This window comes from Micromonospora sp. NPDC001898 (assembly GCF_042891255.1).
Classification (GTDB): Bacteria; Actinomycetota; Actinomycetes; order Mycobacteriales; family Micromonosporaceae; genus Micromonospora.
The window spans coordinates 283,524-340,803 of the sequence record NZ_JBIATC010000002.1; the positions used below are offsets into that span (position 1 = coordinate 283,524).

The following is a 57,280-nucleotide window of genomic DNA, read 5'->3' on the forward strand; positions in this document are numbered from 1 at the left end:
GTTGTAGATCGCCGGGCGGCAGCGCCCGGCCTCCCCGGCGGCCTTGGCCAGCGCCACCGCCGGGAACGCCTCGTCGTCCAGCGGGGCGAACTCCCAGGTGTGGGCCGTCGTCCAGTCGACGGCGGCGGCGGCGTCGGGCACCCGGTCGGGCCAGCCGAGGGCCACCGCGATCGGCAGCCGCATGTCCGGCGGGCTGGCCTGGGCGATCGTGGAGCCGTCGACGAACTCGACCATCGAGTGGATCACCGAGGTGGGGTGCACCATCACGGTGATGTCGGCGTACGGCACGTCGAACAGCTCGTGCGCCTCGATCACCTCCAGCGCCTTGTTGACCATGGTGGCCGAGTTGATCGTGACCACGGGCCCCATGTTCCAGGTCGGGTGGGCGAGGGCCTGCTCCGGCGTGACCTGCGTCAACTCGTCGCGCCGCTTGCCCCGGAAGGGGCCGCCGCTGGCGGTGACGATCAGCCGCCGCACCTCGGGGCGCGACCCGGAGCGCAGGCACTGCGCCAGCGCCGTGTGCTCCGAGTCGACCGGGACGATCTGCCCCGGCCGCGTCACCGCGGCCCTCACGAGGGGGCCGCCGGCGACGAGGGACTCCTTGTTGGCCAGGGCGAGGGTACGCCCGGCGCGCAGCGCCGCGAGGGTCGGCGCGAGCCCGAGCGAGCCGACCACGCCGTTGAGCACGATGTCGCAGGGCCACTGGGCCAGCTCGGTCATCGCGTCCGGGCCGGCCACGATCTTGGGCAGCTTGAATTCGCCGCTCGACCAGCCGCGCCGGCTCGCCTCGGCGTAGAAGGCGAGTTGGAGGTCCTGCGCGGCGGAGGCCTTCGCCACTCCGACCGCGTCGACGTGTAGTTCGAGGGCCTGGGCGGCGAGCAGCTCGACGTTGCCGCCCCCGGCACCGAGCGCCACCACCCGGAACCGGTCGGGGTTGCGCCGGACGATGTCGATGGCCTGGGTGCCGATCGAACCGGTCGACCCGAGCAGGACGAGATCGCGGGAAGTTGTCACCCGCCCATTCTTCCCCAGCGTCGTTGAGCGCCCGCTGGGAGCCTCAGCCCTCGGTGTCGGGATCCTCCGGCGGCGCTTCCTCGCCGAGCAGGTCGGCCGGATCGATGGAGAACTCGAACGGCTCCCGCATGACGAACCGGGTGCCGGCGGCAGCGGCTGCCACCGGCCGGTACTCCCCCTCCAACGCAGCCCTCGCCGCAGCGCGTCGCACAACCTGTCCGACCCGGGGTCGATGCCGGCAGGGGCCGCCGCAGGAATCTTTCGGCACATTGATGATTGTGGTTGAATTCTGCCATGCGGAAAGCTCTCGTCTGGCTGGCGGCCACACTGGTCGCCGCACCACTGCTCGTCAGCCCGGGAGTGGCCCGGGCTGCCACCGCCACGCCGTCGCTGGTCATCGCCAGCGACTTCCCGGACCCCGACGTGGTCAAGTTCGGCGGCACCTACTACGCGTATTCCACGAACAACGGCAACGGCAACGTTCCGGTCGCCACGGCCGCTTCGCTGACCGGGCCGTGGACCCGGCGGCCCGACGCGATGCCGACGCTCGGTGCGTGGGCGAACGGGGGCCTGACCTGGGCGCCCGACGTCTCCCAGCGGGCCGACGGGCGGTACCTGCTCTACTACACCGCCCGCAGCCGGGCCACCGGCCGGCAGTGCATCGGGGCGGCGCTCGCCACGTCGCCGCTGGGCCCGTTCAGCGCCGTCGGCACGCAGCCGCTGATCTGCAACGCGGGCGAGGGCGGCGACATCGACGCGGCGAGCTTCACCGACAGCACCGGGCTTCGCTACCTGCTCTACAAGGACGACGGCAACGCCATCGGCCAGCCGACGAGCCTCTGGCTGCAGCAGGTCGCCGCCGACGGCGTCACCCTTCAGGGCGGCCGGGTCGAGCTGCTGCGCAGCGGACGCGCCGAGGAGGCCGGCGTCATCGAGGCCCCCGTGCTGACCAAGGTCGGCGCGCAGTACGTGCTGTTCTACTCCCTCGGCGGCTACGGCGGCGACGGCTACCAGACCAGCTACGCCACGTCGTCCTCGCTCACCGGCCCGTACACGAAGGCGTACCGGTCGCTGATGACCACCGCGTCGCTCGACTCGGCGGTGCGCGGGCCGGGCGGCGCGGACGTGGTCCGCGAGGCGGGCGGCGACCACATCGTCTTCCACGGCTGGATCAACAACTACTCCGCCCGCGGCATGTATGTGGCGGCGCTGGGCTGGTCCGGCGGGTACCCCGTGGTGCGGGGCAGCCGCGTGCGGTACGAGACCGAGCGCGGCACACTCAACCACTGCGCCGCGCGCACCGCCCCGAACACGTCGCAGGGGCAGGTGGTGGCGTACATGGACTATGCGGACAGCTGGGTCGAGATGACGGTCTTCGCGCCCCGGGCCGGCGCATACCGCGCCCACGTCGCCTACGCCGCCGGCTACGGCGACGCCCAGCACACGCTGACCGTCAACGGCGCGAACCCGAAGGTCGTCAGCTACCCCAACACGGGCTGGGAGGTCTGGCGGCAGGCCGGCGTCGACGTGACGCTCAACGCGGGCTTCAACACGCTGCGGTTCACCTACCTGAGTCGCTGGGCGGAACTCGACTTCGTCGAGGTGGCATAACGCACTCGTCCACGAGAATCTGGACGGGCGTTGGGCAGATCTTGGAAGGAAACGGCCCCTCCGGGGGCCGAATTCTTCCAAGATCTCGTCGCTAGGGTCGGACGACCCGCAGCGCGGGTTGCCGGTCTGCTGACGGCCTGATTTTCGGTGCCCGCACGAGGCGGGGCACCGCAAAACCATCCGCTACGGGCGGTCGAGGGCTCCCGACCGGGTCCCCCTGACGAAGCCGGCCCCGCTCCGACTCCCCGCCGAACCGGCGGACAGGCCGCGCGCACCAGTGGGCCGGGCCCGCGGTCATCGCCCGCGTCGACGCGGCGGCCCTGGCGACGCCGGCCCACCGGGCCGCCGGGCCCCTGCGCCGGGTGGGGCGACGGTGAGCTGGTACGGGGTACGGCTGGCCGGGCTGCGCCAGCACGTCGCGGCCCGCCCGACGTGGCGGTGCCGGGTCTGCGCCGCACCGTGGCCGTGCGGTATCCAGATCGGCGCGTCCGGGCCTGCGGCGACGAGTGCGGCGGCCAGCCGGCGAAGCTGGGCCTGCGCACCGAGTACGCCCGGGACTGGGTCGCACTGGCGATCCACCTCTGCGTGCTGATGCACGACACGGTCGCGGACCGACTGCGCACCCACCCGAACCAGGTCGACCCGACGGGCCGCTTCGCCCGTTTCGTCGGCTGGACCCGCTCCTGGTCGCCCCGCTCACCATCCCCGGCCGTCGACGCCGACCCGATCCCCCGCAGACCTTGGACACTTCCCGTTCCCAGAAGCCAACAAGTGTCCAAGATTCCGCACGGGTTCCGCCGGGGACCGGCGGGCGCACGGAGGCGGGCGCGCGGAGGCGGGCGCGCGGAGGGCAGGAAGGGTGCGGAGAGGGACGCGGGGAAGAGCACCTAGGCGGGCGCACAGACGGGGCAGCTCCGTAGGGCCGCGAAGGGCCACTACCCGCCCCGCCGTCGATGTTGTCAGGCGGCGGCGCGATCAGGCAGCGGCGCGGAGCACGAAGGCCTCCACCTCCTCGCCGCCGTACCAGTCGGTGCGGCGGCCCACGTGGGTCATGCCGAGCCGCCGGGCCACCGCCATCGACGCGGTGTTGCCCGGCGACACGACCGCCCAGACCTGCGGGGTGCCGGTCGCCAACTCCCGGGCCACCAGCGACCGGGCCGCCTCGGTGGCGTACCCGTGGCCCCACGAGTCCGGGTGCAGGTGCCAGCCGACCTCGATGTCGGTGGTCAACACGCTCTCGTCCCGGCCGGGCAGCGGCTTGAGCATCGCCGTGCCGACCACCACGCCGGTCTCGCGGACCTCGATCGCCCAGGTGCCGTACCGGTCGCCGTGCCCCGCGTGCCGATCCCGCCACATCGCGAGCCGGTCGGCCGCCTGTGCCGGGTCGGTGAGCGGCAGGCCGGGCGCGCCCAGCCAGCGGGTGACCTCGGGCCGGGAGTAGATGTCGAAGATCCGGGTCAGGTCGGCCGGGTCGGCGGTCCAGTCCCGCAGGACCAGGCGTTCCGTGGCGGGGATTCCCATGGCGGCGATCCTAGTGAGCGGCGGACGGCCCGGCTGGTGGCGGCCGACCTGCGCGGCCTGCGCTGTCGTGAGTGACGCGGGGCGGTACGGGGAAAGAAGCCGCGATGGGCAGCGGATGGCAACGGGCGAAGCGGATCACCAGTGCGGCGTTCCGCCCGCTGCGGGGCCGGGACCTGTCCCTGCACGCCGCCGCCATCACCTTCTACGGGGCGATCGCCGTGGTGCCGGTGGCCCTGCTGGCGATCTGGCTCACCTCGCTGCTGGCGGGAGCCGACCGGGTGCGCCGGCTCACCTCGTACGCGGTGGAGACGCTGCCGGACGCGATCGGCGCGCCCCACGCGGTGCAGGCGCTGGTGGAGGCGGGGGTGGGGTTGACCCCGCTGCCGGCGTTGGCGTCGCTGCTGCCGGCGTCGCTCTACGGCGAGGGGCTGCGCCGCGCGTTCGTCTCGGTCGCCGTGCCGCGCAGCGACGAGTCGCTGGTCGGCTGGCGGGGCCGGCTGCTGCTGCTCCCCCTGCTGGCGCCGGCCCCGGCCCTGCTGCTGTCGATCCTGCTCGCACTGCCGACGACCACCAGGCTGGTCGAACAGGGCGGATGGAGCGGCGCGCTGGGGGTGGTGCTGTCCTTCCTGGCCGTCTGGCTGGTGCTCACCCCGGTGCTGCTCTGGCTGTTCCGGGTGGTCGGCCCGGCCTCGCCGGACTGGCTCTCCGCGCTGGGCATCGGGTCGTTCACCGCCGCCAACCTCTCCGGGTTCCTGCACGGCTTCGTCCTTTTCGCCTCGCTCCCGATCGACCTGGGCGTGCCGTTCGGCGGCTTCGACGAGATCGGCGCGGGGGTGGCGGTCCTGCTCTGGCTCTACCTCTTCCACGTGATCGTGCTGGCCGGCTACTCCGCCACCCTCGCCCTCTCCCGCTGGCGCACCCGCACCGCCCAGGTGACGGTCCTCCGGGGAACTCCCGGCCCGAACGGGGCCGGCGACGGCCTCCCGCCGGGGGCGGCGCGGCACTAGGCTGCCCGAGCATGAGCGAGCGCAGCGGTGATGGCCGCATGAGCGGGGCGAGTGCCGTGGTGATGGCCGCATGAGCGGGGCAGGCGAGCTGCCGACCCGGGCCGACGTGGTGATCGTCGGTTCCGGGCACAACGGGCTGGTCTCGGCGATCCTGCTGGCCCGCGCCGGGCTGGACGTGCTGGTGTTGGAGGCCGCCGACGTGATCGGCGGGGCGACCCGCACCGAGAACCCGTTCCCGAAGGTGCCGGGGCTGCGCCACTCCACCGGGTCGTACCTGCTGGGGCTGATGCCGCCGGAGCTGCTCGCCACGCTCGACGTGCGCATCCCGGTGCTGCGCCGCGACCCGCACTACTTCCTGCCCACCCCGGGCGGCGCCGGGTCGCCGTACCTGCTGATGGGCAGCGACCACGCGGCGACCCGGCGGCAGCTCACGGAGTTCTTCTCCCCCGCCGACGTGGCCGCCGACGACGCCATGCAGGCCGAACTGGCGGCGCTGCGCGACGACCTGGCCCCCGCCTGGCTGGCCGAGCCGCTGCCGGTCGAGGAGACCGCCGAGCGGCACGTCCGGCCCGCGCTGCGGCAGGTCTTCGTCGACCTGGTGCGCGGCTCGGTCGCCGACCACCTGGCCCGCTTCGACTTCCGATCCGAGCTGCTGGTCAGCATGTACGCGGTCACCGACGGCCTGTCCGGGCTGAACGCCGGCCCGGACGACCCGGGCACCGGGCACAACTTCCTCGCGCACAACATGTGCCGGCTGCCCGGCTCCGACGGCACCTGGATGATCGCCGAGGGCGGGATGGGCACGGTCTCGCGCACCTTCGCCGACGCGGCCCGCGCCGCCGGGGCCCGCATCCTCACCGGGACGCCGGTCGCCGCGATCACCCTCGACGGCGGCGCGGCCGGCGGGGTGACCCTGGCCGACGGCCGGCACGTGGCCGCCCGGGTGGTGCTCGGGGCCTGCGACCCGTACCGGCTGATCGACCTGCTGCCCGACGGCGCGCTGCCGGCGCCGCTGACCCGGCGGATGGCGGCGGTCCGCCGCCCCGGCACCACCCTCAAGCTCAACCTGGCGCTGACCGGGCTGCCCCGCTTCTCCTGCCTGCCCGGGGGCGCGCCGAGCCCGTTCGGCTCCACCATCCACCTGCTGCCCGGCGCGGCGTCGCTGGTCGGCGGCGGGGGCGAGCCGCCGATGGCGGCGCTGCGGGCGATGTGGGCGGACGTCCAGGCCGGCCGACTGCCCGACGAGCCGACCATCGAGTGGTACCTGCACACCACCGTCGACCCGTCGCTGTCCGACGCCGCCGGCCACCACTCCTCGGCGCTGTTCGTCCAGTCGGTCCCCTACGAGCTGGCCGGCACCACCTGGGACGAGGCCCTGCCCGGGTACGTGTCGCGGCTGGTGGAGATCTGCGAGCGGTACGCCCCCGGCACCGCCGACCTGATCGCCGACGCCGTCCCGCTCCCCCCACCCGGTATCGAGGCCCACTTCGGCATCACCGGTGGCCACATCCACCACGTCGACAACACGGTCTCCTTCACCGACCGGATGCCCTACGCCACCGGTGTCGACGGCGTGTACGCGGGCAGCGCCGGCTGCCACCCGGCCGGCAGCGTCATCGGCGCCGCCGGCCACAACGCCGCCCGCCGCATCCTCACCGACCTGGGTCGCTGACCCGTCCGCCCCATCGCCCCACCCGTCGATCGCGGACAGGTGGGGCGGTGGCGGGTCAGGGGGTGGGGGTCTCGGCGGTGGCGCGGTGGGCGCGGACCTTGTGGCCGACGCTGGTCAGGCACCGGCCGCTGGGCAGGTCGAACTTCCAGCCGTGCAGCTGGCAGGTGAGCTGGTCGCCCTCGACGATGCCGAACCGGGTCAGGTCCGCCTTCAGGTGCGGGCAGCGGCGCTGCACCACCCAGTCGCCGAGGGTGACGTCCTCGGCGTCGCTGCTCCGCTCGTGCTCGTCGTACCAGCCCTCGGCGTACTGGAGGCGCTCCGTGGACAGGCACTTGAAGAAGGCGTACACGAACTCGTTGTACTGGCCGATCCGGGCGGCGGAGAACCGGCAGGACAGGAAGAGCGAGTTGACCCAGTCCACCTCGCCGATGTGCAGCAGGTGCTCGATCAGCGCCCGGTCGGTGCGGAACCGGTAGCGGACCTTCTCCTCGGCGTACGGGCGCACCTCCTTGCCCGGGAAGTCCACCACGATCGACTCGACGCTCTCGCCGTCGTAGCCCACCAGGTCGAAGCGGACCGGACCGCCGACGCCCTTGGCCAGGTAGATCGACTCCTCCAGCAGCGGCTCGATCCGGCGCTTCATCCCGGCCAGCACGTCGACCTCGGGGTGCCGCCAGGACGCCTTCTCCGCCTCGATGATCGGGCGCTTGCGCTCCCGCATCTCCTCCAGGTGGGCGACCTTGTTCGCGAAGAACTCCTCCACCGGCACCGGGTGGGTGGTCGTCGCGCCTTCGGCGGTGACCTCGGCGACGCTGCCGGGCAGCAGCACGATGCCGTTGGTGCCGCCGACCTTGGCGTACTCGGACAGGAACACCGACTGGTCGGGGAAGATGTTGCCCTCGTCGCCGTGGATGTCGTTGAACTGCCACAGCGCGTCGTCGAGGAAGCACGGCGGGCCGGCGATCGGGAAGACGTGGTCGGCCTTCAGGTCGGCGATGTAGCGCCAGGTGCGGTCGAACTGCCGCTCCCGTTTCTGCTTGCCGAACGCGGTCTTCGCCGACTGCGGCAGCTCGTAGACCATCGGGTACCAGATCGCGCCCGAGAACTGGAGCATGTGCGCGTGCACGTGGCCCAGCTCGGTGAAGACGCTCAGGTCCGTCGGGCGGGCGTCGTTCTGGTTGAGCAGCCGGACCCCGTCGTACTCGACCCAGAGGGAGGAGTCGCCGATCGGGCCGTCGGTGGGGCTGGTCAACGCCTGAATCATGATCTTGAGACCGCCGTCGAGCTCGACGACCTGCTCGTTCGGCGCCCGGAGGAACTTCGTGAAGCCCAGCTCCCGCAGCTCGTCCTCCATCTCCGAGGTGGGGAACTCGGGCAGCAGGACGGTGGCGTCCTTCGACACGTACCGCTTGAGGTGCGCCGCGTCGAAGTGGTCCCGGTGCAGGTGCGACACGTACAGGTAGTCGACCTGGCCGAGGGCCTCCCAGTCGAGCAGGGAGTTGTCGGGGAACGGGAACCAGGATGCGAAGTAGGCGGGATTGACCCACGGGTCGCACAGGATGCTGCCCGCTGCCGTGTCGATCCGCATGCTGGCATGTCCCGTACCGGTCACTCGCACCGCAGTCCCCCTCAAACAGGCAATCAAGGTGTACGTCAGAACGCTACCGGAGGCAGTGTCGTCGGCAACCCGCGACGCCGGTAGTGCCGTCCGGCCCGGAGCGCCCCGGGCCGGACGGCACCCGACAGCGGTACGCGCACCCGACGGCGGACGCACCCGACAGCGCACGCGCACCCGACGGCGGACGCGCACCGGGAAACCCCCACCGGACGAGGACAGGCGCGGGGCGTGCCAGACTGACCGGAGATCCGATCGCGAGGGAAGGACCGACAGTGGCAGGAAGCGAGCCGGTGACGTCGCCAGATCAGCACAAGCCCGGGCACCGGAAGGCGGGGCGGATCGGCGCGGTGCTCTCCGCCCTGGCGTTGCTGGCGATGCTGTGCGGCAACCACGAAGGCAGGGTCGAGGACATCTGGCTGGTCGGCCTGGCCGTGCTGCTGCTGGCCGTTGTCATCGGCGACGCGGTGCTGCGGCGCAACGGCCTGCGCTCCTGACCACGACCGGCGGCCCGCCGACCACGTCAGGCACCGAGGGCCCGTCACCCTGCTGAGCAGGGGACGGGCCCTCGTCGTACGTCGGCGTCGGAACCCGCCTGCTGCCGGTCAGCGACCGAAGAGGATGTCCTGGACATCCTTCAGTGCCGCGTCGACCTCCGCCTCGAAGTAGCCGCCAGGCACCAGGCCGAATCGCAGGGTGTCCAGGTCCTTCGGGTTGACCGGCATCGGGCCGCGGCCGGACATGCCGCCGAGGATGCCGTCGAAGAGCCGGTCGACCTGCTCCGGGTCGTACCCGCTGCCGAAGCGGCGCACCTGGAAGCCGCGGCGAATCTGGTCCACGCGGTGGAGGTCGCCGCCGGGGGGGCCGGCCATCGGCGGACCGGCCATCGGCGGCGGGCCACCCACCGGCGGCCCGGCGACCGGGGACGGCCCGCCCATCGGCGGCGGGCCACCGACCGGCTGCTGCGGCAGGGGCGGTGGCCCGGCCGGGCCGCGACCGCGCAGCTCACGCAGGTCCCGCTCGGGCATCCGGATCTCAGCGGTCATGTCGGCCCGACCGTGCCGGCCCGCCTCGAAGCCGTCGAACCGGCCGTCTGGGCCGTAGCCACCCGTCCCGGCGGGCAGCCCTCGCGGCGGGGGGCCGCCGTGGCCCACGCCCTGGCCTGGTCCAGGGCCCGCGCCGGGGCCAGGAACAGGGCCGGGGCCAGGAACAGGGCCGGGGCCAGGAACAGGGCCGGGGCCAGGAACAGGGCCGGGGCCGATCGGGCCACCCGGACCGCGTGGGGTGTCGTACCCGCCGCGCGGGGCGTCGTAGCCACCGGCGGCGAAGGCGCCGCTCGGCTCGTCGTAGCGGCCGTACCGGTCAGCGGGCGGACCGGCCTGCGCGGGCATCGGTCGGGGCGGCACGGGGCCGGGCCCACGGTCGTCGCGCATCGGGACCGGGCCACGGTCGTCACGCATCGGAACGGGCCCACGGTCGTCGCGCAGGCCACGGTCATCACGCATCGGGACGGGCCCACGGTCGTCACGCATCGGGACCGGGCCACGGTCGTCACGCATCGGGACGGGCCCACGGTCATCACGCATCGGGACCGGGCCACGGTCGTCACGCATCGGGACGGGGCCGCGGTCATCACGCAGGCCACGGTCATCACGCATCGGGACCGGGCCACGGTCATCGCGCATCGGGACGGGCCCACGGTCGTCGCGCATCGGCGGGCCCATCCGGTTCGGCGCGCCGAGTCGGTCGGACATCCCGGAGTCGGTGCCACGGCTGACCACGCCGCCGCGCTCCTCCAGCTCGGCCAGCTGCCGCTCGACCCGGTCGAGGTGCAGGTCGACCTGCCACTCGTCGTAGCCGTTGAAGCGGACCCGGAAGACGACGTCGTGGACCTCCTGGGAGGCCACGGGCGCGCCGACCGGCTGTCCGTCGAGCGTCGCCTCGACCCGGTCCAGGAAGGCGTCCACCTCGTCGACCTTGTAGCCCCGACGGAGCGCCTTACGCCGGAAACGCTGACCCTGACTCGCCACTATGTCTCCTGGTCTCGTTCGCTACGCCCGGTCACGCCGTCGCCTCCTGCGGCGCGTCGGTGTCGTTGTCCTCGGCCGCGGCGAGCTGCCCGCAGGCGCCGTCGATTTCGCGCCCCCGGGTGTCCCGCACAGTCGTGGACACCCCGGCGGCGCGCAGGCGCCGGACGAACTCCCGCTCGACCGGCTTGGGACTCGCGTCCCACCGGCTGCCCGGGGTCGGGTTGAGCGGGATGAGGTTGACGTGGGTCAGCTTGCCGGCCAGCAACCGGCCGAGGAGGTCGGCCCGCCACGGCTGGTCGTTCACGTCCTTGATCATCGCGTACTCGATGGACACCCGGCGCCCAGTCTGGGCGGCGTAGTCCCACGCTGCGTCCAGCACCTCGGCCACCTTCCAGCGCTGGTTGACCGGCACGAGCTCGTCGCGCAGCTCATCATCGGGCGCGTGCAGGGACAACGCAAGGGTCACCGACAGGTCTTCGCTGGTCAGGCGGCGGATGGCCGGGACCAGGCCGACCGTGGAGACGGTGATGTGCCGCTGGGACAACCCGAGCCCGTCCGGGGCGGGGGCGACCAGCCGGCGGATCGCCGCGATCACCCGCGAATAGTTGGCCAGCGGCTCGCCCATCCCCATGAACACCACGCGGGACAGCCGTGACGGGGAGCCGACGACCACGCCGGAGGCGGCCACGCCTGCCAGGTAGACCGCCTGGTCGACGATCTCGGCAGTGGAGAGGTTACGGGTCAGACCGGCCTGGCCGGTCGCGCAGAACGGGCAGGCCATCCCGCAGCCGGCCTGGCTGGAGATGCAGACGGTGATCCGGTCCGGGTAGCCCATCAGCACGCTCTCCACCAGCGAGCCGTCGTGCAGCCGCCAGAGCGCCTTGCGGGTGGCCCCGTCGTCGCAGGCCAACTCGCGAACCGGGGTGAGCAGGGTGGGCAACAGCGCGCCGGCCAGCCGGTCCCGGGTGGCGGCGGGCAGGTCGGTCATCTCCGCGGGGTCGCGAACCAGCCGGCCGAAGTAGTGGGTGGAGATCTGCTTCGCGCGGAACGCCGGCTCGCCCAGCTCGGTGACCAGCGCCTGCCGGCCGGCCAGATCGAGGTCGGCGAGGTGGCGGGGCGGCATGGCCGCGCGGCGTGCGGCGGGGGCGTCCGGGGCGACGGGAATCAGCGGAAGGCTCGTCATGGCGCTCCCAGTCTCCCACGCCGAACGGACGACGCGCCTGGCCGGAGGTGCCGAATCGCCCCCGACCGGGCGGCCGGCACGGGGTGCCCGGCGTGATCCATGCCTCAGCCCACCACCGGGACGAACACGGCCAGCAGCAGGTACGCGGTGGGGACCGCGAACAGAATCGAGTCGAGGCGGTCCATCAGGCCACCGTGGCCAGGCAGCAGGTTGCTCATGTCCTTCACGCCGAGGTCCCGCTTGATCATGGACTCCGCCAGGTCGCCGAGGACCGCCGCGCAGGAGACGGCCACCCCGAACAGCGCGCCCCACCAGGGGGCCACGTCGAACAGCAGCCAGATCAGCAGGGCACTGCCGAGGGCGGCGGCGGTGACCGACCCGGCGAAGCCCTCCCAGGACTTCTTCGGACTGATCGAGGGGGCCATCGGGTGCTTGCCGAAGTTGGCCCCGGCGGCGTACCCGCCGGTGTCGGAGAGAACCACCCCGACCAGGGTGACCAGCACCCGCAGGTGCCCGTCGCCGGGCGCCGCGGCCAGCAGCGCCGCGAACCCGCCGAGGAACGGCACGTAGACCGCGATCAGGGTGGCCGCCGTCAGGTCGCGCTGGTAGTTGCCCGGGCCGTCGCCCAGCCGCCAGATCATCGTGCCGAGCACGGTCACCAGCAGGCCGAGGCTGAGCGCGTCCGGGCCGGCGAACCAGGCCAGACCGATCGTGAGCACACCGCCGGTGAGCAGCGGCACCAGCGGCGGGTGCGCCCCGCCACGGCGAACCGCTCGGGCCATCTCCCAGGTGCCGATCGCGATGGCGGCGGCGAGCACGAACAGGAAGGCGGTCAGGTAGAAGAAGAGTGGCACCAGCACGACAGCGCCGAGAACGACGCCCACCCCGATCGCGGCGGGCAGGTTGCGTCCCGCGCGGCTGGGCGGCGCCTGCTGGGTGGGCGGGCGGTCCGCGCTGGCCCGCCGACGCCCGGGCTGCCGCCGGCCCGGGGGCCGCCCCGGCTCCGCGCCGCCGCCGGCCACCGTCGCGGAGGGCTCCTCCGGCCGGTACGGCGGCGGGGCCGACTCGCGCCCGGCGACGGGCTCGTCGCCCGGCCAGACGGGGTGACCGGGGCCGGCCGAGCGGTCCTGGCCGGGGTGACCCGGGTTCCCGACATCGGGGAGGCCGGGCCAGACCGGCTCTTCGCCGCCGGGCAGCGGGCGGGCGCCGTACGGGTCGGTGGGGTCCGCGTCGAGCGGCCCCAGCCGGCGCGACTCGGCCCGGACCTCGGGCTCGGGCGTGCCGATCGCGGCCGGCGCGACCGGGTCGGTCGCCGTGGCGCCGAGCGTGTCGGGGGCCGAGGTCGGGTACGCGTCGGTGGCGGCGCTGTGGGCCCAGTGCCCTGGTTCGAGGTCACGGTCGGGCCAGGGAAGCGCGGCAGGGGCGCCCGGCTGGTCCCAGCCTCGAGGCTCAGCGCTGCGGTAGGGGTCGAGGTGGGACATCACGCACCGGACGGACGCGGTACGGGGTTCACCACATGACGTACGACCAAGACCATCCCCTACAACAACAGTTCCGTCCGGTTGACCGGCCCGACGGCCGGCCGATTCCGACCGTTCACCGCGTGGTGGTCGGAATCGTGCCGAGCCTACTGCACAGGTCGCCCGGACCGGGCGGACGATGGGCCATCGTCGCCGGCCGGCGACGGTGCGCGGGACTCCCCGCCCGGCGAGGGCCCGGATGGCGGCCCGGGCGGTGGCCCGGTGGCCGCCCACAGGGGGCGCGGCGGCGGCCCGCGACGACGAAGGCACCGGCGTCCCGCCGCCCGACGGCGACGGCACACCGGTGCCACGGCAGGTCACGCGACCGGCCCGGCCGGTCGCGGATCAGACCTCCAGGAGCTCGGTCTCCTTGTGCTTGATCAGCTCGTCGACGCTTGCGACGTACTTCTGGGTCAGGTCGTCGAGGTCCTTCTCGGCGCGGCGGCCGTCGTCCTCGCCGACCTCGCCGTCCTTGACGAGCCGGTCCAGCTCTTCCTTGCCCTTGCGGCGAATGTTGCGGATGGCCACCTTGGCCTCCTCGCCCTTGTGCCGGGCGACCTTGATCATCTCGCGGCGCCGCTCCTCGGTCATCTGCGGGAGCAGGATGCGCAGCTGGTTGCCCTCGTTGTTCGGGTTCAGGCCGAGGTCGGAGTCGCGGATCGCCTTCTCCATGGCGTTGATCTGCGAGTTGTCGTACGGCTTGATGATCACCATGCGTGGCTCGGGAACCCCGATGGACGCCATCTGGGGCAGCGGCGTCGGGGTGCCGTAGTAGTCGATGATGACCTTGGCGAACATGGCGGCGCTGGCGCGACCGGTGCGGATGGCACCGAACTCTTCCTTGGCGTGCTCGATCGCACGCTCCATCTTCTCCTCGGCCTCGAGGAGGGTGTCGTCGATCACCGGTCTCCTCGCCTCCTTCTTGTGTTCGTGGTGGGCTGTCCTGTCGTGTCCGGAGGACCGTCGCTCGCCGGCCGCCGGCCGCTCAGGCGGTGATCAGGGTGCCGATCTTGTCGCCACCCACCGCACGGATAATCGTGTCCTCGCCCTGCGCGCCGAAGACCAGCATCGGCAGGCCGTTCTCCATGCACAGGCTGAACGCGGCGGCGTCGGCCACCCGCAGGTTACGGCGCAGCACCTCGGAGAAGGTAATCGAGTCGAACTTGCTGGCGGTCGGGTCGATCCGGGGGTCGGCGGAGTAGACGCCGTCCACGCCGTTCTTGCTCATCAGCACCACATCGGCGCGGATCTCCAACGCGCGCTGGGCGGCCACGGTGTCGGTGGAGAAGTACGGCATGCCCGCGCCTGCGCCGAAGATGACCACACGGCCCTTCTCCAGGTGCCGGATGGCGCGCAGCGGGATGTACGGCTCGGCGACCTGGGCCATCGTGATCGCGCTCTGCACCCGGGTCTCGATGCCCTCCTTCTCCAGGAAGTCCTGGAGGGCAAGGCAGTTCATCACGGTGCCCAGCATGCCCATGTAGTCGGCGCGGGCCCGGTCCATACCGCGCTTCTGCAGCTCCGCGCCACGGAAGAAGTTGCCGCCACCGACCACCACCGAGACCTGCACGCCGCGACGGACCACGGTGGCGATCTGCCGGGCGATGGCCTGCACGACATCCGGGTCGACGCCGATCGCCCCGCCGCCGAAGACCTCCCCGGAGAGCTTCAGCACCACCCGACGGGCCCGGCCGGGCGGTGGGGCGGTCGGATCATCCGCCCCCAGGCTCCGGTCACCAACAACCTGCGTCATCCGCCCCGTCCCTCCCCAGGCGCACCTCACGTGCGCCGGTTACCGCGTACCTGCCGTCGCTGACCCTATGCGACAGGGAGGCCGCGGTGCCTGTCACGTACACCAGCGGCCTCCCCGTCGACGTTTCCTGCCTGCGGGCGCGTCACGCCCGACCGGCGGCTCAGGCCTGGCCGACCTCGAACCGCAGGAAGCGGGTCACCTCGATGCCGGCCTCGGCCAGCAGCTGCTTCACGGCCTTCTTGTTGTCGGCGACCGAGGCCTGCTCGACCAGGACGTAGTCCTTGAAGAAGGCGTTGACCCGGCCCTCGATGATCTTCGGCAGCGCCGCCTCGGGCTTGTTCTCCTCGCGGGCGGTCTGCTCGGCGATGCGCCGCTCTGCCTCGACGACGTCGGCCGGCACCTCGTCGCGGGTGAGGTACTTCGGCCGCATCGCCGCGATCTGCATGGCCACGCCACGGGCGTCGGCGTCACCGGCCTCGTCGGTCTTGCCGGCGTACTCCACCAGCACACCGACGGCCGGCGGCAGGTCCTGGCTCTTGCGGTGCAGGTAGACCGCGACGGTGCCGTCCAGCTTGGCGAAGCGGTTGAGCACCAGCTTCTCGCCGATCTTGGCGGACTGCTCCTGGATCAGGTCGGCGACCGGCTTGCCGTCGAGCGTGCTGGCGAGCAGCTCCTCGGCGCTGCTCGCGCCGCTACCCTCGCCGTGCTCGACGAGCTGCTGGGCCAGCACGATGAAGGCGTCGTTCTTGGCGACGAAGTCGGTCTCGCAGTTGAGCTCCAGCAGCGCCTTGCCCGAGTGCGCGACAAGGCCGTTGGCGGCCGTCCGGCCGGCCCGCTTGCCGACATCCTTCGCGCCCTTGACGCGCAGGATCTCGATGGCCTTGTCGAAGTCGCCCTCGGCCTCGGTCAGCGCCTTCTTGGAGTCCATCATGCCGGCGCCGGTGAGGTCGCGGAGCTTCTTGACGTCCGCGGCGGTGAAGTTGGACATGACTCTCTCTTCGGTCTTGAGACAGCGGGTGGGATGTTCTGGGTCCCGGTTACCCGGATCCGGGCCGGCTGTGCCCGGCGTACCTGCCGTTTCCCCGCCGTCCGGTTTCCCGGACGGCGGGGAAACGGCGGTGCGGTCACTCCGCGGCGGCGGCCGCGGGCTGCTCGGCAGGCTGCTCGGCGGGCTGCGCCGGCTGCTCGGACGGCTGTGCGGCGGGCTGCGCGGCCGACTGCGCCGGCTGCTCGGCGGGCTGCGCGCGCTGCTCGTCGGCCTTCTTCGGCTCCTCGAGCAGCTCGCGCTCCCACTCGGCCAGCGGCTCGTCGGTGCCGACCTGACCCGGCTCCGGCTTCTCGTCGCCGCCCCGGCGACGGCCGGAACGGGCGATCAGGCCGTCGGCAACGGCGGCGGCCACGACCCTGGTCAGCAGCTCGGCCGAGCGGATCGCGTCGTCGTTGCCCGGGATCGGGAAGTCGACCTCGTCCGGATCGCAGTTGGTGTCGAGCACCGCGATCACCGGGATGCCCAGCTTGCGGGCCTCGTCGACGGCGATGTGCTCCTTCTTCGTGTCGACGATCCAGACTGCGGCCGGAAGCTTCTGCATGTCCCGCAGACCACCCAGGGTGCGGGTCAGCTTGATCTTCTCGCGGGAGAGCTGCAGGGTCTCCTTCTTGGTGTAACCGGCGGTGGTGCCGCTCAGGTCACCCAGCGCCTCCAGCTCCTTCATCCGCTGCAGCCGCTTGTACACCGTCTGGAAGTTGGTCAGCATGCCACCGAGCCAGCGGTGGTTCACGTACGGCTGGCCGACCCGGGTCGCCTGCTCGGCGATGGCCTCCTGGGCCTGCTTCTTGGTGCCGACGAAGAGGATGCTGCCGCCCTCGGCGACGGTGTTGCGAATGAACTCGAACGCCTTCTCGATGTAGTCGAGGGTCTGGCGCAGGTCGATGATGTAGATACCGTTGCGCTCGGTGAAGATGAAGCGCTTCATCTTCGGGTTCCAGCGCCGGGTCTGGTGCCCGAAGTGGACACCGCTCTCCAGCAGCTGACGCATGGTCACGACGGCCATGGTGGGTACTCCTTGGGATCCCTGGTTGTGCCGCCCGGCCGGCGGCCGGGCGTCCTGGCGCCCGGTCGCCGGCCATGGCGGGCCCGACCAAGATCGGGACCAGGGAGGCCGCCGCCCCACGACGGGGCGTGGGGAGGGCGCGCGAGGTCGACCGCGTGCGGCGGTCGCCAGTCGACCAGTGTACGCCTCTGCGCGGCCCTCTGGTCAGCGGGTGGCGAGGGCCGCGGCGACGAAGAGCACCAGGCCGACCGTGAGGTATGCCGTCGGCGGGCGCAGCCAGCCCCGACTGCCCTCGGCGAGCGAGAGGCCGCCGGTACGCAGCCCATAGAGCCCGACGCCGAAGATCGGCAGCCCGGCGACCAGGAAGATGCCCACCACGACGTCGGCGGCGGAGAGCGGATCGCCGAGAACGCCGTGTCGCAGCACCCGCAGGGCCGGAACCTCGAAGACCGCCACCAGCAGCGCGATCAACACCGCCAGCGCCGGGCGGCGGGTCCGGTAGACGCCGTCGGACGGCGGCGGGCCGGGGCGGCGCAGCCCGTCCGGGGCGTACGCCGGGTCCAGGCCCGGCAGGGGTAGATCCGGTCGACCGGCCACGGAGGGCATCGGTCCGGTCGGCATCTCCAGCGGGTGCGGCGTCCCGGCCGCCGGTCCCGTCCCGGCCGCCGGTCCCGTCTCGGCCCCGCGTACGGGCTCGGCCGAGCGCCCCGCCTCGGCCGCCGGGCCGGGGCCCTCACCCCGGTCCGCCCCGCCCGGGCGGTCCGCCTCCGGGGGGCGGTTCGGGTCGACGATCGGGTAGCCACCGAGCGGCACGGAGCGGCCGGGGTCCGACCTCCGCCCGACCGGGTCGACGCCGAGCGGGTCCGACCTGCGCCCGACCGGGTCGACGCCGAGCGGGTCCGACCTGCGCCCGACCGGGTCGACGCCGAGCGGGTCCGGCGGGGGCGGGGTGTCCCGGGGGGCCGCGTCGTACGGGGCGCCGGAGACCGGCATGGGCCGCTGGCCGACGGTCAGCGGGAACTCGACGGCGCGCTCGACGGCAGGCGGCGGGAACGTGCCGGGGCTCTGGCCGCCCGGCAGGACGGGGTCCGCACCCCGCGACCCGGCGGACAGCCCGGTCTCGGCGGCCCGGGCCGCCCGGCGCGCCTCCCGCTCCGCGGCGAGCTCGTCCACCGATACCCCGAACGAGCCGGCGTCGGCCCGCCTCGACCGCGATGGCCGGTAACTGTCAGTGTCGGTGTCGGTGTGCCCGAGCGCGTCGTCCGCCCCGTGCCGCCCGGCCTCGGCATACCGGCCCACGGGCGGGTCTGTCAGCTCGTCATAGCGTCGCTCACCGGTGTCCCCGCGCTGGTCCGAGACGCGAAACTCGTCCGCTGGATAGCGGTCGTCGCCCGGCGGGCGCCAGTCCGGCTCGCCGTACCCGCGCTCGCCGGGGTACCAGCTCGACTCCTGATCATCGGGAAAGCTCCGTCGTGCGTTCACGACGGGCACCGTATGTGACAGTCGTACCCCCGCGCCATCCGGATGCCGGCTTCCTCCCGAACGGGACCGGACCGCGCGGAACCGCATCCTCGTCCACCCCCGTCGCGGACACCGGCGGCACGGCCGTCCATAGCACGCGGGGGGCATGATCGTCCGGTCGTCCACAGCAGCCCCGTCGTCCACAGGCTCCCCCCGGCGGGCCGCCGGGCCCGGCATGGTGCGACGCATGACGAAGCGGAACCAGGCGGTCGGCGCGTACGGGGAGCGATGCGCCGTCCGACACCTGATCGGGGCGGGGCTACGCCCGGTCGCCCGAAACTGGCGCTGCCCGGCCGGCGAGATCGACATCATCGCCTGGGACGGCGCGGTGCTCGCCTTCTGCGAGGTGAAGACGAGACGCACCGCCGACTTCGGCACGCCGGCCGAGGCGGTCGTGCCGGCGAAGGCGCGGCGGCTGCGGGGGCTGGCCGCCCGGTGGCTCGCGGAGACCCGCACCACCGCTGACGAGGTGCGGTTCGACGTGCTGTCGGTCGAACTGCCCGACGCGGGCGCGGCCCGGGTCGAGCACGTCAAGGGTGCGTTCTGAGATGGGCTGCCAGGCGTGAGCTACGCGAAGGTGCTCTGCGTCGGCCTGGTCGGGGTGGCCGGGCACGTGGTGGAGGTGGAGGTTGACCTCGCGCCGGGGCTGCCGGCCGTGGTCATCTCCGGGCTGCCCGACACCGCCCTGCACGAGGCGCGCGACCGGGTCCGCGCCGCGGTTGTCAACTCCGGCCAGCGGTGGCCGAACCGGCGGATCACCCTCAACCTGCTTCCGGCCACGATGCCGAAGTTCGGCTCGGCCTTCGACCTGGCGATCGCCGTGGCGCTGCTCGGCGGCTCCGGGGAGCTACCGCTGTTGGCGCTCGATCGGGTGGTGGTCCTCGGCGAACTGGGCCTCGACGGCACCGTCCGGCCGGTGCGCGGGGTGCTGCCGATGGTGGCCGCCGCGGCGCAGGCCGGCCTGGAACGGGTGATCGTCCCGGCCGACAACGTGGCCGAGGCGGCGGTCGTCCCGGGCGTCCGGGTCCGCGCCGTGGACACACTGCACCGGTTGGTCGAGTTCGTCCGGGACGGCACGCCGCTGATCGAGCCGCCCGCCCCGACGCCGTCCGCCGGCCCCGACGGGCCGGACCTGGCCGACGTGGCCGGGCAGGCGCTGGGCCGACGTGCCCTGGAGGTGGCCGCCGCCGGCGGGCACCACCTGGCGCTGTTCGGGCCGCCCGGGGCCGGCAAGACCATGCTCGCCGAGCGGCTACCGTCCATCCTGCCCGAGCTGGACGACGAGGCGGCGCTGGAGGTCACCGCGCTGCACTCGATCGCCGGGCTGCTGCCGGCTGGCGGCCGGCTGCTGCGCCGGCCGCCGTTCCAGGCGCCGCACCACACCGCGACGGTGGCCTCGCTGGTCGGCGGCGGGTCGGGGCTGGCCCGCCCCGGCGCGGTGTCGCTGGCCCACCGTGGGGTGCTCTTTCTCGACGAGGCGCCCGAGTTCGGCAGGGGCCCGCTGGAAGCGCTGCGCCAGCCGCTGGAACACGGCCGGGTGCAGCTCGCCCGCAGCCGGGGTGGCACCGAGTACCCGGCCCGGACGCAACTGGTGCTCGCCGCCAACCCTTGCCCCTGCGCGAAGCCGGCCGGGGACACCTACTGCGAGTGTTCCCCGCTGGCCCGCCGGCGCTATCTCGGCCGGCTCTCCGGCCCGCTGTTGGACCGGATCGACGTGCAGGTCACCCTGCCGCCGTTGCGGGCGGCGGAGTTGATGGAGGCGACGATGACCGAGGAGCCGTCGGCCGCCGTCGCGGCCCGGGTGGCCGCCGCCCGCCAGGCCGCCGCCGAGCGTTGGGCGGGAACCGGCTGCCGGGTGAACGCGGAGGTCCCCGGTCCCCGGCTGCGCCGTCCACCCTGGCGGCTGCCCGACCGGGACACCCGCGAGCTGCGCGGTCGGCTCGACTCCGGCTCGCTGTCGGCGCGCGGCTTCGACCGGATCATCCGGATGGCGTGGAGCGTCGCCGACCTCGACGGGCGGGGCCGGCCGCACTCCGACGACGTCCGGGAGGCCATCCAGCTCAGGACGGGGGACGCCGCGTGAACACCGAGGAGGACCTGCTGGCCCGGGTGGCATTGACCTGGCTCGCCGAGCCCGGCACCCGGTCGGTGCACGGGCTGGTCGACGAGCTGGGCCCGGCGGGCGCGCTGGACCTGTTGCTCGACGGCGGGGCACCCGAGGAATGGCTGCGTACCGCCGTGACGGCCCGGTCCCGGGAGGGGGACGCCCGGGCCGTGGCGGCCGACGCCCTGGCCCGTACGCAGCGGTTGGGTGCCCGGATCGTCACCCCCGACGACGAGGAGTGGCCGGCCCGCGTGGAGGACCTGCGCCGGATGGTCCTGCCGGGCGCCAACCGGCGGGTGGACCGGGAGGCCGCTCCCCCGCTCTGCCTCTGGACTCGCGGCGGTTGGCCGCTCCGGGAGGCGCTGGACCGGTCGGTCGCGGTGGTCGGCGCCCGGGCCGCCACCGGGTACGGCCTGCACGTGGCCACCGAGCTCGGCTACGGGCTGGCCGACCGGGACTGGACGGTGGTCTCCGGAGGTGCCTTCGGCATCGACGCCGCGGCGCACCGGGGCGCGCTCAACGCCGGCGGGCTGACGGTGGCGGTGCTCGCCTGCGGGATCGACCGGCCCTACCCGATGGGCAACGCGGGCCTGTTCGACCGGATCGCCGAGACCGGGCTGCTGGTCAGCGAGTGGATGCCGGGCGCCGAGCCGTTCCGTCCCCGGTTCCTCATCCGCAACCGGGTGATCGCGGCGGCGACGCTGGGCACGGTGCTGGTGGAGGCCGCGGCGCGCAGCGGCGCGACCCAGACGTTCAACCGGGCCCTCGCGGTCGGCCGGCGCCCGATGGTGGTGCCCGGCCCGGTCACCTCCGCCATGTCGGTGGGTGCCCACGAACTGCTGCGCGAGCAGTCGTCGGCGAGGCTGGTCACCGGCGTGCCGCACGTGCTGGAGGAGGTGGGCCGCATCGGTGCCGACCTGGCGCCACCGGCCCGCGCCCCGCAACACCCCCGGGACCTGCTCGACGACGAGGCGGCGCTGGTGCTGGAGTCGATGCCCCGGCGCGGAGCGGTCGACGTGGACCGGCTGGCCGCCCGCGCCGGCGTGGACCTCCGGACCGCCCTGCGCAAGCTCTCCCTGCTGGAGGAGCTGGGCATGGTGCGCCGCCGCGACGACGGGTACGCGCTGGTCGCCCGCCCGGCCAGCGCTCCCGGCGCCCCTCCGGCCCACGCCCCCGGTTCCATCACGGGCCCGCCGTGACAACCCGGCCGGGGCCGGTCCGCCGCGTGGCCTGCTCGGTACGGCCGGTCCCGCCCGCGCTCGCCCGGCTCAGCGGCCACGCCGCCGCTCGCCCCGTCGCCCCGTCGCCCCGTCGGCCCGTCGCCCTGTCAGCCCGTCGGCCCGCCGTGCTGCCCGGGTGGCGGGGCGCTCGTAAGCTGAGCCGGTGCGAGGCGACGGAGGGGCGCGGCCCGGTTGGCCAGCCACGGCGGGTAGGCCGGAAGGCGCCCGGTGACCCGCGCCGAGCGCGGCACGAGGGAGACACACGCGGCCCTTCCGGTGGCGCTGCGGGAGGCGGTGGACGACTTCGCCGACCACCTGGCCCGGGTGCGCAACCGCTCGGCGCACACCGTCCGGGCGTACGTCGGCGACCTGGTCTCCCTGTTCGACCACGCCGCCCGGATGGGCTGCGTCGGGGTGGCCGACCTCGACCTCGGCGTGCTGCGCAGCTGGCTGGCGAAGCAGCGGACGACCGGGGCCGCGCGGACCACGATGGCCCGGCGGGCCGCCTCGGCGCGCACGTTCAGCGCGTGGGCCCACCGCGCCGGCCTGCTGCCCACCGACGTGGCCGCCCCGCTGGCAAGCCCCCGGGCTCACCGGGACCTGCCGACCGTGCTCCGCGCCGACCAGGTGACCGCCCTGGTCGAGGCCCCGGCCTCCCTCCCGACGACCCCAGCCCCTGCCACCAGGGCGGAAGGGCGTGGCGGCGAACGGCCCGATCCTTCCACCGCCTCACCGTCGGCTCCCGCCGACGAGGAGGCGGCGCGGGCCGTGGTGCTACGGGACCGGGTTCTGCTCGAGCTGCTCTACGCGACCGGGGTGCGGATCAGTGAGGCGTGCGGCTTGGACACCGCCGATGTGGACGACACCCGCCGGGTGGTCCGGGTGCTCGGCAAGGGCTCCCGGGAGCGGTCCGTGCCCTACGGGGTGCCGGCGCAACGGGCGCTGGACGAGTGGCTGCGAGCCGGGCGGACCGTCCTCGCCGGCCCGGAGTCCGGCGAAGCCCTGTTGCTCGGGGCACGGGGCGGCCGACTCCACCCGACCACCGCCCGACGGGTCGTCGCCGGGTACGCGGAGGCGACGGGGCTGCCCCGGACCAGCCCGCACGGCCTACGCCACTCGGCCGCAACCCACCTGCTGGAGGGCGGCGCGGACCTGCGGGCGGTGCAGGAGTTGCTGGGCCACTCGTCGCTGGCCAGCACGCAGATCTACACCCACGTCTCGGTCGAGCGGCTGCGGGCCGCGTACCGGCAGGCACACCCGCGCGCCTGAGCCGGGTGGGTCCGCGCCCCACCCGTCTGCGCCGGCCCGGCCCCGCGCCGACGCTCCCCTCGGACCAACCGCCGCAGACCAACCGCCGCAGACCAACCGCCGCGCGGACCAACCGCCGCGCGGGTCGACCGGTACGCGACCCGAGAAGCCGGCCGCCGCCGTCGCCTGGTCATTGAGGGGGCACCGTCGATGGATGTCGGGCTACGATCATGGGATGAGCGCGCCGCAGCCGCCCGAGCCCATCCCCGGCGCCCGGCTGCTCTTCTCCCTCGACCCGGCGGTGAGCCACCTCAACCACGGCTCGTTCGGCGCGGTGCCGATCGGGGTGCAGCGCGCCCAGCAGCGGCTCCGCGACGAGATGGAGGCCAACCCGCTGCGCTTCTTCGGGCCGAGCCTGGTGGACCGGATCGCCCACACCCGCCGGCACCTGGCCGCCTTCCTCGGCGCCGACCCCGACGGCACCGCGCTGGTCGGCAACGCCACCACCGGCGTCGCCGTGGTGCTCCAGTCGCTCGGCCTGCGCCCCGGCGACGAGGTGCTCACCACCGATCACGGCTACGGCGCGGTCGGCTTCTCCGTCGACCGCGAGTGCCGGCGCACCGGGGCGACCCGCCGCACCCTGCACGTGCCGTTGACCGCGACGGACGAGCAGGTCGTCCAGCTCGTCCGGGCGGGGCTGCGGCCCGGACGGACGAAGCTGCTCGTCGTCGACCAGCTCACCTCGGCCACCGCCCGCCTCTTTCCGGCCGCGGCGATCGTCGGGGCCGCCCAGGAGCACGAGGTGCCGGTGCTCGTCGACGCCGCCCACGCGCCGGGCATGCTGCCGACCCCCGTCGGGGACATCGGCGCGGACTTCTGGGTCGGCAACCTGCACAAGTGGGGATACGCCCCGCGCGGCACCGCCGCGCTGGTGGTGGCCCCGTCGTGGCGGGACCGGATGGAGCCGCTGGTGGTCTCCTGGGAGCAGGGGGCCGGTTTCCCGGGCAACGTCGAGTGGCAGGCGACCCTGGACTACACGTCGTGGCTGGCCGCACCGGCCGGCGTCTGGACCCTGCGCAGCCTCGGCGTCGACCGGGTGCGGGCGCACAACGCCGCGCTGGCCGCGTACGGGCAGCGGGTGGTGGGGGACGCGCTGGGGGTAGCACCGGCCGACCTGCCGGATCCGGGCGGGCCGACGGTGGCGATGCGGATCGTCCCGCTGCCGGCCGGGCTGGCCGCCACGCTCGACGACGCCCTCGCCCTGCGGGGTCGGATCGCCGAGGAGCTGTCCACCGAGGTGGCGGTGATGTCCTGGAACAACCGTGGCTGGCTACGGCTGTGCGGCCAGGTCTACAACGCGCCGCACGAGTACGAGCGGCTCGCCGCGCGGCTGCCGGCGCTGCTCACCCGGCGCTGACCGGCGACCGCCCCGGCGGCTGCACCGCCGACCGCGTGCCGAGCACGTCGCGGGCCGCCCCGACCAGGTCGAGGGCGACGGCCCCGTGAGGGCGGCTGCGTGAAGGCAGCACCGTGGCGGCGGGGGCGGTCAGGTGGGCAGGAGCCGGACGGGGCCGAGCCCGAGCAGGGCCAGCGGGTCCAGGTACTCCGCTCCCCGGCGCAGCCCCCAGTGCAGGCAGGCCGGCTCGGGGCAGCCCGGGTGCCCGGGCCGCAACCGGCCCAACGGCACCCCGGCGGCCACCCGGTCCCCGGCGCGGACGCCCGGCCGCACCGGCTCGTACGTGGTCCGCAACCCCGCGTCGTGCCCGACCGTGACCACGGGACGACCCGCGACCGGGCCGGCGAACAGCACCACCCCCGACCCGGCGGCCCGGACCACGGCGCCCGGCGCGGCGACCAGGTCGACGCCCCGGTGGCCGGGCAGCCACGGCTCCGGGGGCGGCGCGAAGCGGCGGGCCGGTCGAGGGACGCCGTCGAGCGGCCACCGGAACCGCGCGTCCGGCGCGGGAGGCTGCGCCCGGGCCGTTGCGGCGGGCGCTGCCGCCGGCCCGACACCGGGCGGGACGGAGCCGGGCGAGACGGAGCCGGGCGGACCGGGGCCGAGCTTGACGGGGCCGCGCTCGACGGCGGACACGATCACCACGCCGCCGGCGCCGGATTGCGGCGGAGCCACGGGACCGGTCCCGGCGGCGAGGACCGCCGCGCAGAGCGCCGCTACGGACAGCACCGCCATGGCCGGTCGCACCGGCCGGCGGGCGGCCTCACCCCGGGCCCGCAGGAAGCCGGCACCGGTCCCGCCCCATCCTGAGCCACCGGCCCCGTTCCTCGTCCACATGCCCGGCAGCGTGCCGGAATCCCGGGACGTGCCGCCACCGCAGGCCGCTCGCCTGTGGACGGCCGGGCGGGCTGTGGACAGTCCTCGTCCGGACCGATGATCTGCTATGGCCCGGTCGGTCGGCCCGGCCCACCCGGACCCGGTGCGTCCCGGCCGGCACCCCGGCCCACCACCAGGAAAGCCGCCGGCCCGGACCGGGGCAGCGCGTGATGACCACTGTGGACCGCATCAGCCGACCCTCCCGGGCCGCCAGGCCGGACGAGGCGACCAGCATCGAGGAGTTCGGCTGGCCGCCCGCAACCACGAGCGGTGCCGTCGGGCGCGGGCCGGGCGCGGTGGTGCCGACGGATTGCGGCGGGGCCGGGCGGTGGGGACGCGCGGCCGGCGCCGGACCGGTCGACGCGGTGGGGTGCCGGAAGGACCGTCAGCCGCCGAAGCCGGAGTCGGCCGGCAGGGAGATGTCGGGCTTCTCCAGTTCCTCGACGTTGACGTCCTTGAACGTCATCACCCGGACGTTCTTGACGAACCGGGCGGGACGGTACATGTCCCACACCCAGGCGTCGTGCATCTCGACCTCGAAGTAGACCTCGCCGTCGGAGTTGCGCACGTGCAGGTCCACCTGGTTGGCCAGGTAGAAGCGGCGCTCCGTCTCCACGACGTAGGAGAACTGGCGGACGATGTCGCGGTACTCCCGGTAGAGCTGGAGCTCCATCTCGGTCTCGTACTTTTCGAGATCTTCCGCGCTCATCGCACTCCGCCTTCCATGACCACATCTTCCCCCACCGGCGCGGGAGGTCGGGGCTGCTCGCCCAACGCCACGCCGACGGTACCTCCTGACGCCCCGAAGCGCTCCATCGGCTCGTCCGGGCACGCACCCACCGGCCGGCGGGACCTGGGTGGCCGCCCGTCCAGGCCGGACACGGCGGCCACGTTCACGTACGAGAAGCGGTGTTCCCGGCACGGTCCGTGCTCCCGCAGAGCGGCGGTGTGCTCCGCCGTGATGTAGCCCTTGTGCTCGGCGAAGCCGTAGTCGGGGAACGTCCCGTCCAGCTCGACCATGATCCGGTCCCGGGTGACCTTGGCCAGCACGCTCGCCGCCGCCACGCAGGCGGCCACCCGGTCGCCCTTCCAGACCGCCAGCCCCGGCACGTCCAGCCCGTCGACGCCGAAGCCGTCAGTCAGCACGTAGTCCGGGCGGGTGTCCAGCGACGCCAGCGCCCGACGCATCGCGGCGAGGTTGCACACGTGCAGGCCGCGGGTGTCCACCTCGTCGGCCGGGATCACCACCACCGCGTACGCCAGGGCGCGGGTGACCACCTGCTCGTAGATGCGCTCCCGGCTGGCCGGGGTGAGCAGCTTGGAGTCGGCCAGCCCGTCGATCTCGCCCCGTCGCCCCTCGGGCAACACCGCCGCCGCCGCGACCAGCGGGCCGGCACAGGCGCCCCGGCCGGCCTCGTCGGCGCCCGCCACGTGCCGGAAGCCCCGGCGTTGCAGGGCGCGCTCCAGCGCGTACAGCCCGGCCTCCCGGCGGACCACTGTGCGCGGCGGGGTCAGCACGGCGTACCCCCGGCCGCAGGGACCGGCCCGGCGGACCCGGCGGGCGGGGTCGGCGCGTCGGGCCGCGTGGCCAGCACCCGGCGCAGCAGGGCCGGCAGGTCGGCCGGGTAGTACCGCTCGGTGGTGGCGGCCAGTTCGTCGGCCGGCCACCACCGGTGCCCGGAGACGCTGGCCCGCTCGACGGCGTCGAAGCCAGCGGTGTCCACCTCCCACGAGGGCACCCGGAGCAGGAAGAACTCCTGCTCCTGCTGGTACCGCACGCCGCCGAAGGGGAACCGGATCGTCTCCCGCCACACCGGCTCGCCCAGCTCGGCCGGGGCCAGCCGCAGGCCCGTCTCCTCGGCCAACTCCCGGGCGGCGCCGACCGCCGGGGACTCACCCGGCTCCAGTCCGCCACCGGGGGTGAGCCAGTACCGGTGCTCGGGCCGCGCCGGGTCGCAACCGGCGAAGAGCAGCACCCGGTCGGCGTCGTCGACGAGCAACACGCGCGCCGCACGTCGAGGGGTGTAGACGGTCACCTTCCCAGCCTGCCAGACCCGGCCCGCGTCGCCCACGCCCACCCGGGGGTCGGCGGGCGGATCAGGGGTTGGGGACGCCGTCGAACGAGTCCGGGACGGTGAGCCAGGTGGCCCGGCCGACCGGCCAGAAGACGGTGAAGGCGCGGCCGACCACCTGGTCCTCGGGGATGGTGGCGCTCTGGATGTTCTGGCCGGACTGCTGCCAGTGCTCCAGCGAGTCGCCGGAGGCCGAGCGGTGGTCACCCATCACCCACAGCCGCCCCTTCGGCACGGTGATGTCGAACTCCTGGTCGGCTGGCTTGTCCTGCTGTCCGGCTGCCGAGTAGATGTACGGCTCGTCGAGCGACCTGCCGTTGATCACCAACCGCTCCTGCGGATCGCAGCAGACCACGTGGTCGCCGCCGACGCCGATCACCCGCTTGATGAAGTCCTCGCCGTCGGGGTTGCCGCTCCACTCGGTGGGCGCCTTGAAGACGATCACCTCGCCGCGGTGCGGCGACCGGAAGTCGTACACCAGCTTGTTGACCAGCACCCGATCGTCGATTTGGAGGGTGTTCTCCATGGACGGCGACGGGATGTAGAAGGTCTGCAGCACGAAGGCCCGCACCAGCACCGCGACCAGGATCGCCACGCCCAGAAGGATGGGCAGCTCCTTCCAGAAGGAGCCGCTCTTCTTGTCGGTCTGCTCGTCAATCACGGGTGGAGCCTACGTCGCCGTGACCACCGGGACCGCCCGGAACGCGCGAGGACGGACAGCGCGGCCGAGACCGGGAGGAGCAGCAGCACACCGCCCGATCCGGTGGGGCGCGCGGGGGCCGGGGGGTCGCCGGCAGCCGTGACGGGCCTGGTGACTCCGGCGAAGGTGTCCGGCACCGACAACGACGCCCACCGGGAGGACGGCCAGACCACGACGAACGCCCGCCCGACGACGTTGTCGATCGGCACCGGGCCCTGGCAGCGGGCGTCCTGGGAGACCAGCCGGTGGTCGCCCATCACGAAGATCTGGTCGGGCGGGACCACCACCTCGGCGAAGCGCCGCGACCGGCACTCACCGGGATTCGGCGGCAGGTCCAGCGGGGAGTTCCGGATCACGTACGGCTCGTCGAGCGGAATGTCGTTGACGGTGACCCGGCCCTGGGTGTCGCAGCACTTCACCCGGTCGCCGGGGAGGCCGATGACCCGCTTGATGAAGTCCTTCTCGCCGGGGCGGCTGAGCCCGACCAGGTCGCCGACCGTGCGGGCGAACTTCCCGGCGATCCCGGGCTCGGGCTCCTGTGCCTGCTGAGCGACCCACCTGTCGGTGCCCCGGAAGACCACGACCTCGCCGCGCTGCGGATCCCGCACGTCGTAGACGACCTTGTTGACGAGCACCCGGTCGCCGATGAGCAGGGTGTCCTCCATCGACCCGGACGGGATGAAGAACGCCTGGAGCAGGAAGGTGCGGATCAGCACCGCCAGGCAGAAGGCGACGATCAGCAGCAGGGGCAGCTCCTGCCAGAGCGGCATCTGCCGGCGGGGGCGCCGGGGGCGCCGACGCCACGGATCGACAGCGCCGTCCTCGTCAAGCGTCCGCACCTGGCCACTCCCCGGTCCGCAGAAATGCCACTACCGCCCGGGAGCCTCGTCGAGGCCCCACGGGCGGTAGTGGGACGATCTGTGGCCGCAGCTGCCGCCGCGACGCGCCGATGCCCGCCTGTGCCCGTGCGAACAGCGTAACCGGGGCTGGCCCGTACGACATCCGCGTAGCTCAGGCGGTGTGGCTAGCGAGCAGTCAGCTCGACTGCTTCTCGCGGCGCTCCTTGATCTTGGCCTTCTTGCCCCGCAGCTCGCGCAGGTAGTAGAGCTTGGCGCGACGGACGGCACCGCGGGTCACGATCTCGATCCGGTCGATACCCGGGCTGTTCACCGGGTAGGTCCGCTCGACGCCCACACCGAAGCTGACCTTGCGGACCGAGAAGGTCTCGCGCAGGCCGTCACCCTGGCGGCGGATGACGACGCCCTGGAAGATCTGGACACGGGACCGGTTGCCCTCGACGACCCGCGCGTGCACCTTGACGGTGTCACCGGCACGGAACTGGGGAATGTCGACCCGCTTCGACTGGGCGTCAAGGGCGTCCAGGATATTCATCGCTGTGTCCTCGTGAGGCTCACGGCGCACCGTCAGTCGATGCGCGGATGGGTGATTCTGATCCCCGGGTGGCGACCGACGGGCGGCCCCGGTCGGGAATCCTCGCAGCCGCCCACGGCGCGGACGGTTGCGGCAACCCCTCTACTTTGCCACATTCCCCGGCGGCACCTGAAATCCGGCCCGATCCAGGGCCGCTCTGTCCCGCTTGTCCAGGCTCGCCGGGTCGAGCGCGGCGAACATGTCGGGCCGGCGGGTCGCGGTGCGCGCCAGCGCCTCGTCGCGCCGCCAGCGGGCGATCCGCCCATGGTCGCCGGAGCGGAGCACCTCCGGCACCTCGTGCCCCCGCCAGGCCGCCGGCTTGGTGTACATCGGCGCCTCCAGCAGCCCGTGGGCGTGCGACTCCTCGTCCAGCGACCCGGCGTTGCCGAGCACCCCGGGCAGCAGCCGGGTGACCGCCTCCAGGATCACCAGCACCGCCACCTCGCCGCCGAAGAGCACGTAGTCGCCGAGCGACACCTCGGTCACCCGCATCCGGGTGGCGGCCTGGTCGAGCACCCGCTGGTCGATGCCCTCGTACCGGCCGCAGGCGAACAGCAGGTGCGACTCGCCGGCCAGCTCGTGCGCCATGGCCTGGGTGAACGGCTCCCCGGCCGGGGAGGGCACCAGCAGCCGGGGCAGGGCCGGACCGTCGGGGGCCGGCTCCGCCGGGGCGAGGGCGTCGAGCGCGTCCCCCCACGGCTCGGGCCGCATCACCATGCCGGGCCCGCCGCCGTAGGGGGTGTCGTCGACGGTGCGGTGCACGTCGTGGGTCCAGCTCCGCAGGTCGTGTACGGCCAGCCGCAGCACGCCGTTGGCCCGGGCCCTACCGATCAGGGAGAGGTCCAGCGGGGTGAAGTACTCGGGGAAGATCGACACGACGTCGACGCGCATGCGCGGGTGCTCCAGCGGTCTAGAGATCGAACAGACCGGCCGGCGGGTCGACGACGACACGTCCGCCGGCGACATCCACCTCAAGGACGATCGCCTTGACGAACGGGATGAGCGCGGTACGCCCCTCGGGGCGGCGCAACACCAGCAGGTCGGACGCGGGGGCGTGCTCGATCCGGACCACCTCACCGAGGTGCTCGCCGCCCGGGGTGACCACGGCGAGGCCGACGAGCTGGTGGTCGTGGAACTCCTCCGGGTCCTCCGGCGAGGCGACGCCGGCGCTGTCCACCCCGATCAGGGTGCCGCGCAGCGCCTCGGCGACATCGCGTTCGAGGATGCCCTCGAACGCGACCAGCATCCGCCCCTGGTGCCAGCGGGCGGACTCCACGGTCAGCTCGGCCGGGACCCGGAACGGCACTCCGGGGCCGGGGGCGGGGTTGGCCGGCGGCACCGCGCCCGGCTCGGTACTGAGTACCGAGCCGGGCGCGAAGCGTGCCTCGGGCTCGTCGGTGCGCACTTCCACGGTGACTTCACCGCGGAGGCCGTGCGGCTTACCGATCCTGCCGACGATGAGCCGCATCAGTACGAATCGACGATGTCGACGCGCACGCCACGTCCACCGATGGAGCCGATCACCTGGCGCAGCGCCTTGGCAGTCCGGCCGGACCGCCCGATCACCGTGCCGAGGTCCTCCGGGTGCACGCGGATTTCCAGCCGCTTGCCCCGACGGGAGTCGGCCATCCGGACCCGGACATCGTCCGGGTGATCGACGATGCCCTTGACCAGGTGTTCGAGCGCCGGACGCAGCGCCATGTCAGGCCTGCTCGCCAGCGTTCGTGGCGGGCTGCGCCTCGGCCTTCGGCGCCTCAGCCTCAGCCTTCGGCGCCTCAGCCTTCGGTGCCTCAGCCTTGGCGGCCTTCTTGGCCGGCTTCGCCGGAGCCTCGGTCAGGCCGGCGGCGGCCTTCGCCTCGGCCTCGTACGCCACCTTGCGGTCGACGCGCTCGGCGGCGACCAGCAGCGGCGGCGGGGCCGGCAGGCCCTTGAACTTCTGCCAGTCCCCGGTCAGCTCAAGCAGACGCTGCACGGCCTCGCTCGGCTGCGCGCCGACGGACAGCCAGTACTGGACCCGCTCCGACTTGACCTCGATCACCGAAGGGTGCTCCTTCGGCTGGTACACGCCGACGAACTCGATCGCGCGACCGTCACGCTTGGTGCGCGAGTCGGCGATGACGATGCGGTACTGCGGGTTGCGGATCTTGCCCATCCGCAGGAGCCGGATCTTTACGGCCACAGTTGTTTCGCTCCTGTTGCGATCTCACCGACCCAACACGGGCGGTGCACGGGTGAGCGCCGACCGGCACAGTGGGGTTTGAGCCGGAGGCTGCTCGGTGGACTGGCGACGCGCCCGGGTTAGAGGGCGCCGAACGCGTGCCGGATACCAGCGACCCATTCTGCCAGATCGGGCCGGGATCCTTCACACCGGCGGGCCAGGTCACTCGCCTGACTGCCGGATACCGCCCCTTCGCGTCCTTTGTCCGACTGTTCGGGCGCTCGCGGCGACTGCTCAGCAGGCCGGCGGACGGTCCCAGCCGTCCGGCAGCTTCTCCGGCACCTCCCACCCGGGCGGCGGGGTGAAGTCGCACCAGGTGCCGTCGAACGGGAACTCGCCGGCCTCGGCGCGGGCGATCACCCGCAGCCCCTCGGCGCGCACCGCCGCCTCGTCGGCCACCCAGTAGTCGTCGGGGAGGGCCAGCCGCTCGGCGAACTCCTCCTCGTCCTTCCACTCCCAGCTGCGGTCCGGCCGGATCACCACGTCGAGGTCCTGGTCGACCATGTCCACCCCGACCACGTCGCCGTCGTCCCAGCGGACACCCGGCTCCTCCAGATTGACGTACCAGTTGGCGAAGCGCCCGTCGGCGTCGGAGAACCACCAGACCGAGTGGGCCGCGCCCACGGGCAGGAACTTGAGCACCGACGGCCCGTTCCACCGCCCGAGCGCCAGCCGGTACGACGACGTGACCCACTCGGCGAACGGCATCGCCCGCATCCCGAGGCCGGCCTCGGTGACCTCGTGGGCCACCGGCGAGTCGCGGGCGACGAAGATGAGCAGCCCGCGCTCGTCGTCGCTGACCACCCGCCCCGCCCGGACCCAACCGATCCGGCCGTGCCGCACGTTGCGATGCATGATCAACCGGCCGGGCGAGAACGTCATGGGCACCGACCCTACCGGGGCGCGGCCGGGCGGCCGGTGCGCCGTTGTTCCGACACCCGATCGGCCGTTTCGGGCTGTCGATCCCCGTCGCTGAATCGCTACGGTGTGATGGACACGCGTCGCCGAGCGGAAGGACGGGCCTGTGTCGGAGGACGTACGGGTCGAGCTGCCCAGTGGCGAGACGGTCTGGGTCCGGGTCGCCGGCACCGCCGGCCCGGCCGACGTGGGCTGGCGGGAGGACCAGGTGTACCGCCTGGAGGGCCTGCTGGAAACGGTCCGGGGGGTGGCGGGCAGCGTCCGCGCCGGGCTGCGCGAGGCCCGCCCCGACTCGGTCAGCGTGGAGTTCGGGGTCACCATGTCGGCGAAGACCGGCCGGGTGCTCAGCGTGCTCACCGAGGCCGGCGCCGAGGCCAACCTCAAGATCACCCTGGGTTGGCAGACCGGCCAGGCCGACGACCGCCCGGCGCCCACGGGCACGAACGGCTGAGGGCCCGCACATCATGGGGGTCCCGCTGATCGCCGACGGATTCGACGAGATCAGCCGGGCCCTGCGGTCCACCGTGATCGAGGTGCCCCGGAGCGACGGCATCCGCGGCGGCACAGCGTTCTTTGTCGCCCCCGGCTACGCCCTGACCTGCGCGCACGTCGTGAACGGCCGGGAGGGCGCCACGCTGCCGGTGCGCTGGGGCGGCCGGCCGTTGAGCGCCCGGGTCGTGCACGCCGCCCCGACCTCGACCGGCGGCCAGTCGATCTGGCCCCTGCCCGACCTCGCGGTGCTCCGGGTGGCCGACGCGCCCGCCGACCACCCCTGCGTGTGGCTCGGCGAGCAACCGCCGCCCGACGGCGCACCGCTGCACACCTTCGGCTTCGCCGGGGCGTACGGCACCCCGGAGCCCACCTCGGCCTGGCTGTTCTCGGCGGGCCGGCAGGGCGTCCGGGGTGCCACGGCGCTGCGGGTCCGCGACGACGAGCTGGCCGAGGGCAGCTCCGGCAGCCCGATCGTGGACCTCACCAGCGGCGAGGTGTGCGCGGTGGTGAAGACCGCCCGTAGCCCCGGCGACCCGTACGGCGGGCTGGCCGTGCCCCTCGGCGAGCTGCGTGGGCTGCCCGTGGCCCTGCTGCGCGAGCTGTGGCGCGGCCACGACCGGCACCACGGCGCCGACGGCTCCTGGGCCCACGCCGTGGACCGGTTGCGGGCCCGGCGTGCCGCCGTCACCGCGCCCGAGGTGGCCGAGCTGCTGGACCCGGGGGCGAAGCTGCCGGTGCTGCGGGCCGCTGAGGAGGCGAAGGTGCGCGGCATCCTGGCCCGGTTGCCGGCAGCCGACGACGCGCACCACCTCTACGAGCGGGCGTGCGGCCGGTGGGCGCCGACGCCGACCCAGCCGCTGCTGGACCGGCGCGACGTCGTCCGCGCCCTCGACGACGTCGCGCGGGCCCGGCGCGGGGAGCTGCACCCGCTGCTCGTCTTCGCCACCGCGCTGATCCCCCGCTGCCCGGCCACCGAGCGTGGCCGGCTCCAGGACTGGGTCGACGACCTGGCGTTCCGGCTGGGCCAGCGGGCGCAGCTCGCGCAGCACCGGCAAGCCCTGCTCCCCGCCCAGCGGGTGCCGTCGGGGGAACGGTCGTCGGGGGAACGGTCATCGGTGCTGGTCGAGGTCACCCCCGCCGGCCACGACCAGCGGCGCTACCTGCTGTCCGTGTCCGTCTACCGGAGCCGGGACGACGTGCGCTGCCTGGCCCAGCACGACGAGCCGATGACCCTGCCCCAGCTGGAGGCCGCCCTGCGCCGCGAGCTGCACGTCGGGCTCCGCCAGCTCGGTTGGGGCCGCACCGTGATGGTCGAGCTGGCACTGCCGCCGGAACTGCTCGACCTGCCGATCGACGAGTGGGTCCTCACTCCGCACGACGTCGCCCCGCTCGGGTTGGTCCGGCCCGTGCTGGTGCGGATCGCCGACGACGGCGAGGACGGGGCGGCCGGGCCGGAGGCCGAGGAGCGCTGGGAGGCGCTGTCGGCGTCGGCGGAGGGGATGTCCTTCGCCACCGTCGACTGCCGCGCCGAGACGGATCCGACCTGGTTCTACGCCCACCTCACCACGACCAACCCCGGGGGCGTGCTGCTGCCCGGCCCGACCACGGACCCGGCCCAGCGCACGCTGCTGGAGGTCGGGGTGCGGGCCGGGGCGCCGGTGGCGCTGTGGAGCCGGGCGGGCTGCGACCGGCACCCCGCCCCGGGCGGCGCCGGCGCCTGCCGGGGGGAGGAGTTCCTGGCCGACCTGGAGTCCCGGCTACGCCGCCGGCCGATCGGGTCGCTGCCGCTGGACGTCCGCCAGCTGCGCGCCGCGGCGGTGGCGGCCCGCGACGACAACCACTGCGGGCACCGGCTGGTCCTGCTCTGGGACGATCCGTTCCGGCGTTTCCGGGACCCCTCGACGCTCGACGCGCAGTGGTGAGACCGGCGCGGGCCGGCCGACAGGAGGGACGAGACGTTGCAGGACTGGTGGATCTATCGGGGCACGGGGAGTCCCCACTCCGGGATACTCCGGCTGCCCCCTCCCCCGCCCTGGCGGGTGTTCGACGGCGCCCCCCTGGCGCCACCGCCGTCGAGCCCGGACGGCGCGGCCGGCCGACGGCTCGGTGAGCTGCACCGGGCGGTCAGCTACCAGCCCCGCCCCGACGAGCTGGAGCTGGTCAACGCCGCCCTCTACCTGCGGCGCCCGCTGTTGATCACCGGAAAGCCGGGGGTGGGCAAGTCGACCCTGGCGTACGCGGTGGCGCACGAGCTGGCCCTCGGCCCGGTGCTGCGCTGGCCGATCACCAGCCGGTCCACCCTCGCCGAGGGGCTCTACAGCTACGACGCGATCGGCCGGCTCCAGGAGGCGAGCCTGCACCATCAGCTCGGCACTCCGGGGGACCTGCCGATCGGCCGCTACCTGCACCTGGGGCCGCTCGGCACGGCCCTGCTGCCGTACGAGCACCCCCGGGTGCTGCTGATCGACGAGATCGACAAGAGCGACGTGGACCTGCCGAACGACCTGCTCAACATCTTCGAGGACGGCGAGTACCGCGTCCCGGAGCTGCAACGGATCGCCGCCAGCCAGCCGCAGGTCGACCTGCCGGTCGAGGGCAGCGCGGACCAGGTGGCGGTGCACCAGGGCGTGGTGCGCTGCCACGCGTTCCCGCTCGTGATCATGACCAGCAACGGCGAGCGCGAGTTCTCCCCCGCGTTCCACCGCCGGTGCCTGCGGCTGGACCTGGGCCAGCCGGACGCCGAGCAGCTCGCCGCGATCGTCGCCGCGCACTTCGGAACCGAGCCGACGGCCGAGACGGCCGACCTGGTCGAGCTGTTCCTGTCCCGGCGGGAGCGCGGCACCCTCGCCACCGACCAGCTCCTCAACGCCATCTACCTCACCGTCCAGGCGCCCGACGGGGGGCGGCCGGACCGGGAGCGGCTCGCGGACCTGGTGCTGCGGCAGTTGGACGCGGGGCCGGACAGCTGATGAGCACGGTCCGGCTGGTGGGTGCGCTGCGCGGTCTCGACGTGCAGCCGCGGGAGCTCGCGGACGCCCTCTGGCTGGCCCGGTTCCTGCCCGGCGGCGGTCCGCCGGCCGAAGCGGGAACGTCTCCGACGCCGGCCGACCCGGCGGACGCCGACCCGGCCGAACCGGCGGACCCGACGCCCGAGGGGGCGGAACCCAACCGGCTTTCCACGCCCCGGAGGCCCCGGACAAGGCCCCGGCCCACCCCGACGCGGGTGGAGGGCAGCGACGCGCCCGACCCGGTGCGTTGGGTACGCCTGCACGTGCCCCGGCCGGCCGGACGGCCGGCGGGAAGCGGCGACGCGGGCCTGCCGGTCCGCGCCCCGGCGCCCCCCGCCCTGGACACCCGGGCGTTGGCCCGGAGCCTGCGTCCGCTGCGCCGCCGGGTGCCCGACCCGAACACGCTCGCCCTCGACGAGGAGGCCACCGCGGCGCGGGTCGTCGAGCAGGGACTGTGGGTGCCGGTCCTGCGCCCGACGTCCCAGCCGTGGTTCGACCTGACCCTCGCCGTGGACGGCGGGGCGTCGATGGCCGTCTGGCGTCCGCTGGTGGCCGACCTGGAGTCGGCGCTGACCCGGCTGAGGGCCTTCCGTCACGTCCGGCGGGTGCGGCTGCCGTCCGGGGCCGAGCGGCGGCTCACCGTGGGCCCGACCGACGGGCCGGGCGCGCCCGGCCACTCGACGCGGGAACTGCTCGACCCACGGGGACGCCAGCTCATCCTCGTGGTCAGCGACTGCGCCGGGCCGGAGTGGCACGACGGCTCGATGTTCCACACCCTGCAGACCTGGGCCCGGCACGAGACCGTGGCGATCCTGCAACCGCTGCCGCAGCGGATGTGGCGGCGCAGCGGCCTGGTGCCGGTGCGCGGCCGGCTCACCGCGACCGGGGGCGACAGCGCCAACCGCCACCTCCGGTTCGTACCCCGGCAGTGGCGGCCCGGCGCGGGCCTGCGCGGGATCGTCCCGGTGCCGGTGCTGCAGATCCAGCCGGACTGGCTGGCCGGCTGGGCGCGGCTCACCGGCACCGGCGACGGCACGATCGACGCGGTGGTCACGCTGCCGCCGCACCCCGGGCCGCCGGCCCCCGTCGAGCCGGTCGGCGGTTCCCCACAGGACGAGGCGGCCCGGCGGCTGAGCCGGTTCCTGGCCACCGCCAGCCCGGAGGCGCTGCGGCTGGCCACCCAGCTCGCGGACCTTCCGGTGACACTGCCGATCATGCGCCTGGTGCAGCAGGCGTCGGCGGCGCCGGCCCACCCCGCGCACCTGGCGGAGGTGCTCCTCGGTGGGCTGCTCGTCCGGCAGCCCGATCCGGCGGGAGACCTGCGGTTCGATTTCCATCAGGGCATCCGGCCGATGCTGCGGGACCTGCTGCTGCACACCGACCTGCTGCGCCTACGGCACGAGATCGCCCGGTTCCTGGCCCGCCAGATGGGGATCAGCATGCGGGAGTTCGCGGCGGCGCTGAGCGCTCCGGCCGGGGTCGCCGGCGACGCGGGGCTCGGCCAGTCCTTCGGCCGCCTCCCGGCCACGGTGCTGACCCGGCTCGGCGGTCGACACCGGGAGCTGATCGAGTTCGTCGAGCAGCGGGAGCCGGACCCGGGCCCGCCGTCCCCGGTCAACGGCCACCACCCGGTCCGCCGGGTGACGGTGGAGCCGGGCCCTCTGGTGACGGCGGAGCCGGGCCCGTCCGTCGTCGGCCCGTCCGTGGACGAGCAGGACCTCGACGGGCTCGACGCGACCATCCGGGGGTTGCGACAGGCGACGGCCGCCGGCCCGGACCGCACCGACCTGACCGGCCTCGCCCGCGCGCTGCGGGCCCGGTTCCAGCTCACCGGGGACGTCACCGACCTGGTCGAGGCGGCTTCCATCCTGGAGCAGGTGCGACGGTGGGCCGACGGCGGCACGGAGCCGGACGACCCTGACGCGGTGCTCGACCTCGCCGAGGTCCGGTTGTCGCTGTGCACCGAGCGCGGCGCCACGGCCGACCTGAACGCCGCCGTGGCCCTGTTCCGCAGCGCCCTCGCCGCGCCCGACGGCCCCCGCTCCGGGCGGTGGCGCGGCACCGTCGGGCTGGCCCGCGCGCTGGTGGTCCGGGCCGACCGGCTCGGCACGGTGGCGGACCTCGACGAGGCGGTCGAGCTCTACCTCGCGGCGGCCAGGGCGGCCCCCGAGGCGGGCGGGGACGACCTGCGGCTGCGGGCTGTCGACGCGCTGCTGCGCCGGTACGCGCTGACCGGAGACCGAACCGCGCTGACCAGGGCGGACGCGGTGAGCGGCGACGTGGCGGACACGCCGGGGCGGCACAGTCGCCGGGTACGCCTGGCGGACCTGCTGCGCCGCGCCGCCCGGGAGACCGGCGAGCCGGACCTGCTGCGCCGCGCCGCAGCCCTCTACGCCGAGGCCACCGAGCGTTCCGGGCCGGACGGCGACGCCCGGGTCCTGCACGGCCTCGCCGAGGCGCGTGGCGAGCTGTCCGTCGCCACCGGTGACCCCGCCGAGCTGGACGCGGCGGTGGCGACGGCACGGGCCGCCGTGGCGGCCGGCGGCCGGGACGACGTGACGCACGCCGAGTGCCTGGCCACCCTCGGCCGGCTGCTGCGGCTGCGCGTCGACCGGGACGGCCGGGACCGCGACCGCGACGCGCTGGTCGACGCCGCCCGCCGGCTGCTCGACGCGGTGCCCGGCTTCCACCCGGACCGGCACCACCACCTCGCCGCGCTGGGCGACGCCCTGCGACTGCGGTACGACGCGGCCGGTGACGCGGGCGACATCCAGGAGGCGTGCGCCCGGTACGAGGAGGCCGTGCGGACGTCACCGGCCTCGGGCGCTGAGCTCGGCCGGCGGCTGGCCGGCCTCGGCGACGCGCTGCGGGCGCGGGCCGACCGGTTCGGCTCCCGGGCCGACCTGGACGCCGCCCGACAGGCCCTCGCCCGGGCGGTCGACGTGACGCCCGCCGACGACCCCCGGCTGGCCGACCGGGTCCGCCTGCTGGCGGAGGCGCTGCTCGCGCTGCGTGAGCGGTCCGCCGCGGTGGCGTGCTACCGCCGGGCGGTGGAGTTGCACGGCCGCCGCCACGGCCCGGACGGTGCCCCCACCGTCGAGGTGCGGGTCGCCTTCGGCCGGGCGCTGCTGGCGGCGGAGCGGTTCACCGAGGCCCGGGAGGAGTTGCGGGCGGTGGCCGACATCCTCGCCCAGCGGCTCGGCCCCGGGCACCGCCGGGCCCTCGCCGCCCGGTCCGCGGCGGCCGAGGCGCTGGCCGGTCTCGGCGATCTCGGCGGGGCCCGCCGGGAGCTGCGGGACGTGCTGGCCGGGCAGGTCCGTTCGCTCGGCGCGGACGACGCGGACCCGGCGGCCACCCGGCGGCTGCTGGACCGACTGGCCGGGGACGGTTAGCCGGCCGGGGACGGCCACGGGCCCGCCACCCGCGCCTGGGCGGGCCGCCACGGACCGGCGGGACGTCCGCCCCGCCCTCGCGCCGCCACCCGCGTCCAGGCAGCCCGCCGACTGCCGCAGCTCGCACGGGCCCTTCGACCGAGCACCCGCGAGTTATCCTCGGCCTTTGGGATCGACGTTCATAGCTGGGTCGCTCGTCGGAGCGCGGCCTGCGGCACTTGGCGGAGGGATGGCCGAGCGCATGAGGGAAGCCGAGTTCGGGTCCGCACCGACGATCCTCCCGGAGGAGATGCTCGACGAGCTGGCGGAGAGCGGCACCGACGTGCTCCGACACGTGATCCGGCGGGTCCGGGCCGAGGCGAGCGCCGGGGGGCGGGTCGTGGCCCGGTTCAACAACCAGAACGGCGGCGTGCCCACCACACCGTACCGGGGCCGGGACGACCCGGCCGGGCCCGGGGCGGACGAGGAGGGCCGGTGACCGGCGCCGGCCCTCCGGCGGCCCCGGTGCCGTTCCAGGAGTTCGTGCTGAAGGTGCACAGCCGGTGCAACCTGGCCTGCGACTACTGCTACGTCTACGAGATGGCCGACCAGAGCTGGGCCCGCCGGCCCCGGGTGATGAGCGCCGAGGTGGTGCGGCGGGCCGGGGAGCGAATCGCCGAGCACCTGCGCGACCACGGGGTCGCCGAGGCCAGCGTCGTCCTGCACGGCGGCGAGCCGCTGCTCGCCGGTGCCCGCCGGCTGGAACACGTGGTGACCGAGCTGCGCCGGCTCGCCGGGCCGGGGACCGCGCTGTCCTTCGTGGTGCAGACCAACGGGACCCTGCTCGACCGGGACATGCTGGAGACGTTCCGGCGACACGACGTGCGGGTCGGGGTGAGCCTCGACGGCGACCGGTCCGCGACCGATCGGCACCGCCGCCGGCGCGACGGCGGCAGCAGCCACCCGGCCACCGTCCGCGCCCTGGAGCTGCTGTCCGGGCCGCGCTACCGGCCGCTCTTCGCCGGCCTGCTGGCCACCGTGGACCTCCGCACCGACCCGGTCCGCGCCTACGAGGCGCTGCTGGAGTTCGACCCGCCGGTGGTCGACTTCCTGCTGCCGCACGGCACCTGGACCGACCCGCCGCCGGGTCGGCCGGCCGACCCGGCCCTGACGCCGTACGCCGACTGGCTGATCGCGATCTTCGAGCGCTGGTACGCGGCGCCGCGCCGGGAGACCGGCGTGCGAATGCTGGAGGAGATCTTGGTGCTGCTGCTCGGCGGGGCGAGCCGGGTCGAGTCCGTCGGGCTGTCCCCGGCGGCGTTCGTGGTGGTGGAGACCGACGGCGAGATCGAGCTGGTGGACACGCTGAAGGCGGCCTACCCGGGGGCCGCGGCGACCGGGCTGACCGTGCACTCCGACCGGTTCGACGCGGCGCTGGCCCACCCTGCGGTGCGGGCCGGCCAGGGCGGCGCGGCCGGGCTGCCCGAGGCGTGCCGGGCCTGCCCGGTGCACCGGATCTGTGGGGGCGGCCTGTACCCGCACCGGTTCCGCGCCGGGCGCGGCTTCGACAACCCGTCGGTGTACTGCGCTGATCTGTACCGCCTGATCGATCACCTGGCCCGGCGGGTCGCCGGGGTGCCCGGACCGCCAGCGCCGGCCGCGCCATCGGGCCGGGCACCGGCCGGCGGTCGGCCCGCCCGGACGGCGGAGCGGACGGCACCCGACCCGGCCGCGCCCTGACCCCGTCGGCCGGTGTCGGGTTCCCGATAGGACGGACGGAGGGTGATGTGGAGGGTGCGGAAGGCTATCCTCGTAGCTCGGTCGGGCCGCGCCGAACGGGCCTCGGAAGTCCGGCGGCCTGGACCAGGGAGGCTCGATGAGTGCTCAGCGCAGCGCCGCCGAAGGCCGGCCGCGGATCGTCCTGGCCCACGCCGGGGCCGACCGGCTGTGGGCGGAGTGGCTCTGCGAGCAGCTCGAACAGGGCGGGGCCGGCACCGAGCCACGACAGCTTGATCCCCGGCCCGCCGACGACCTCGCCGCGCTGCTGCGGGACGCGGCCGGAGACGCCACCGGGCTGCTGCTGGTGCTGAGCGACACGCTGCTGCGCGCCGGGGCGCGCACGGTCGCCGAGTGGGCGGAGGCGGTGTCCGCCCTGCGGGCCGAGCGGGGGGTCGCGTTCCGCCCGGTGGCGGCCGGGCTGCGCCGGCCGACGTTCCTCGCCAGCGGCGAGTGCCCGGTGCTCGGCGTGCTGGACGAGGCCGACGCCCGCGCCGAGGTCCTCGCCCTGTTCGGGCTGGACGCCCCGGCCCCCCGCCGGTCGTCAGCCGCGCCCTGGCCGCTGCACCAGCCCCGGTACTGGCGCCAGCCCTTCCCGCCCCGCAATCCGAACTTCACCGGCCGGGAGGAGGCGCTGCGGGAGCTGCGGGAACTGCTCACCGGGGACGTGACGGCGGTGGTGCCGACCGCGGTGCTGGGCCCGGCCGGGGTCGGCAAGACCCAGCTCGCGGTCGAGTACGCGTACCGCTTCGCGGCCTGCTACGACCTGGTCTGGTACGTGCGCAGCGAGCAGCTCTCCACGGTCCGGGCCGACCTGGCCGGGCTGGCCGCCTCGATCGGCCTGCGGATCAGCGACGACCTGGGGGTGACCGCCGACACGGTGCTGGAGGCGCTGCGCCGGGGCGAGCCGGTCCGCGACTGGCTGTTGGTCTTCGACAACGCACCCGCCCCGCACGAGCTGGCCCGGCTGCTGCCCAACGGCCGGGCGCCGCGGGGGCGGTGCCACGTGCTGGTGACCTCGCGGGGCGAGGACTGGCGGTCCCGCGCCGACGTGCTGGAGTTGGACGTCTACCGACGGGTGGAGAGCCTCGACTTCCTGCGTCGGCGGGCACCCCGGCTGACCGAGGACGACGCCTTCCAGCTGGCCGACCGGTTCGGCGACCTGCCGCTCGCCCTCGACGCCAGCGCCGGGTACCTGTCGACCTCGCACCTGCCCGTGCGGGACTACCTGGTCGAGAGCGAGCAACGGATGACCGCGCTGCTCAACCAGGCCCAGGTCTCGTCGTACGAGCGGCAGGTCGTGATGGCCTGGGTGCTGCCGATGAACCGGCTCCGGGAGCGCCGGCTGTCCGCCGCCCAACTGCTGCGGCTGTGCGCGTTCCTGGGGCCGGACCCGGTGCCGATGTCCCTGCTGCTCGGCCCGCCCGACGGCAGCCGGCCGGCGGTCGAGCTGCCCACCCCGCTCGGCGAGGAGATCGGGGACACCATGTCCCGGGCGGGCATCTTCCACGAGATCGGCGCGTACGGGCTGGCCCGGATCGGCGAGCGCGACGGCCGGGAGACCGTCCAGCTGCACCGGGTCTTCCAGCAGTTCCTCCGGGAACAGCTCACCGATGCCGAGCGCCACACGTATGCCGGAACGGCCCGACGGCTGCTCGCCGCCGCCGACCCGGGCGAGCCGGAACAGATCGTCCACCACCCCTGGTACGCCGACCTGCTGGTGCACGCCGAGGCCGCCGACGTGGCCACCGACGTGGACGACCCGGCGGTCCGCGGCCTGGTGATCAACCTGTGCCGGTACCTCTTCGCCCGGGGCGAGTACACCGCGTGCCAACGACTGGGCATCCGGGCCCGGGCGGCCTGGGTGAAGGTGATCGCCCGGAGCCACCCGGACGTGGTGGCCCTGAGCGTCACGCTGGCCAACGCGCTGCGCAGCCGGGGCGAGTACGAGCAGGCCCGGTCGCTGGATGCGGCGAACCTGGCCCGGGCCCGCGCCGACCTCGGCGAGGGGCACCCGGAGACGCTCGGCGCGGCGAACGGCCTGGCGGCGGACCTGCGCCGGCTCGGCGACTGGAAGGCGGCGTACGAGCTGGACCGCCGGGCCCACGAGCGCGGGCTGCTGGCGCTGGGCCCCGACCATCCGCGCACCCTGCTCACCGCGCACAACTACGCGGTGTCCCGGCGGATGATGGGCGAGTTCCGGGCCGCACTCGCCCTCGACGAGGACGTGCTGCGCCGGTACCGGATCCGGTTCGGCGGCGAGGAGAACCGGTCGACGCTGTTCTCCGCCAACAACGTCGCCCGGGACCTGCGCGAGTGTGGGGAGTACGCCCGGGCGTGGCAACTCCAGGAGGAGGTCCACCGGCGCTACGGGGTCCTCTTCGGCCCTGACCATCCGGACTCGCTGCAGGCGATGAAGAACCTCGCGGTCACCCGCCGCAAGGCCGGGCGCTACCTCGACGCGTACCAGTTGGCCAGCGGCTGCCTGGCCCAGCACCGGCACCGGTTCGGGCCGGACTACGCCGAGTCGCTGGCCGCCGCCAGCAACCTGGCCAACGACCTGCGGTGCCTCGGCGAGACCCCCGGGGCCCGGGCCCGCGCCGAGGACGCGCTGGAGCGCCTGCGCGACACGGCCGGCGAGGAGCATCCGTACACGCTGTGCGCCGCCGTGAACCTCGCGATCTGCCTGCGGCTGACCGGCGAGCCGGAGGGGGCGCGCAGGCTCAACGAGCGCACCCGGGCCGGGCTGTCGGCTGCGCTCGCCCCGGACCACCCGTACACCCTTGCCTGCGGCACCAACCTCGCCAGCGACCTGCGGGCCCTCGGTGAGGTGCGGGCGGCGCGGCAGCTCGGCGAGGAGTTGCTGGAACGCCTGCGCGCGGTCCGGGGCGCGGCGCACCCCTACACCCTGGCCTGCGCTTCGAACCTGAGCGGCGACCGGCGCGCCGACGAGGACCACGAGGGCGCCCGCGAGCTGCTGCGGGACACCATGGCGAGCTACGAGCGCACCCTCGGCGGGGACCACCCGGAGGCCGAGGCCGCGGCGGCTCGCACCCGGCTGGACTGCGACGTGGAGCTTCCGCCGGCCTGAGCCACCCCGCTCAGCCCACCCGGTCGACGGGCCCGGGCCTCGGCGGCCGGGAACGCGTCGAGGGGCGGCCGGGGGTGCCGGCCGCCCCTCGCAGGCGGTGGGTCAGTAGGCGCGGGCCAGGATGGCGACCAGGTCGGGCTCGTCCTCGGAGTCCGGGACCGAGCCGTCGGCGCGCAGCAGGCAGCGCACGGTGACGCCCTGGCCGTTCGCCTCGGCCTCGCCGGCCACACCGACCGCCGACCACGGCACCCGGGCCCAGCCGGTGGCCGCGGCCTCGATCGCCTCGGCGAGCGTGGCGACCTCGACGGTTCGGGACTCGCGGTGCGCGAGGGCCTGGTCGTGCAGCGCCCGCTGGTCGGTCTCCAGGGCGGCCAGCACCGCGCCGACCACCTCGGCCAACGGGGTGGGCGACTTCGAGCCGTCCGTACGACGGACCACGACCGCGTTGCCGGCGGCCAGGTCGCGGGGGCCGACCTCGACGCGTACCGGATAGCCGCGCAGCTCGGCGTCGACGGCCCGGCGGCCGAACGGGGTGTCGGTGCGGTCGTCGAGCGCGACCCGGACCCCGGCGTCGCGTAGCGCGTCGAGCAGCTTGGCCGCCGCCTCACCGACGCCCTCGCCGGCCTTCACCACCATCACGTACGCCTGGACCGGCGCCAGCCTCGGCGGCACCCGCAGCCCGTTGTCGTCGCCGTGGGCCATGATCAGGCCGCCCAGCATCCGCGTGGAGGTGCCCCAGGAGGTCGTCCAGGCGTGCTCCCGGCCGCCCTCGGCGGAGGAGTAGCTGATGTCGAACGCCTTGGCGAAGTTCTGCCCCAGCTCGTGGCTGGTGCCGAGCTGGAGGGCCTTGCCGTCGCCCATCATGCCCTCGCACGTGAACGTGGCGGTGGCCCCGGCGAAGCGCTCACGGGTGGTCTTCAGGCCCACCACCACGGGGATGGCGAGCACGTTGACCATCAGGTCCTCGTACGCCTCGTGCAGGATCTTCCGGGCGTACGCCTGGGCATCGGAGCGGGTCGCGTGGGCGGTGTGCCCCTCCTGCCAGAGGAACTCGCTGGTGCGCAGGAAGATCCGGGGGCGCAGCTCCCAGCGGACCACGTTCGCCCACTGGTTGAGCAGCAGCGGCAGGTCCCGGTACGAGTCGATCCACTTGGCCATGAACTCGCCGATCACCGTCTCGCTGGTGGGGCGCACCACCACCGGCTCGGCGAGCTGCTTGCCACCGCCGTGGGTGACCACCGCCAGCTCCGGCGAGAAGCCCTCGACGTGCTCGGCCTCGCGCTTGAGGTAGCTCTCCGGGATGAACAGCGGGAAGTACGCGTTCTCCGCGCCGGCCGCCTTGATCCGGGCGTCCATCTCGGCCTGCATCCGCTCCCAGATGGCGTAGCCGGCCGGTCGGATGACCATGGTCCCTCGGACCGGGCCGTTGTCGGCCAGCTTCGCCTTGGCGATCAGGTCCTGGTACCAGCGGGGAAAGTCCTCCGCTCGGGGAGTGAGCACGCGTGCCATGACCGCACATCCTATGCGGCCCGCGCCGGACGGTCGCCATCGGGCGCGACATGCCGCTACCGGACCGCCCGATGGACGGCGGTCATGGGCACGCCGCGTGCCGCTACCGGACCACCCGCCGGGCGGCGGTCCCGGCGGGTCAGGCAGCCCCGGCCGTAGACTTCGACCACCATGGGTGAGTTCAGGGACGCCGCCCGGCAGCGACTGCGGAACAGCATCGTCGACGCCGCCCGGGCGCAGACCGTGGCCGGCGGCTGGGACGGCGTGCGGATGGGCGAGGTGGCCGGCGCTGCCGGGGTGAGCCGGCAGACGGTCTACAACGAGTTCGGCAGCAAGGCGGGGCTGGCCGAGGCCCTCGCCCGGCATGAGGTGGACCGGTTCGTCACCGACGTGCGGGCCAACCTGGACGCGCACGGCGACGACATCCCGGCCGGGGCGTACGCGGCGATCTCGCACACCCTCGCCGCGGCGGCGGACAACCCACTGCTCAAGGCGATCCTGACCAGCGCCCGGGGCGGCTCGGACGAGCTGCTGCCGTACCTGACCACCCGCGCCGAACTGGTACTCACCGAGGCGACCGGAGCGCTGCTGGACTGGGCCACCGTCCGCCTCCCGGCGGCCGACCCGGCCGCCCTGGCGTTCGCCGCCGACACCATCGTCCGCCTGGTGGTCAGCCACATCGTGCTCCCCCGCTCCCCGGTCGACCGAACCGCCCGGACCCTGACCGACCTGACCCTCACCCTCTTCGGAGGGGCCGGCCGCGGAGGATGACTCGGGTGGGGGTGCGAACCACCGACAGGTCGCGGCGGGGATCCGTCGGGTAGACCGTGAGGTCCGCGAGGCCGCCCTCGACCAGGCCCGGGAAGCCCAGCCACTCCCGCGCCTTCCAGGAGGCGGCGGCCAGGACGTCCACCGCCGACATGCCGGCCCGCTCGTGCAGCAGCATCATCTCCTCGGCGGCCAGCCCGTGGTCGATGCCGCCGCCCGCGTCGGTGCCGACGTAGATGGGCACCCCCGCCTCGTACGCGGACCGGACCACCTCGGGGAACCGGTCGCGCAGGGCGAGCATGTGGTCGGCGTACCCGGGGAACTTCGAGCGGGCCTGCTCGGCGATCCCGCCGAACGTCGCGATGTTGATCATCGTAGGGACGAGGGCGGTGCCCTGCCGGGCCATCAGGTCGATCAGGTCGAGGCTGAGCCCGGTGCCGTGCTCGACCGAGTCCACCCCGGCCCGCACCATGATCTCGACGGCGGACTCGGAGAAGGTGTGCACCGCCGCCCGCACCCCGGCGGCGTGCGCGGCGGCCACGGCGGCGGTCATCGTGTCGGCGTCCCAGGCGGGGGCGAGGTCGCCGACCCCCCGGTCGATCCAGTCGCCGACCAGCTTGACCCAGCCGTTGCCGGCGGCGGCCTGGGCGGCGACGGTGGCGGCCACCTCCGCCGCGTCGACCTCCACGCCGATGTCGCGCAGGTAGCGCTTCGGCGGGGCGACGTGCCGGCCCGCGCGGGCCAGTCGCGGCAGCTCCGGGTCGTCGTCGAGCTCGGGGTACGGGTACGGCGAGCCGGCGTCCCGGATCGCGAGGACCCCGGCGTCCCGGTCGACGCGGGCCAGCGCGCGGGCCTGGTCCAGGGAGGTGACCGGGGCACCGCCCCGGGCGATGCCGAGGTGACAGTGGGCGTCGGTCAGCCCGGGCAGGATGAAGCCGCCGTCGACGACCGTCTCCGCCCCGGGCACCGGATCGAAGGTGACCCGGTCGCCGACCAGCCAGAGATCCCGGACCTTGTCGTCGGGGAGCAGCACACCGCGCACATGCAGAGCCATGCACACAGTCCTACCCGATCACTCCCCGTCGGTGGCGAGCAGCCCGTTCCGGCGGGTGGTGAGCGCCGGCAGGTCGACGGAGACCTTCCACGGCAGCTCGGTGACGAACAGATCCTCGGTGTGGGTGACCTGCGCGTACTCGCGGCCCGCGCCGAGCGCGTACTCGGTCAGCGTGACGCGCTCGGGGAGCGGGTCCACCACCCAGTAGGACCGCACCCCGGCGTGCGCGTAGACCTTCGCCTTGTCGTACATGTCGCGGAAGGTGGAGGTCGGCGAGACGACCTCCACCGCGAGCAGGGCGTCCTCGACCGGCAGCGGACTGCGGTCGGCGTTGCCCCGGCGGACCGCGACGACGTCCGGCCGGGGCTCGTTGCGGCGGTCGACCCGCATCGACAGGTCGATGCCGACCTGGTACTCCGTGGGGCAGTTGGTCTCGATGGCGAGCAGGATCCGGACGCACATGTCCTGGTGCAGCAGAGTGGGCGACGGCACGATCAACCTTCCGTTGATCAGTTCGTACGGAAGGTCCTTCGGCAGGTCGCCGAGGTCGTCGACCGTCCACTCGTGCCGTTCGGGCAGGATCGGGGCTGCGGTCATGACATCTCCTCCCAAGGGGCTACATCACCCTAGGCGGTCACCACGTCGCCCACCGTCACCGACACGCGTCAGCGGGGGTGGTTGTCGCCGCCCTTGCCGAGCTTGTTGAAGTCGATCTTCGGAAGCTTGAAGCCGGGCGGGAGGCCCTGCCCGCCGGCCAGGTCGTTCGGGTCCAGACCCGGCGGGAGCTGCGGCATCCCACCCGGGAAGCCGCCCGGCATACCGGTGCCGACCCCGGTGCGCGGCCGGTTGCCGCCCTTGGTGCCCTTGCGCTTGTTCTTCGGCGACTTGGTCGCCTTGCGCCGGCCGCCGCCGGGCAGGCCCATCATGCCGCCCATCTGCTTCATCATCTTCTGCGCGTCGGTGAAGCGGTTGAGCAGCTGGTTGACGTCCATCACCGTGACGCCCGAGCCGCCCGCGATCCGGGCCCGACGGGAGCCGTTGATGATCTTCGGGTTGGTGCGCTCGGCCGGGGTCATCGACCGGATGATCGCGGTGACGCGGTCGAAGTGCTTGTCGTCCAGCTCCGCGAGTTGGTCCTTCATCTGCCCCATGCCCGGCATCATGGCCAGCACGTTGGCGATCGGGCCCATCCGGCGGACCGCGATGAGCTGGTCGAGGAAGTCCTCCAGGGTGAACTGCTCGCCGCCCATCAGCTTGGCGGTCATCTTCTCCTTCTGATCGGAGTCGAAGGCCTGTTCGGCCTGCTCGATCAGAGTGAGGACGTCGCCCATGCCGAGGATCCGGCTGGCCATCCGGTCGGGGTGGAAGACGTCGAAGTCCTCCAGCTTCTCGCCGGTGGAGGCGAACAGGATCGGCTGCCCGGTCACCTCGCGGACCGAGAGCGCGGCGCCACCCCGGGCGTCGCCGTCGAGCTTGGAGAGCACGACGCCGGTGATGCCGACGCCGTCGCGGAACGCCTCGGCGGTGCGTACGGCGTCCTGACCGACCATCGCGTCGATGACGAAGATGACCTCGTCCGGGTTGACCGCGTCGCGAATGTCGGCGGCCTGCCGCATCATCTCGGTGTCGATGCCGAGCCGGCCGGCGGTGTCGACGATGACGACGTCCCGGGCGGCCCGCTTCGCGTGCTCGATCGAGGCGCGCGCGACCTGCACGGGGTCACCGGTGCCGTTGCCGGGCTCCGGGGCGTACACCTCGACGCCGGCGCGGCCACCGAGCACCTGGAGCTGCCCGACGGCGTTGGGGCGCTGGAGGTCGGCGGCGACCAGCAGCGGCTGGTGGCCCTGGGCCTTGAGCCAGCGGGCCAGCTTGCCGGCCAGGGTGGTCTTGCCGGAACCCTGGAGGCCCGCCAGCATGATCACGGTCGGCGGCTGCTTGGCGAACTGGAGCCGCCGCCCCTCGCCGCCGAGGACGTTGATCAGCTCCTCGTTGACGATCTTGACAATCATCTGCGCCGGGTTCAGCGCCTGGGAGACCTCCGCGCCGCGCGCCCGCTCCTTGACGTTCGCGATGAAGCCCTTGACCACCGGCAGGGCGACGTCGGCCTCCAGCAGCGCCATGCGAATCTCGCGCGCGGTGGCGTCGATGTCGGCGTCGGTGAGCCGACCCTTGCCGCGGAGCTTGGTGAAGATCCCGGAGAGGCGGTCACTCAAGGTGTCAAACACGCGAACATCCCGTTTGTCAGTGTTCCGGCGGGCACAACGCGGCCGGGCTCAGGTGTCCGGCCATGGCTAGGGTAGCCCGCCGGCCGCGCCCGCGCTTCGGCCCCGCCACCGAGCCGCGGGATCACGGCGACGGGAGGCGGGCCCGAGGGCGGGGACGACCGTTCCCGCCGCACCCGGCGGCCAGCGCGGCCCCTCACACGGCGGCCAGGACTGCGGCCTCCAGGCGGGCCCGCTCGTCGTCGGATGGCCAGCCGCCGACCAGGTAGAAGGCGTCCACCACGTCGCCGCCGAGGGTGGAGATCCGGGCCGCGCGGACCTGGGCGCCGGCCTCGTCGAGGGCACGGGTCACCCGGTACAGCAGCCCGGCCGCGTCGGCGGCGCGCAGCTCCAGCAGCACCGCGTCGGTGGCCGCCTCCCGGTGCCAGACCACCCGGGGCGCCGCCCCGCCGCCGCGCGCCGCGAGGGCCCGGCCGCGCAGGCGCTGGGTGACCGAGACGTCCCCGGCGACCGCCCGGCGCAGGTCGCCGCCGAGCGCGATCGGGTCGGGCGGCAGGCCGTACCGGGGTTGCACCCGGCACTCGACCAGGGCCCGGCCGTCGACCGTGGCGGCGTCCGCGGCGAGCACCTCCAGCCGGTGCAGGGCCAGACAGCCGGCTACCGTCGCGAGCAGCCCCCGCCGGTCGGCCGCGGCCACCGCCACCCGGTCCCCGGTCAGGTGTACGACCGGCAGCGGCCCGGCGATCAGCGCCGGGTCCGGGGCGGGCGGGGCGGGCAGCACGCCGGTGTCCAGCGCCGTGCGCACCCGGGTGACCAGCTCGGCGACGAGCCGGCCCTTCCAGTCCGACCAGGCGGCCGGGCCGGTGGCCGCCGCGTCGGCGCGGACGAGGGCGTGCAGCAGGTCCAGGGTCGTCGGGTCGCCGACCTGCTCGGCGACCCGGGCGATGGTCACCGGGTCGGACAGGTCGCGGCGGGTGGCCACGTCGGGCAGGAGCAGGTGCAGCCGGACCAGCGTGCCGATCAGCGCCACCTCGGGCCCGGGCAGGCCGATCCGGGCGGCCACGGCCTCGGCCAGCGGCGCGCCCACGGTGCTGTGGTCCGCGTGGGCGGGCTCATGCCTGCCGGCCCGCCCGGCGGCACCTACGCCCGGCAGCCCCTTGCCGATGTCGTGCAGGAGCGCGCCGAGCAGCAGCAGGTCCGGCCGGTCCACCTCGCGGGTGTGCCGACCTGCCTCGTACGCGGCCTGCACGAGGTGCCGGTCGAGGGTGTACCGGTGCACCGGGTTGTGCTGGGGCAGGCTGCGCATTCGGGTCCACTCGGGCAGCCAGCCGTCGATCAGCCCGTACCGGTCGCAGGTCTCCCAGGCGGGCACCAGGCCGGGACCGGCCCCGAGCAGGGTGATCAGCGCGGCGCGCGCCTCGGCGGGCCACGGCGACGGCAGCGGCGGGCAGTACGCGGCCAGCCACTCGCAGGTGGCCCGGGCGATCGGCAACCGGGTGGTGGCCGCCGCGGCGGCCACCCGCAGCGACAGGCTCGGGTCGGGGCGGGCGCCGATGGCGGTCCGGGCCAGCACCAGCTCCCCGTCGTGCTCGACGACGTCCCGGGCGACCGGGCGGCGCACCGGCCGGGAGTCGACGCCCCGGCGGCGGCCGGAGCGCAGCCGGTCGGCGGCCCGCCAGGCGTCGTCGAGGGCGTGGCTGATCGTGCGGGCGTCCCCGGCGACCCGGCGCAGCAGCGCGTCGCCGTCGCCGTCGTCGGGCCCCTGTTCTCGTTTGCGGGCCGGGTCCTCGTGGGGCTGGCGGCGCAGCAGCGCGTCGCCGTCGTCGGGCCCCGGTCCGGGCTGGAGCTGTCCCCCGACGGCCTCAGGCTGCTGCGCGGCGTCATACGGGCCGGACTGCCGCAGCCCGAGCCGGGCTGCGACCCCGTCGCGTTCCTGGGCGACCAGCCGGTCGATGCGGCGGCCGGCCTGCTCGTGCAGGGCGTCGCGGGTGTCCAGCAGGCGCAGGTGGGCGGCCCGGACAGCGGGGCGCAGCGCGTCGGTGATGCCGGCGGTGGCGATGGCCCGCAGAATGCCCACGTCGCGCAGGCCGCCGGCGGCCTCCTTGAGGTCACCCTCCAGCAGGAAGGCCAACTCGCCGTGGGTCTGCCAGCGGGCGGTGGTGATCTCCCGCAGGCCCGGGAGGCGGCGGACAACGGTGCGCCGCCAGTGGTCGGTGGCGGTCCGGACCAGCGTGTCGGCCAGTTCCCGGTCCCCGGCGACGAACCGGGCGTCGAGCAGGCCGAGGGCGACCTTGACGTCGTCCTGGGCCACCGAGAGCGCCTCGGCGACCGTACGCACCGAGTGGTCCAGCCGCAGCCCCGCATCCCAGATCGGGTACCACACCTTCGGAGCCAACTCGTCCATCCCGCCCACCCCGGCATGCAGCAACACCAGATCCAGGTCCCCGTACGGCGCACACTCCCGCCGCCCCAGCCCTCCCACGGCCACCAACGCCACCCCGCCCGGCCACGGCAACAGTCCCCCCAGCCACCGCTCAAACGCCCCGGCCCGAGCCCTCCGGGCCCGCTCCCCCACCCCCCCGACAACGCCAACGACCTCGTTGATCAAGAGGTTTGCGTCACCGTCGCCAGCGTTTTCCGACGTATTCCTCTTGATCAACGAGGTCATCTCCCGCATTCCGGCTTAGAGGGCGTCGAGGCCGCGTTCGCCCGTGCGGACCCGGACCACCTCCTCGACGCCCGTGACCCACACCTTGCCGTCGCCGATCTTGCCGGTCCGGGCGGCCCCGACGATGGCGTCGACAATCTTGTCGACGTCGATCTCGTCGGTCAGCACCTCCACCCGGATCTTGGGCAGGAACTCGACCGTGTACTCGGCACCCCGGTAGACCTCGGTGTGCCCCTTCTGCCGGCCGTACCCCTGGACCTCGCTGACGGTCAGCCCGGCCACCCCGAGGGCGTGCAGAGCCTCCTTCACCGAGTCCAACTGGTACGGCTTGATGACCGCGGTCACCAGCTTCATGTCCAACCCCTCCATCCCAGGAACGTTAACCGGCGACCTTCGCGCTGACCGGCTCGGCGGGCTCCTCCGAGGCCGGCTTGGTGCCGGCGGTACCGCCCGGCGTCCCGATCCCGGCGAGCGCGAACGCGCTGCCGCTGCCGCTGCCACCGGCCGGGGAGAGGTCGTAGCCGCTCTCGGCGTGCTCGGCGATGTCGATGCCCTCGACCTCGGCCTCGGGCTTGACCCGGAAGCCGATGGTCTTCTCGATCACGAAGGCGAGCACCCAGGCGACCGCGAACGACCAGACGGTCACGATCAGGCCGGCGATCGCCTGACGGCCGAGCTGGGTGACGCCGCCGCCGTAGAACAGGCCGTCGGAGGCGCCGACCACGTCGCTGATCGCGGCGTTGACCGAGTTGGTGGCGAACAGGCCGAGCCACAGCGACCCGATCCAGCCGCCGACGAAGTGCACGCCGACCACGTCGAGGGAGTCGTCGTAGCCGAGCTTGTACTTCAGGCTGATGGCGAGCGCGCAGACCACGCCGGCGACGATGCCGAGCAGGACCGCGGCCCAGGGGGCGATGAACCCGCAGGCCGGGGTGATGGCGACCAGGCCGGCGACCGCGCCGGAGGACGCGCCGACCATGGTCGGCCGCTTGTCCTTGATCCACTCCACCGCGAGCCAGCCGAGCACCGCCGCGGCGGTGGCGAGCTGGGTGTTGATGAACGCGAGCCCGGCGACCGAGTCGACGGTCAGCTCCGAGCCGGCGTTGAACCCGAACCAGCCGAACCAGAGCAGGCCGGCACCGAGCGCGACCAGCGGGATGTTGTGCGGCTTCATGCCCTCGCGGGGCCAGCCGAGCCGCTTGCCGAGCACCAGCGCCACGGCCAGGGCCGCCGCACCGGCGTTGATGTGCACCGCGGTGCCACCGGCGAAGTCCAACGCGTGGATGTCACCGCCGATGATGCCGCCGCCCCACACCCAGTGCGCGACCGGGAAGTAGACCAGCGTCGCCCAGCCGAAGGCGAACAGCAGCCAGCCGCCGAACTTGGCCCGGTCGGAGATCGCGCCACTGATCAGCGCGACGGTGATCACCGCGAAGACCATCTGGAACGCCATGAACACGTAGAGCGGGACCCCGATGCCGCTGGGGTTCTCCGCGGTCGCGCCCCACAGGTCCGTCTCGGCCAGGAAGGTCTTGGTGCCGAGGTACGCGCCCGGGTCGCCCCAGAATCCGTTCACGTCGGCCCCGAAGGCGACGCTGAAGCCGTAGAACCACCACAGAACAGAGATGAGCCCGATGGCGGAGAAGCTCATCATCATCATGTTGAGCACGCCCTTGGCCCGGTTGAGCCCGCCGTAGAACAGCGCGAGCCCGGGCGTCATGAGCAGCACGAGCGCGGTCGAAACCAGCAGCCAAACGGTGTTGGCGCCGTCGATCGTCGGTGCTTCAGGCACGCTGGCCTCCTAAAGGTGAAGTTCCCTCCTTCCCGGCTTCCGAGGCAACGTCGCCCGTACGCCGGTTGCGCGGAAGCTTCGTCGCCTCCTGTTTCCTTCACCGTCACCCGTCGATTTCCAGCCCGTGACGCTGTGTTTCATACGTGTGAAGAACCCCTCACCGTCCCCACCACGCGTGCCGCCCACCCCCTCCCCCGCTTTCACGGAAAGAGTGGCTATCCCCGCCGGAATGACCACTCTTTCCGTTAAAAATGCACGCGCAGACGGGTCGGGTGGGCGCGCGGGGCGACGCGCAGGTGTGGTGGGGTGGGGGTTAGCGGAGGGCGTATTCCAGGGCGTGGCGTTCGTAGTCGAGCAGGCGTAGGTCGCGCATGGGACGCCGGAGGTGACCCTTGTGCACGATCCGGACGAACGCCGGCTCCCCTGCGGCGGCCATCCGGCGGATGCCCTCGACGTGGTCGACCACGCGCTTGCGGATGGTCCGGACCAGCCGGTGCCGGTCGCGCGGGATCAGCCCGTACGCGTCGGCGAACAGCCGCAGCCGGCGCGGCCGGTCCGGGCGATTCCAGCCCAGCGTGATCGAGTCCCGGTCGGAGAAGATCGGCACCCAGGTCCACGCCGCGTACGCCACGTCGTAGATCCGCGCGCCCGGCGAGGCGAGGTCGAAGTCGATCAGCCCGAGGGTGCCGTCCGGCCGCCAGATGACGTTGTGCGGGGCGGCGTCGTGGTGACAGATCACCTCGGTGTCCGGCGGCGGCGGCCCGAACGAGCGCCATACCGCCCCGGGCTGCGGGGCGAAGCCGTACTGGGCGTCGTGGAACATCCGCAGCATGGTGGCGACCGTGGCCAGCGCCTCGTCGGTGACCCAGTGCGGGGCCAGGGGGTACTCCCCGCACTCCCCCTCCAGGTACGACAGCACCTCGCGGTTGCGCTCGTCCATCCCGAGTGCCCTGGGAGCGCCGGTGAACCCGACGTACTCCAGGTGGCGCAGCAGGGCGTGCACGGACGGGGTCCACGGGCCGGCGTTGCGTCGGACGGTGTCGCCCACCCGGACCACGGTGCTCACGTTCCCGCCGTGCAGCGGGATCTCCTGCGAAGTCACGTACGGTCTCCCGAGGCCCGGCGCCGGGTGGCGGTCCTCGCGCCATCCGGCGTGGGCGCGATCGTCACTGGTCACTGCGAGGTTACGCGTCCCGGGCGAGCGGCTCGGTGCCGAGCAGCGCGTCGACGAACTGCGCCGGGTCGAACGGGGCCAGGTCGTCCTTGCCCTCGCCGAGGCCGACCAGCTTGACCGGAATGCCGAGCTTGCGCTGCACGGCGATCACGATGCCGCCCTTGGCGGTGCCGTCGAGCTTGGTCAGCACCACACCGGTCACGTTGACCACCTCGGTGAAGACCCGGGCCTGCTCAAGGCCGTTCTGGCCGGTGGTGGCGTCGAGGATGAGCAGGGTCTCGTCGATCGGGCCGTGCTTTTCGACCACCCGCTTGACCTTGCCCAGCTCGTCCATCAGGCCGACCTTGTTCTGCAGCCGGCCGGCGGTGTCGATCAGCACGGTGTCCACGCCGGTGTCGATGCCCCGCTTGACCGCGTCGAAGGCCACGCTGGCGGGGTCGGCGGCCTCCGGGCCGCGGACGGTCTCCGCGCCGACCCGGCCGCCCCAGGTCTCCAGCTGGTCGGCGGCGGCGGCGCGGAAGGTGTCGGCCGCGCCGAGCAGCACGGTACGGCCGTCGGCGACCAGCACCCGGGCGATCTTGCCGCAGGTGGTGGTCTTGCCGGCGCCGTTGACCCCGACCACCAGCAGCACCGCCGGGACGCCCTCCTTCGGGGCGGTCCGCAGCGACCGGTCCAGGCTCGGGTCGAGGGCGTTGACCAGTTCGGCGGCGAGCAGGGCGCGCAGCTCGGTGGCGGATCGGGTGCCGAGCACCCGGGTCCGCTCCCGGAGCCGGTCGACGATGTCCCGGGTGGCGTCGATTCCGACGTCGGCGGTGATCAGGCTGTCCTCGATCTCCTCCCAGGCGTCCTCGTCGAGGTGGTCGCGGGAGAGCAGCCCGAGCAGGCCCTTCCCGAAGGCGTTCTGCGAGCGGGACAGCCGGGAGCGCAGCCGGACCAGCCGGCCGGCGGTCGGCTCGGGCACCTCGACGGTGGGCGCGGGCGCCACCACCACGGGCGGCGGCTCGACCAGGATCCCGGTGGAGAGGTCGGACTCGGGTGCCTCGACGGGCGGCCCGGCGAGGTCCTCCTCGGCCCGGGTGTCCACCTCCGTCTCCGGCAGCGGCGGTTCGGGGCGCCGGCGCAGCCGTGGCACCACCAGCCCGAGGCCGCCGAGAATCAGCACGCCGAGCAGGGCGAGCGCGATGAGGAGGTATTCCGTCATGCCGAAATCCTGTCAGATGCCGGTGACGGCGTCCCAGCCACCGCACCCGGCGGGTGACCGAGCTGCGGGTACGCTCGCCCAGCCGTGGCTGGCACAGCCGCCGACCGGGTAGAAATGATGAGATCGGCTCACCCTGGAGGTCACCCATGCCGGCTCCCCGCCTGCTCATCGGCCCGCTGCTGCGCCGGGTCGTCGACACGCGGGCCACGGTCTGGGTGGAGACCAGTGCGCCCGCGACGGTCCGGGTCCGCACGGCAGACGGCGCCGAGGGCACCGCGGTCACCTTCTCGGCGTACGACCACCACTACGCGCTCGTCGTGGTGACAGGGCTCACCCCGGACAGCGCGACGGCGTACGAGGTGCTGGTCGACGACGAGGTGGCCTGGCCGGAGCCGCAAGGCAGCTTCCCGCCC

Annotated in this window: 50 protein-coding genes and 1 pseudogene (2 of these 51 only partly in view); 19 read left to right on the plus strand and 32 right to left on the minus strand. The window is 74.1% G+C overall.

What is annotated here, in order from left to right:
- Positions 1 to 1,014: the 5' portion of a 1-deoxy-D-xylulose-5-phosphate reductoisomerase gene (gene dxr, locus ACFYZF_RS05965; RefSeq protein ID WP_387016460.1), read on the minus strand. It extends 198 nt beyond the left edge of the window; 1,014 of the gene's 1,212 nt are visible here — the first part of the coding sequence; the start codon lies at positions 1,012 to 1,014; the stop codon falls past the left edge of the window.
- A gap of 294 nt (positions 1,015 to 1,308) precedes the next feature.
- On the opposite strand from dxr, the gene ACFYZF_RS05970 reads away from it, so the two are divergent.
- Both ACFYZF_RS05970 and ACFYZF_RS05975 read left to right on the plus strand, forming a co-directional pair.
- The gene (locus ACFYZF_RS05970; protein ID WP_387016462.1) at positions 1,309 to 2,625 is read left to right on the plus strand and encodes a family 43 glycosylhydrolase; all 1,317 of its coding nucleotides are present in this window, start codon (positions 1,309 to 1,311) and stop codon (positions 2,623 to 2,625) included.
- A 465-nt stretch (positions 2,626 to 3,090) separates the two neighbouring features.
- Complete coding sequence (locus ACFYZF_RS05975; protein ID WP_387016464.1) at positions 3,091 to 3,516, plus strand: hypothetical protein; 426 nt, start codon at positions 3,091 to 3,093, stop codon at positions 3,514 to 3,516.
- Between the two features lie 84 nt (positions 3,517 to 3,600).
- On the opposite strand, the gene ACFYZF_RS05980 is transcribed toward ACFYZF_RS05975, so the two are convergent.
- The gene (locus ACFYZF_RS05980) at positions 3,601 to 4,146 is read right to left on the minus strand and encodes a GNAT family N-acetyltransferase (protein ID WP_387016465.1); all 546 of its coding nucleotides are present in this window, start codon (positions 4,144 to 4,146) and stop codon (positions 3,601 to 3,603) included.
- Positions 4,147 to 4,250: 104 nt separating this feature from the next.
- Between ACFYZF_RS05980 and ACFYZF_RS05985 the strand changes: the two genes are divergently transcribed.
- The gene (locus ACFYZF_RS05985) at positions 4,251 to 5,153 is read left to right on the plus strand and encodes a YhjD/YihY/BrkB family envelope integrity protein (RefSeq protein ID WP_387016467.1); all 903 of its coding nucleotides are present in this window, start codon (positions 4,251 to 4,253) and stop codon (positions 5,151 to 5,153) included.
- A gap of 70 nt (positions 5,154 to 5,223) precedes the next feature.
- Positions 5,224 to 6,825, plus strand: a complete 1,602-nt coding sequence (locus ACFYZF_RS05990; RefSeq protein ID WP_387016469.1) for a phytoene desaturase family protein — start codon at positions 5,224 to 5,226, stop codon at positions 6,823 to 6,825.
- 55 nt (positions 6,826 to 6,880) lie between these two features.
- Here the strand turns inward: ACFYZF_RS05990 and ACFYZF_RS05995 are convergent, their stop codons facing one another.
- Positions 6,881 to 8,443 (minus strand): Rieske 2Fe-2S domain-containing protein, encoded by a 1,563-nt coding sequence (locus ACFYZF_RS05995; RefSeq protein ID WP_387016471.1) that lies wholly within the window; start codon positions 8,441 to 8,443, stop codon positions 6,881 to 6,883.
- Between the two features lie 272 nt (positions 8,444 to 8,715).
- On the opposite strand from ACFYZF_RS05995, the gene ACFYZF_RS06000 reads away from it, so the two are divergent.
- The gene (locus tag ACFYZF_RS06000) at positions 8,716 to 8,937 is read left to right on the plus strand and encodes a DUF2631 domain-containing protein (RefSeq protein WP_161687946.1); all 222 of its coding nucleotides are present in this window, start codon (positions 8,716 to 8,718) and stop codon (positions 8,935 to 8,937) included.
- A 108-nt stretch (positions 8,938 to 9,045) separates the two neighbouring features.
- On the opposite strand, the gene ACFYZF_RS06005 is transcribed toward ACFYZF_RS06000, so the two are convergent.
- The 8 genes from ACFYZF_RS06005 to ACFYZF_RS06040 form a co-directional block, all read right to left on the minus strand.
- The gene (locus ACFYZF_RS06005) at positions 9,046 to 10,470 is read right to left on the minus strand and encodes a DivIVA domain-containing protein (RefSeq protein ID WP_387016473.1); all 1,425 of its coding nucleotides are present in this window, start codon (positions 10,468 to 10,470) and stop codon (positions 9,046 to 9,048) included.
- A gap of 31 nt (positions 10,471 to 10,501) precedes the next feature.
- The gene (rlmN, locus tag ACFYZF_RS06010; RefSeq protein ID WP_387016475.1) at positions 10,502 to 11,653 is read right to left on the minus strand and encodes a 23S rRNA (adenine(2503)-C(2))-methyltransferase RlmN; all 1,152 of its coding nucleotides are present in this window, start codon (positions 11,651 to 11,653) and stop codon (positions 10,502 to 10,504) included.
- 104 nt (positions 11,654 to 11,757) lie between these two features.
- Positions 11,758 to 13,134, minus strand: a complete 1,377-nt coding sequence (locus ACFYZF_RS06015; protein ID WP_387016476.1) for a phosphatidate cytidylyltransferase — start codon at positions 13,132 to 13,134, stop codon at positions 11,758 to 11,760.
- A gap of 384 nt (positions 13,135 to 13,518) precedes the next feature.
- Positions 13,519 to 14,076: a ribosome recycling factor gene (gene frr / locus ACFYZF_RS06020; RefSeq protein ID WP_387016478.1), complete on the minus strand. Its 558-nt coding sequence runs from the start codon at positions 14,074 to 14,076 to the stop codon at positions 13,519 to 13,521.
- Positions 14,077 to 14,158: 82 nt separating this feature from the next.
- Positions 14,159 to 14,926, minus strand: a complete 768-nt coding sequence (gene pyrH, locus ACFYZF_RS06025) for a UMP kinase (RefSeq protein ID WP_387016480.1) — start codon at positions 14,924 to 14,926, stop codon at positions 14,159 to 14,161.
- Positions 14,927 to 15,086: 160 nt separating this feature from the next.
- Positions 15,087 to 15,914 carry a translation elongation factor Ts gene (tsf, locus tag ACFYZF_RS06030; protein ID WP_387016482.1) on the minus strand — a complete coding sequence of 276 codons (828 nt, stop codon included), beginning with the start codon at positions 15,912 to 15,914 and terminating at the stop codon, positions 15,087 to 15,089.
- Positions 15,915 to 16,050: 136 nt separating this feature from the next.
- Positions 16,051 to 16,977, minus strand: coding sequence for a 30S ribosomal protein S2 (gene rpsB, locus ACFYZF_RS06035; RefSeq protein WP_387016484.1), 927 nt, complete (start codon positions 16,975 to 16,977; stop codon positions 16,051 to 16,053).
- 204 nt (positions 16,978 to 17,181) lie between these two features.
- Complete coding sequence (locus tag ACFYZF_RS06040; protein ID WP_387016485.1) at positions 17,182 to 18,459, minus strand: hypothetical protein; 1,278 nt, start codon at positions 18,457 to 18,459, stop codon at positions 17,182 to 17,184.
- 226 nt (positions 18,460 to 18,685) lie between these two features.
- Between ACFYZF_RS06040 and ACFYZF_RS06045 the strand changes: the two genes are divergently transcribed.
- The 5 genes from ACFYZF_RS06045 (at position 18,686) to ACFYZF_RS06065 (ending at position 24,487) form a co-directional block, all read left to right on the plus strand.
- Positions 18,686 to 19,045 (plus strand): YraN family protein, encoded by a 360-nt coding sequence (locus ACFYZF_RS06045; RefSeq protein ID WP_387016486.1) that lies wholly within the window; start codon positions 18,686 to 18,688, stop codon positions 19,043 to 19,045.
- A gap of 15 nt (positions 19,046 to 19,060) precedes the next feature.
- Entirely contained in the window at positions 19,061 to 20,581 is a 1,521-nt protein-coding gene (locus ACFYZF_RS06050) for a YifB family Mg chelatase-like AAA ATPase (protein ID WP_387016487.1), read from the plus strand.
- Positions 20,491 to 21,801 carry a DNA-processing protein DprA gene (locus ACFYZF_RS06055; RefSeq protein ID WP_387016489.1) on the plus strand — a complete coding sequence of 437 codons (1,311 nt, stop codon included), beginning with the start codon at positions 20,491 to 20,493 and terminating at the stop codon, positions 21,799 to 21,801. Before ACFYZF_RS06050 ends, ACFYZF_RS06055 begins: the two co-directional genes overlap by 91 nt.
- 249 nt (positions 21,802 to 22,050) lie before the next feature.
- Positions 22,051 to 23,091: a tyrosine recombinase XerC gene (locus ACFYZF_RS06060; RefSeq protein WP_387016490.1), complete on the plus strand. Its 1,041-nt coding sequence runs from the start codon at positions 22,051 to 22,053 to the stop codon at positions 23,089 to 23,091.
- Between the two features lie 214 nt (positions 23,092 to 23,305).
- Entirely contained in the window at positions 23,306 to 24,487 is a 1,182-nt protein-coding gene (locus tag ACFYZF_RS06065) for an aminotransferase class V-fold PLP-dependent enzyme (protein WP_387016492.1), read from the plus strand.
- Positions 24,488 to 24,616: 129 nt separating this feature from the next.
- Here ACFYZF_RS06065 and ACFYZF_RS06070 read toward each other — a convergent pair whose 3' ends face one another.
- The 12 genes and pseudogenes from ACFYZF_RS06070 to ACFYZF_RS06125 form a co-directional block, all read right to left on the minus strand.
- Positions 24,617 to 25,261, minus strand: a complete 645-nt coding sequence (locus ACFYZF_RS06070) for a murein hydrolase activator EnvC family protein (RefSeq protein ID WP_387017110.1) — start codon at positions 25,259 to 25,261, stop codon at positions 24,617 to 24,619.
- Positions 25,262 to 25,787: 526 nt separating this feature from the next.
- Entirely contained in the window at positions 25,788 to 26,111 is a 324-nt protein-coding gene (locus tag ACFYZF_RS06075) for a DUF2469 domain-containing protein (protein ID WP_007075222.1), read from the minus strand.
- Positions 26,108 to 26,920: a ribonuclease HII gene (locus ACFYZF_RS06080; protein ID WP_387016493.1), complete on the minus strand. Its 813-nt coding sequence runs from the start codon at positions 26,918 to 26,920 to the stop codon at positions 26,108 to 26,110. Before ACFYZF_RS06080 ends, ACFYZF_RS06075 begins: the two co-directional genes overlap by 4 nt.
- A complete protein-coding gene (locus ACFYZF_RS06085) occupies positions 26,914 to 27,438 on the minus strand; it encodes an NUDIX hydrolase (RefSeq protein ID WP_387016495.1) in 525 nt (174 codons plus the stop codon). The genes ACFYZF_RS06080 and ACFYZF_RS06085 overlap by 7 nt, the downstream gene beginning before the upstream one ends.
- A gap of 61 nt (positions 27,439 to 27,499) precedes the next feature.
- On the minus strand, positions 27,500 to 28,135 hold the full coding sequence (gene lepB, locus ACFYZF_RS06090; RefSeq protein ID WP_387016497.1) for a signal peptidase I: 636 nt from the start codon (positions 28,133 to 28,135) through the stop codon (positions 27,500 to 27,502).
- 9 nt (positions 28,136 to 28,144) lie between these two features.
- Positions 28,145 to 29,013, minus strand: a pseudogene (gene lepB, locus ACFYZF_RS06095) (signal peptidase I).
- Positions 29,014 to 29,209: 196 nt separating this feature from the next.
- Complete coding sequence (rplS, locus tag ACFYZF_RS06100) at positions 29,210 to 29,566, minus strand: 50S ribosomal protein L19 (RefSeq protein ID WP_161687914.1); 357 nt, start codon at positions 29,564 to 29,566, stop codon at positions 29,210 to 29,212.
- 141 nt (positions 29,567 to 29,707) lie between these two features.
- Positions 29,708 to 30,496, minus strand: coding sequence for a tRNA (guanosine(37)-N1)-methyltransferase TrmD (gene trmD, locus ACFYZF_RS06105; RefSeq protein WP_387016499.1), 789 nt, complete (start codon positions 30,494 to 30,496; stop codon positions 29,708 to 29,710).
- A 19-nt stretch (positions 30,497 to 30,515) separates the two neighbouring features.
- Positions 30,516 to 31,073: a ribosome maturation factor RimM gene (gene rimM, locus ACFYZF_RS06110; RefSeq protein WP_387016501.1), complete on the minus strand. Its 558-nt coding sequence runs from the start codon at positions 31,071 to 31,073 to the stop codon at positions 30,516 to 30,518.
- Complete coding sequence (locus ACFYZF_RS06115) at positions 31,073 to 31,306, minus strand: RNA-binding protein (RefSeq protein WP_350888515.1); 234 nt, start codon at positions 31,304 to 31,306, stop codon at positions 31,073 to 31,075. The genes rimM and ACFYZF_RS06115 overlap by 1 nt, the downstream gene beginning before the upstream one ends.
- 1 nt (position 31,307) lies before the next feature.
- Entirely contained in the window at positions 31,308 to 31,784 is a 477-nt protein-coding gene (rpsP, locus tag ACFYZF_RS06120; RefSeq protein WP_387016503.1) for a 30S ribosomal protein S16, read from the minus strand.
- A gap of 273 nt (positions 31,785 to 32,057) precedes the next feature.
- Positions 32,058 to 32,705, minus strand: coding sequence for a DUF402 domain-containing protein (locus ACFYZF_RS06125; RefSeq protein WP_387016505.1), 648 nt, complete (start codon positions 32,703 to 32,705; stop codon positions 32,058 to 32,060).
- Between the two features lie 142 nt (positions 32,706 to 32,847).
- Between ACFYZF_RS06125 and ACFYZF_RS06130 the strand changes: the two genes are divergently transcribed.
- From ACFYZF_RS06130 to fxsT, 7 genes are all read left to right on the plus strand, one after another.
- A complete protein-coding gene (locus tag ACFYZF_RS06130) occupies positions 32,848 to 33,192 on the plus strand; it encodes a CU044_2847 family protein (protein WP_387016506.1) in 345 nt (114 codons plus the stop codon).
- A 13-nt stretch (positions 33,193 to 33,205) separates the two neighbouring features.
- On the plus strand, positions 33,206 to 35,155 hold the full coding sequence (locus tag ACFYZF_RS06135) for a trypsin-like peptidase domain-containing protein (RefSeq protein WP_387016508.1): 1,950 nt from the start codon (positions 33,206 to 33,208) through the stop codon (positions 35,153 to 35,155).
- 117 nt (positions 35,156 to 35,272) lie between these two features.
- The gene (locus tag ACFYZF_RS06140) at positions 35,273 to 36,202 is read left to right on the plus strand and encodes an AAA family ATPase (protein WP_387016510.1); all 930 of its coding nucleotides are present in this window, start codon (positions 35,273 to 35,275) and stop codon (positions 36,200 to 36,202) included.
- The gene (locus tag ACFYZF_RS06145; RefSeq protein WP_387016512.1) at positions 36,202 to 39,633 is read left to right on the plus strand and encodes an SAV_2336 N-terminal domain-related protein; all 3,432 of its coding nucleotides are present in this window, start codon (positions 36,202 to 36,204) and stop codon (positions 39,631 to 39,633) included. The genes ACFYZF_RS06140 and ACFYZF_RS06145 overlap by 1 nt, the downstream gene beginning before the upstream one ends.
- 241 nt (positions 39,634 to 39,874) lie before the next feature.
- Positions 39,875 to 40,111, plus strand: a complete 237-nt coding sequence (locus ACFYZF_RS06150) for a hypothetical protein (protein ID WP_387016514.1) — start codon at positions 39,875 to 39,877, stop codon at positions 40,109 to 40,111.
- Positions 40,108 to 41,352: an FxsB family cyclophane-forming radical SAM/SPASM peptide maturase gene (locus ACFYZF_RS06155; RefSeq protein WP_387016516.1), complete on the plus strand. Its 1,245-nt coding sequence runs from the start codon at positions 40,108 to 40,110 to the stop codon at positions 41,350 to 41,352. The genes ACFYZF_RS06150 and ACFYZF_RS06155 overlap by 4 nt, the downstream gene beginning before the upstream one ends.
- A gap of 136 nt (positions 41,353 to 41,488) precedes the next feature.
- Entirely contained in the window at positions 41,489 to 44,479 is a 2,991-nt protein-coding gene (fxsT, locus tag ACFYZF_RS06160; protein WP_387016518.1) for an FxSxx-COOH system tetratricopeptide repeat protein, read from the plus strand.
- Positions 44,480 to 44,581: 102 nt separating this feature from the next.
- On the opposite strand, the gene proS is transcribed toward fxsT, so the two are convergent.
- Complete coding sequence (gene proS / locus ACFYZF_RS06165) at positions 44,582 to 45,988, minus strand: proline--tRNA ligase (RefSeq protein ID WP_387016519.1); 1,407 nt, start codon at positions 45,986 to 45,988, stop codon at positions 44,582 to 44,584.
- A 171-nt stretch (positions 45,989 to 46,159) separates the two neighbouring features.
- On the opposite strand from proS, the gene ACFYZF_RS06170 reads away from it, so the two are divergent.
- Positions 46,160 to 46,759, plus strand: coding sequence for a TetR family transcriptional regulator (locus tag ACFYZF_RS06170; RefSeq protein ID WP_387016521.1), 600 nt, complete (start codon positions 46,160 to 46,162; stop codon positions 46,757 to 46,759).
- Here the strand turns inward: ACFYZF_RS06170 and ACFYZF_RS06175 are convergent.
- The 8 genes from ACFYZF_RS06175 to ftsY form a co-directional block, all read right to left on the minus strand.
- On the minus strand, positions 46,725 to 47,810 hold the full coding sequence (locus ACFYZF_RS06175) for an amidohydrolase family protein (protein ID WP_387016523.1): 1,086 nt from the start codon (positions 47,808 to 47,810) through the stop codon (positions 46,725 to 46,727). The genes ACFYZF_RS06170 and ACFYZF_RS06175 overlap by 35 nt on opposite strands.
- An 18-nt stretch (positions 47,811 to 47,828) precedes the next feature.
- Positions 47,829 to 48,407 carry a Uma2 family endonuclease gene (locus ACFYZF_RS06180; protein ID WP_387016525.1) on the minus strand — a complete coding sequence of 193 codons (579 nt, stop codon included), beginning with the start codon at positions 48,405 to 48,407 and terminating at the stop codon, positions 47,829 to 47,831.
- 68 nt (positions 48,408 to 48,475) lie between these two features.
- Positions 48,476 to 50,035, minus strand: coding sequence for a signal recognition particle protein (gene ffh / locus ACFYZF_RS06185; protein WP_387016527.1), 1,560 nt, complete (start codon positions 50,033 to 50,035; stop codon positions 48,476 to 48,478).
- 193 nt (positions 50,036 to 50,228) lie between these two features.
- On the minus strand, positions 50,229 to 52,700 hold the full coding sequence (locus ACFYZF_RS06190; protein WP_387016529.1) for a [protein-PII] uridylyltransferase: 2,472 nt from the start codon (positions 52,698 to 52,700) through the stop codon (positions 50,229 to 50,231).
- A 15-nt stretch (positions 52,701 to 52,715) separates the two neighbouring features.
- Positions 52,716 to 53,054, minus strand: coding sequence for a P-II family nitrogen regulator (locus ACFYZF_RS06195; RefSeq protein WP_387017112.1), 339 nt, complete (start codon positions 53,052 to 53,054; stop codon positions 52,716 to 52,718).
- A 25-nt stretch (positions 53,055 to 53,079) separates the two neighbouring features.
- Positions 53,080 to 54,492 carry an ammonium transporter gene (locus ACFYZF_RS06200; protein WP_387016530.1) on the minus strand — a complete coding sequence of 471 codons (1,413 nt, stop codon included), beginning with the start codon at positions 54,490 to 54,492 and terminating at the stop codon, positions 53,080 to 53,082.
- Positions 54,493 to 54,805: 313 nt separating this feature from the next.
- Positions 54,806 to 55,669 carry an aminoglycoside phosphotransferase family protein gene (locus ACFYZF_RS06205; protein ID WP_387016532.1) on the minus strand — a complete coding sequence of 288 codons (864 nt, stop codon included), beginning with the start codon at positions 55,667 to 55,669 and terminating at the stop codon, positions 54,806 to 54,808.
- A 7-nt stretch (positions 55,670 to 55,676) separates the two neighbouring features.
- Entirely contained in the window at positions 55,677 to 56,867 is a 1,191-nt protein-coding gene (ftsY, locus tag ACFYZF_RS06210; RefSeq protein WP_387016534.1) for a signal recognition particle-docking protein FtsY, read from the minus strand.
- Positions 56,868 to 57,013: 146 nt separating this feature from the next.
- Here ftsY and ACFYZF_RS06215 point away from each other — a divergent pair, with 146 nt between their 5' ends.
- Positions 57,014 to 57,280, plus strand: the beginning of a protein-coding gene (locus ACFYZF_RS06215) for an alkaline phosphatase D family protein (RefSeq protein ID WP_387016535.1). The gene runs 1,449 nt beyond the window's last position; only the first 267 of its 1,716 coding nucleotides appear in the window; its start codon is at positions 57,014 to 57,016; its stop codon lies beyond the right edge, outside the window.

Excerpts from the sequence above, each read along its gene's own strand:
- ACFYZF_RS05970 (WP_387016462.1), top strand. The coding sequence starts at position 1,309 with ATGCGGAAAGCTCTCGTCTGGCTGGCGGCCACACTGGTCGCCGCACCA.
- ACFYZF_RS05980 (WP_387016465.1), bottom strand. The coding sequence starts at position 4,146 with ATGGGAATCCCCGCCACGGAACGCCTGGTCCTGCGGGACTGGACCGCC.
- ACFYZF_RS05985 (WP_387016467.1), top strand. The coding sequence starts at position 4,251 with ATGGGCAGCGGATGGCAACGGGCGAAGCGGATCACCAGTGCGGCGTTC.
- ACFYZF_RS05990 (WP_387016469.1), top strand. The coding sequence starts at position 5,224 with ATGAGCGGGGCAGGCGAGCTGCCGACCCGGGCCGACGTGGTGATCGTC.
- rlmN (WP_387016475.1), bottom strand. The coding sequence starts at position 11,653 with ATGACGAGCCTTCCGCTGATTCCCGTCGCCCCGGACGCCCCCGCCGCA.
- ACFYZF_RS06015 (WP_387016476.1), bottom strand. The coding sequence starts at position 13,134 with ATGTCCCACCTCGACCCCTACCGCAGCGCTGAGCCTCGAGGCTGGGAC.
- pyrH (WP_387016480.1), bottom strand. The coding sequence starts at position 14,926 with ATGACGCAGGTTGTTGGTGACCGGAGCCTGGGGGCGGATGATCCGACC.
- tsf (WP_387016482.1), bottom strand. The coding sequence starts at position 15,914 with ATGTCCAACTTCACCGCCGCGGACGTCAAGAAGCTCCGCGACCTCACC.
- rpsB (WP_387016484.1), bottom strand. The coding sequence starts at position 16,977 with ATGGCCGTCGTGACCATGCGTCAGCTGCTGGAGAGCGGTGTCCACTTC.
- ACFYZF_RS06045 (WP_387016486.1), top strand. The coding sequence starts at position 18,686 with ATGACGAAGCGGAACCAGGCGGTCGGCGCGTACGGGGAGCGATGCGCC.
- ACFYZF_RS06065 (WP_387016492.1), top strand. The coding sequence starts at position 23,306 with ATGAGCGCGCCGCAGCCGCCCGAGCCCATCCCCGGCGCCCGGCTGCTC.
- ACFYZF_RS06070 (WP_387017110.1), bottom strand. The coding sequence starts at position 25,261 with ATGGCGGTGCTGTCCGTAGCGGCGCTCTGCGCGGCGGTCCTCGCCGCC.
- ACFYZF_RS06075 (WP_007075222.1), bottom strand. The coding sequence starts at position 26,111 with ATGAGCGCGGAAGATCTCGAAAAGTACGAGACCGAGATGGAGCTCCAG.
- rplS (WP_161687914.1), bottom strand. The coding sequence starts at position 29,566 with ATGAATATCCTGGACGCCCTTGACGCCCAGTCGAAGCGGGTCGACATT.
- trmD (WP_387016499.1), bottom strand. The coding sequence starts at position 30,496 with ATGCGCGTCGACGTCGTGTCGATCTTCCCCGAGTACTTCACCCCGCTG.
- rimM (WP_387016501.1), bottom strand. The coding sequence starts at position 31,073 with ATGCGGCTCATCGTCGGCAGGATCGGTAAGCCGCACGGCCTCCGCGGT.
- ACFYZF_RS06115 (WP_350888515.1), bottom strand. The coding sequence starts at position 31,306 with ATGGCGCTGCGTCCGGCGCTCGAACACCTGGTCAAGGGCATCGTCGAT.
- ACFYZF_RS06125 (WP_387016505.1), bottom strand. The coding sequence starts at position 32,705 with ATGACGTTCTCGCCCGGCCGGTTGATCATGCATCGCAACGTGCGGCAC.
- ACFYZF_RS06135 (WP_387016508.1), top strand. The coding sequence starts at position 33,206 with ATGGGGGTCCCGCTGATCGCCGACGGATTCGACGAGATCAGCCGGGCC.
- ACFYZF_RS06145 (WP_387016512.1), top strand. The coding sequence starts at position 36,202 with ATGAGCACGGTCCGGCTGGTGGGTGCGCTGCGCGGTCTCGACGTGCAG.
- ACFYZF_RS06150 (WP_387016514.1), top strand. The coding sequence starts at position 39,875 with ATGAGGGAAGCCGAGTTCGGGTCCGCACCGACGATCCTCCCGGAGGAG.
- fxsT (WP_387016518.1), top strand. The coding sequence starts at position 41,489 with ATGAGTGCTCAGCGCAGCGCCGCCGAAGGCCGGCCGCGGATCGTCCTG.
- proS (WP_387016519.1), bottom strand. The coding sequence starts at position 45,988 with ATGGCACGCGTGCTCACTCCCCGAGCGGAGGACTTTCCCCGCTGGTAC.
- ACFYZF_RS06170 (WP_387016521.1), top strand. The coding sequence starts at position 46,160 with ATGGGTGAGTTCAGGGACGCCGCCCGGCAGCGACTGCGGAACAGCATC.
- ACFYZF_RS06175 (WP_387016523.1), bottom strand. The coding sequence starts at position 47,810 with ATGGCTCTGCATGTGCGCGGTGTGCTGCTCCCCGACGACAAGGTCCGG.
- ACFYZF_RS06180 (WP_387016525.1), bottom strand. The coding sequence starts at position 48,407 with ATGACCGCAGCCCCGATCCTGCCCGAACGGCACGAGTGGACGGTCGAC.
- ACFYZF_RS06190 (WP_387016529.1), bottom strand. The coding sequence starts at position 52,700 with ATGACCTCGTTGATCAAGAGGAATACGTCGGAAAACGCTGGCGACGGT.
- ACFYZF_RS06195 (WP_387017112.1), bottom strand. The coding sequence starts at position 53,054 with ATGAAGCTGGTGACCGCGGTCATCAAGCCGTACCAGTTGGACTCGGTG.
- ftsY (WP_387016534.1), bottom strand. The coding sequence starts at position 56,867 with ATGACGGAATACCTCCTCATCGCGCTCGCCCTGCTCGGCGTGCTGATT.